Below are 55,600 nucleotides of genomic sequence, written 5' to 3' on the forward strand. Positions count from 1 at the left end.
GCTTTAGCCGCGAGCTCTTTACACCTAGCTAAGCAAAATCGAGGCTAAAGCCTCTCCCACAAAAGCTCTGCTCACCGTCCGCTAGCGCCTTCTAGCAGCCTTCAAACATCGCAAAACTCACACCTGCTCGGAGATTTCGATCAGATTCAGGTCGGGGTCGCGCAGGTACACCGAGCGGATCGGGCCCGTGGCACCAGTGCGTATCACCGGCCCCTCGATGATCGGCCAGCCGACTCGCTGCAGATGCGCAATCACCTGATCCAGGGGCTGGCTGGCAATGAAGCACAGATCCAGCGCACCCGGTACCGGCAAATGAGCTTTGGGCTCGAACTCCTGGCCACGCACGTGCAGGTTGATCTTCTGGCTGCCGAAGCAGAACGCCTTGCGACCACTGCCGAAAGTCTCCAGGCGCATGCCCAGCACCTCGACGTAGAAATGCGTGGCCGCGTCGGCGTCGGTAGCGGTCAGTACCAGATGATCCAGGTGGTCGAGCATGCCAGCCTCCTTATTCAGTCGTTTGCCTATTGCGCTGCAGCGTTAGCCGCCTGAGCGGCTTCGATCAGGTCGCTGCCGATTTTGCCTTCGTATTCTTTCCAGACGGGACGCATCACCTCACGCCACTGCTGGCGTTCTTCGTCGGTGAGCACGATCAGCTCGCGCTTGCCGTCGGCGAGTATCTGCTGCTTGTCCCGCTCGTTAAGCGCCAGCGCCTGCTTGTTCACCTCGGTAGTCACTTCATCGATGATGCTTTTGAGTTCACTGCGTATATCGTCAGGCAGGCCGTTCCAGAACTTGGCATTGGTGATCAGCATGTAATTGCCGACCGCATGGTTGGACTCGATCATGTACTGCTGCACTTCATAGTGGCGCTGGCTGTAGATGTTCGACCAGGGATTGTCGGAGGCGTTGATCACCCCGGTCTGCAGGCCCTGATAGATCTCGGCGAAGGCCATCTTGCGTGGTACGGCGCGCAGTGCACTGATCTGTGCGGCCTGCAGATCCGACGGCTGCACGCGGAACTTCATGCCCCGGGCATCGCTCGGCACATGCAGCGGTTTGTTGGCGGTGAACTGGCGCATGCCGTTGAGCCAGTAGGCCAGGCCAAGAATGCCGTTTTTCTCGAAGCTGTGCAGCAGCTCCTGGCCCTTCGGCGATTGCTCGAACCGCTGCGAAGCGGCGGCGTTGTCGAAGAGGAACATCAGGTCGAAGATCTGCACGCGCGGCTGGTACTTCTCCAGCTTCACCGGCGCGGGAGCCAGCAACTGCACATCGCCGAGCAGCAGGGCTTCCATCTCCTTGCCATCACCGAACAACGACGAGTTGGGGTACACCTCAACCCGTGCCTTGCCAGCCAAGCGCTCCTTGACCAGCTTTTGCAGCATCAACGCGCCCTGCCCCTTGGGGGTTTGATCAGAGGCTACGTGGGCGAACTTGATGACGATTTCTTCAGCCTGCACGGCAGCGCCGAAAGCCATGGCGGTGGAAAGCAGCACGCAGGACAAGCTGCGGCGAAGTACGCGGGACATGAGGCGATCTCCTGTTGTTGTTAGTTCGGAGGGTCTATGCCCTACCGGATGCCTTTGTTCATGGCGAACTCTACTGCAGCGCCAGCGAGTACTACATTCTTGATTGGCCAAGCCTGCCTTCGCCGTTGCCGAAGGCAAGATGATCGACCATCTGCCGCGCGATAAGGGACAGGTTGTCGTACTGGCGCACGCAAATGTTCAGTTCACGAATTGCCCAGGCATCTTCGATCTCCACCGCACGTACCGCCATACCCGGCAGATAGGTGCGCACCGCCTGCTCGGGGAGGATGCCGATACCCATGCCGGTGTGGATCATCCGGCAGATCGCCTCGAAGCTGCGAACCTGGATACGCACCCGCAAATGCGCACCGACCTGCTGCGCCGCCTCGCTGATCAACGTGTGCAGCGACGCTTCCTTCTGCAGGCCGATGTAGTCGTAGCCCACCGTCTCAAGCAACGTTACCCGCTCGCGCAGTGCCAAGGGGTGATCGCTCGGCACCACCAGTACCAGCCGATCACTCCGATAAGGAAACACCTGCACACCGTCGGCCTGGACGTGACCGGCGAAGATACCGATATCGGTCAAGCCTTCGCGCACAGCATGGATGATCTCGGTGCTGACGCGCTCCTCCAGGTCGATGCGGATCTGCGGATGCAGGGCGGTGAAGGCGCTGAGATCTTCGGGCAGAAAGGCGATCACCGCCGAGGTATTGGCGTGAATGCGTACATGGCCGTTGATGCCTTCGCTGAATTCGCTGAGATCAGCCTGCATGTGCTGGATATTGTCCAGCAGGTTGCGCGCGTGATGCAGCAGCGCATCGCCGGCCGGCGTCAACGCGACGCCCTTGGGCTGGCGATATAGCAAGGGCGTGCGCAGGTGCGCCTCAAGGTCGCTGATGCGTTTGCTCACCGCCGCCAGCGCCAGGTGTTCGCGCTCGGCGGCGCGGGTCAGGCTACGCTCATCGGCAATGGCCACGAACAGTTTGAGGGTCAGAAAATCCACGCGCATGGCAGACTCCGCTTCGTGATTGGCGAAAGACTCACTGCCGCGGCGGCTGCCACGGAGGGTTGGCCACACCATAGGCCTTCGTGAGACGCGAAGCCAGACTTGGCGATTGATTGATTGCGGCGATAAACGCCATGGGCGATGCTCGCCACCATCAACCCAAGTCATCGGGAATTCGCACATGTCTGCCGATTCAACCGTTTCACCCATGGCCCTGGCCGGGCTCAAGGTCATCGAGATGGGCCAACTGATCGCCGGGCCCTTCGCCAGCAAGATGCTCGGCGAATTCGGCGCCGAGGTGATCAAGATCGAACCGCCGGGTATCGGCGATCCGCTGCGCAAATGGCGCAAGATCAAGGACGGCACTTCGCTCTGGTGGCACGTACAGTCACGCAACAAGCAGTCGCTGACGCTAAACCTCAAGGAAGCTGAAGGCCAGGACATCGTCCGTCGCCTGGTCGCCGAAGCCGACATTCTGGTGGAGAACTTCCGCCCCGGCACGCTGGAGGAATGGGGCCTGGGCTGGGACGAACTGGTCAAGATCAACCCACGGCTGATCATGCTGCGCATCTCCGGCTACGGGCAGACTGGCCCCTATCGCGACCTGCCGGGCTTCGGCGTGATCGGCGAAGCCATGGGTGGCCTGCGCCACTTGTCCGGCTACCCCGGCCAGGCGCCGGTGCGGGTCGGCGTGAGCATCGGCGATTCCCTGTCGTCGCTGTATGGGGTAATCGGCGTACTGCTCGCCCTGCAGGAGCGCAACCGCAGCGGCCAGGGCCAGCAGATCGACGTCGCCCTGTACGAATCGGTGTTCGCCATGATGGAAAGCCTGGTGCCTGAATACGACGCCTTTGGCTACATTCGCGAACCAGCTGGCAGCGCTCTGCCCGGCATCACCCCCTCCAACTCCTACCCCTGCAACGACGGCAGCTACGTGCTGATTGCCGGCAATGGCGACAGCATCTACAAGCGCCTGATGAACCTGATCGGCCGCACTGATCTGGCCGACGACCCGCGCCTGGCGCAGAACGACGGGCGCAGCCAGCACGCCGAGATGATCGATGCCGCCATCGGCGAATGGACAGCCCAGCGCGGCCGCGATGAGGTGATCGAAGCGCTCAAGGGCGCTCGGGTGCCAGCGGGCTATCCCTACACCGCCGCCGATATCGTCAGCGACCCGCATTACCTGGCGCGGCAGATGATCGAGACCGTAAGCACCAGCGCCGGACCGCTGAAAGTGCCTGGGGTGCTGCCAAAACTCAGCCGCACACCGGGCCGCATCGGCGAAGGCGGCCCGCAGCTCGGTGAACACACCGATGACGTCTTGGCCGGCTTGGGCCTGAGCGACGAGCAGGTCAAGGGCCTGCGCGAGCGCGGGATCATATAAGGCTCCAATCCAGATAGTTCCCACGCTCCGCGTGGGAACTCAGCCCAGGACGCTCCGCGTCCGCACCCAAGAGCAGCCGACGCAGAGCGTCGCCAGATGCATTCCCACGCAGAGCGTGGGAACGATCAACGCGGACGGTTCGACGCCTCGACGTGAGGAACGATCAGCCGTGATACCGGTAGCCGGAACCCGACACAACCAGGACTTCCCCATGACCAAACACCTTTATATCCAGGATGTCGCCACCCGTGACGGCTTCCAGATCGAAGCGGCCTTCGTGCCGACCGAAGCCAAGATCGCCCTCATCGACAAGTTATCGAAGACCGGCCTGGCAAAGATCGAAGTAACCTCGTTCACCTCGCCCAAGGCGATTCCCAACCTGCGCGACGCCGAAGAAGTGATGCGCGGCATTCAGCGGGCCGAGGGCGTGGAGTACACCGTGCTGGTGCCCAACGTGCGCGGCTGCGAACGGGCGCTTTCGTGCCAGGTGGACGAGATCAACTTGGTGATGTCGGCCAGTGACACTCATGGCCTGGCCAACCTGCGCATGACGCCGGAGCAATCGCTGGAGCAGTTCGCCGAAATCATCGAGGTAAGCCGTGGCAGCGGCGTGTTCATCAACGCCTCGCTGTCGACCACCTTCGGCTGTCCGTTCGAGGGCGCAGTACCCGAAGCGCGAGTATACGAACTGACCCAGCGCCTGCTCGACCTTGGCGTGCAGGGCGTGACCCTGTGCGACACCACCGGCATGGCCGATCCCGCCCAGGTCGAACGCATCTGTCGCGAGTCGCTGCAGCGCTGGCCCGAGGCGGTGTTCACCGCGCATTTCCACAATACCCGGGGCATGGGCCTGGCCAACGCCCTCGCGGCGCTGAATGCAGGCATCGACCGCTTCGATGCATCCCTCGGCGGCCTCGGTGGCTGCCCTTACGCGCCAGGCGCCAGCGGCAATATCTGCACGGAAGATCTGGTGCACATGTTCCAGCGCATGGGCCTGGATACCGGCGTCGACCTCAATGCGCTGCTGACGGCGGCGGCCACTCTGCCCGAGCTGATAGGCCATGACGTACCAGGCGCGATCCTCAAGGCCGGTACTTCAGAACGCCGTTATCCGAAACCGAAATGGATGAGCGAAGCGAGCGCCTGAACTGGCGACCGTAGCCTGCGGTTGAGCGAAGCGATACCAAAGGAACTGCTCCCGGGTATCGCTTCGCTCAACACCGGGCTACTTCAATGCCCGCCGCCCGACTCCGCCGCGCCCTTGGCTGAGAACGGCGGCTTGGCTAGCCAGATGATCAGGATCAGGCCAAAGAACAGCCAGCCCATCAACGTGAAGTAATCCACGGTCGAGAGCATGTAGGCCTGACTCTCCACCACCCGATCGATCTGCAGGTAGGCCGATTGCGACGCGCCGCCGAGCAGTTCCAGATACTGGTGCGTGGCCGGGTCGTAGGGCGTGACGTGTTCGGTCAGTTGCGCGTGGTGATAAATCTCGCGGCGATGCCAGATCCAGGTGGTCAGCGACGAGGCGAAGCTGCCGCCCAGCACACGCAGGAAGGTAGCCAGACCGGAGCCATCGGCGATGTCCTTCGGCGGCAGGCTGGAGAGCAGAATGCTGGTGGTGGGCATGAAGAACAGCGCGATCCCCAGGCCCATGAACACCTGCACCTCGGCGATATGCCGATAGTCCACCTCGGTGTTGAACGAGGCCCGCATGAAGCACGACGCGCCAATCACCAGAAACGACCCGCCAGCCAGCAGGCGCAGGTCGAACTTGTGCGCGTACTTGCCCACCAGCGGCGACAGGAACAGCGGCAGGATGCCGATCGGCGCTGCCGCGAGCCCTGCCCAGATCGGCGTGTAGCCCAACTGGGTCTGCAGCCACTGCGGCAGTAGCAGGTTGATGCCGAAAAACCCGGAGTAACCGAGTACCAGCGCCAGGGTGCCGAAGGTGAAGTTGCGGTACATGAACAGGCGCAGGTTGATGATCGGATGCTGATCGGTCAGCTCCCAGATCACCAGCGCTACCAGCGAAACCACCGACACGGCAGTACCGATCTGGATGAAGGTCGACTCGAACCAGTCCAGGTCGTTGCCCTTGTCGAGCACCACCTGCAGCATACCCACGCCCAGCACCAGCAGCGCCAGACCGATGTAGTCGATGGGCTGGTGGACGATGGTCTCCGGCCGTTTGCGCAACTGCGCCCAGACCACGAAGGTGGCCAGAATGCCGATCGGTATGTTGATGAAGAAGATCCACGGCCAGCTGTAACTGTCGGTGATCCAGCCACCGGCAATCGGCCCGATGATCGGTGCGACCACCGTGACCATTGCCAGCAGCGCCAACGCCATACCTCGCTTGGCGCTGGGAAAGATCGCCAGCAGCAGCGTCTGCGCCATCGGATACAGCGGCCCGGCGACCAGCCCCTGCAGGGCGCGGAACGCCACGAGCTCAGGCATCGAACGGGCGATGCCGCAGAGAAACGAGGTGATCACGAACAGTACCACCGCGGCGAGGAACAGCTTCACCTCGCCAAAGCGCCGCGCCAGCCAGCCGGTCAGCGGCAAGGCGATGGCGTTGCACACGGCGAACGAGGTGATCACCCAGGTGCCCTGCTCCGAGCTGACGCCCAGGTTGCCGGAAATGGTCGGCAGGGCGACGTTGGCGATGGTGGTGTCGAGCACCTGCATGAAGGTCGCCAGGGAGATGCCGATGGTGGCCAGCAGCATGCTGGCCGGGCGAAAGTTGGCGTCGCTCATGTCAGCCCTGCTTCGCCTGAGTGGCGGTAGAGGCCTGTGCCGGGCCATTGGCGTGGATGATGCGCTCGATCAGCACATCGGCCTCGACCAGTGGCGCGTCATAGACGGCGGTGCTGAAGCGCGCCTCGCTCGGCGTCTGTGTCGACAGCTGTGCGCCGCTCTGGTCATGCAGATCCACGGTCACCGCGGTGGACAGGCCGATACGCAGCGGATGGCTCTGCAGTGCTTCTTCATCCAGCCGGATACGCACGGGCAGGCGCTGCACGATCTTGATCCAGTTGCCGCTGGCGTTCTGCGCCGGCAGCAGGGAGAACGCACTGCCGGTGCCTACGCCGAGGCTCTCGACGTGGCCTTGATAGGTCACTTCATCACCATACAGATCGGCTTCGACGGTCACCGGCTGGCCGATGCGCATCTCGCGCAGCTGAGTTTCCTTGAAGTTGGCGTCGATCCAGATTTCATGCAGCGGCACCACGGCCATCAGCGCGGTCCCGGGCTGAATGCGGCTACCGACCTGCACCGAACGGCGCGCCACGTAACCGCTGACCGGCGCCACCAGGGTGCTGCGGGCATTGTTGAGGAAGGCCTGGCGCAGTTGCGCGGCGGCACTTTTCACGTCCGGGTGGGAGGCGATCACGGTGTCATCAACCAACGCCTGATTGGTGTCGAGCTGCTGCTGGGCGGAGGTCAGCGCGCTCTGCGCGCTGCTCAGGGTGTCCTGGGCATGGGCCAGTTCCTCACGGGAAATCGCCCCATTACGGGCCAATGTCACACGGCGTTGGTAGTCAGCCTTGGCGCGCTGCACATCGATCTTGCGCGAAGCCACCTGGGCCTTGTAGCTGTCGACATTGCTGAACAGCCCGCGCACCTGACGCACCGTACGCGCCAGGTTGGCCTCGGCGCTCTGCTGGGCCACTTGGGTGTCGGCCGGATCCAGCCACACCAGCGGCTGACCGGCTTCGACATAGTCACCATCATCCACGGCGATGCGCGTCACCGTGCCGGTGATCTGCGGAGTGATCTGCACCAGGTTGCCGCCGACATAGGCGTCGTCGGTTTCTTCATAGAAACGGCCGTACAGCTCGTGGTAGGCGAAGATCGCCGCGCTGCATAGCACGACGATCACGCCGAGGCCCAGCAGCAGGCGTTTGCGCTTGCCCGAATTAGGGGCAGCGGGAGTGGCTTGAGATTCGGTCATGGCGAGTACTCAGCGTGCGGAAGTGGATGACGGAGCGGAAGCTTCGAAGCCACCACCCAGGGCCTGCATCAGCAACACCGATGCGTCGATACGCTCGGCACGCAGATTGGCCAGTTGACGTTCGCTCTGCAGCAGTTGTTGCTCGACGCTCAGCGCATCGAGGTAATTACCGATGCCATCGGCATAGCGCTGCATGGCGATGTCGTAGGAACTGCGGGCGATGTCACGGGCCCGTTGTTGCTGCTCGATCTGCTGTTCGAGGGAACGGATGCGGCTGATGCCATCGCCGATATCGCCCAGCGCGCCGACCAGGGTCTGGTTGTACTGCGCCACGGCCACGTCGTAATCGGCGTTGCGCCCAGCCAGCGCGGCGCGCCGGGCGCCACCGTCGAAGATCGGCAGGCTGAGAGCCGGGCCAACGCTGAAGAAGCGGCTGGCGCCACCGAACATGGCATCGCCGAGCAGCGACTTGCTGCCCGCGGCAACGCTCAGGTTGAGGTTGGGATAGAAGTCGGCCTTGCTGGCATCGATGTCGCGGGTAGCTGCCTCGACACGCCAGCGCGCGGCGACCAGATCAGGGCGACGACCGAGCAACTCGGCCGGCACGTTGGCTGGCAGGCTGACCGCCGTGGGTGCGATCAGTTGCGGCCGGGGCAGCGTGGCGCCACGATCCGGCCCCTGGCCAAGCATCACGGCCAGACGAATGCGCGCGCTGTCCACCTGCTGGGTGGCAGCGGTCAGGCTGGCTTCGGCGGCGGCTTCCAGGCTCTGGGTCTGTTGCAACTGGTATTCGCTGTCGAGGCCGGCATCGACGCGGCTGCGGGCCAGGTCGAGCATGTCGCGGCTGCGCTTGAGATCCTGCTCGGCAAGATCCTGAGTGGCGTAGGCCAGGCCGAGGTCGTTGTAGGCGCGGGTGACGTCGGCGGCCAGGGTCAGGCGCGCACCCTGGCGATCCACCTCACTGGCACGGGCACGGCCCAGCGCCGCTTCCCAGGCGGCACGCTCGCCACCCCACAGATCGAAATGGTAGCCACCCTCCAGCGACAGGCTGCGCAAGGTGCCGTAACGCCCACCCTGCCCGCTGGGGTCGTCGACCCGGGCGGAGCGTGAGCGGGTGACGTTAGCATTGGCGTCCAGGGTCGGCTGGCGCTGCGCATCGGCAGCCAGCACTGCAGCGTTGGCCTGGCGGGCACGGGCATCGGCGACCTGCAGATCCGGGTTGCTGCGCAGAGCCTCTTCGATCAGCCCACTCAACTGCGGATCGCCCAGGCGAGTCCACCAGTCACCCGCCGGCCAGGCTGCTGGCGACAGGTTTCCGGTAAAAGTCTGCCCCTGCAGGCTGGCGGCATCCAGGGTATGACCTTCGGTATGCAAGCCCTCCTGCGAGGCACAGGCGGCCAGCAGCAGAGCGCTGAAAATCAGGGTCAGTGGGGTACGCAACGGCATGGTGTTCATCATTCTCCTGGCACGTGCGGCAACGCATCGGCGGCCATCAGCATTTTTTTCAACAGGCGTTGGAATTCGTCGAGCTCGGCGCGGCTCAGGCAACCGGTCAGCTCATTGGTGGCGTCTGCGGCGATCTGCGGCACCCGCACGCCGAGAGCATTGCCCGCCTCGGTGAGCGTGAGGCGCACCTGGCGGCGATCCTCATGGCTGCGCTCGCGGGTCAGCAGGCCCTTCTGCTCCAGCCGGTCGAGCATGCGGGTCATCGCTCCGCTGTCGAGGCTGAGCAGACGAACCAGATCGGCGGGTGTGCTGGCGCGGCTCTGGCTGATCAGCAACACCACCTTGAACTGCGCAGCAGTGACGCCGTGATCCACCAGGTAGCGCTCCAGCATGCGGTCCTTGAGCTGATTGATCAGCGCAATGAGATGGCCGGGTGAGTGCTGCAGCGAGAACCGCTCGCGGTCGAAATGTGGCATCGGAAATTACCTGCCCAGGCAGTGAATGCCATGCAGATTACTGCCCAGGCAGCGAATAGCCCAATTACATTTCGTAATACTTGTTATCAATTTCAGAAATACTTTGAAATATTCAGAGGTTTTGAAAGGACTGCCTGGGGCTGTGTGGGTTCAGGGGACTTGTGGGGGGATGATGAATGCGGGGGGAGATTGGAGGGACTTGCAACAGGAGCGATTGCCCTGGGTATCGCAGGCTCAACCCAGGCTACGATCGGGTAGCCCGGCGTCGAGCGAAGCGACACCCGGGATCAGTGGCAGATGCGACTCAGCTGAGCCGCTGCGCATTTCAATGGCCGTCCTCATTCTACAAAGGTGCAGAAAGCCTCTAGGGGCAGGCGCTCGCTGACCAGCCGATTGACCGGCGCGTCGGGGTCGGCATAGCCCACCGCGATGGCGCAATGCAGCATGTGCTCGGCAGGCATCGACAGAAAACGCTCGACACTCAGGTGATAGCGCGCCCAGCAGGCCTGCGGGCAGCTGTCCAGGCCGTGCTCCTTGAGCAGCAGCATCAAGCTCTGCTGATACATGCCCAAGTCCGCCCATTGCCCCGGCCCCATGCAACGGTCGACCGAGAAGAACAGCGCACAGGGCGCCTCGAAAAAGCGGAAGTTGCGGGCGAACCAGGCCAGGCGCGCGACCCTGTCATCACGGCCGATGCCGAGCAAGGCGTACATCTGCTCGCCCACCTCGAACCGTGAGGTGCGGTAGGGCTCCTGCAGCGGCTGCGGGTACACCGGGTAATCCGCGGGATCGGGTTGTGGGTCGTCCTCCAGCCGAAGGGCGATGTACTGGCGGAAACGCTCCAGCGCCTCGTTCTGCAGCACATGGATGCGCCAAGGCTGCAGGTTGCCGCTAGATGGCGCACGGGCAGCCTGCTCGAGCAGTTCGCGCAACAACTCCGTTGCCACCGGGCGATCCAAAAAAGCGCGTGTGCTGCGCCGCTCACGCAGCGCCTGGCTGACGTTCATCCGCTCTCCTCGCTTGTGTAATGAATGCCCCATCAAAACAAAGGCCGCCTCCTGATGGAAGCGGCCTGCGGTGCTGCCTCTACACTCGCCAACCCATCACTGCGCCTGGTTGGACGCCTCGGCTGCCTTGATCAAGTCGGCGCCGATATCGCTTTCGAATTTCTTCCATACCGGGCGCATGGCTTCACGCCATTGTTCACGCTGTTCGGGGGTCAGCTCGATGATCTCGCTGGTGCCTGCCTTGACGATCGCGGCACGGGCTTCCTTGTTGAGGTCATCGGCCTGGCGGTTCACCTCGGCGGTCACCTCGACCATGACCTTGTCCAGCTCGCTTCGGACATCCTCCGGCAGGCTGTTCCAGAACTTGGTGTTGGTGATCACCATGTAATCGATCAGGCCATGGTTGGACTCGGTGAAGAACGGCTGCACTTCATGCACCTTCTGGCTGAAGTAGTTCGACCAGGTGTTCTCGGTACCGTTAACCACCCCGGTCTGCAGGCCCTGATAGACCTCAGCGAAGCTCATCTTGCGCGGCGCGGCACGCAGGGCTTTGAACTGCTCGTCGAGAACAGCTGAGGCTTGAACACGGAATTTCAGACCGCGTGCATCCTTGGGCTCGTGCATCGCCTTATTGGCCGACAGCTGCTTCAGACCATTGTGCCAATACGCCAGGCCAGTGATCCCCTTGCCTTCCATGCTGGTCAGCAGCGCCTTGCCTTCAGCGCTACCCTGGAAACGGTCGACCGCCTCCATGTTATCGAACAGGAACGGCAGGTCGAAAATCTGGATCGGCTTGGCGTAATGCTCGAACTTGGCCAGCGAAGGCGCCAGCAACTGCACGTCTCCGAGCAGCAGCGCTTCCATCTCCTTGCCATCACCGAACAGCGAGGAGTTCGGGTAAACCTCGACTTTGACCCGCCCTGGCAGGCGCTCTTCGGCCAGCTTCTTGAACAGCAGAGCACCCTGCCCCTTCGGCGTGTGATCAGCGACCACGTGGGCGAACTTGATACTAATCGGGTCGGCGGCATGTGAGACGCCGGCGATAGAAACGGCAACAGCGCAGACCAGCGCCTTGAGAGAAAGCTTGAGCATTGAGTGACCTCATCTTGTTTTTGTTGGTAGGTAGAACTCTGTTTACAACCGCAACTGCTTTGGCGGAATTCAGCATTGTGCAAAGGCGCATTCGGCATCGCCGAACGCTGGCCTGAAAACGCTAGCCGGACGAGCCGGCATGCTCGACGATGCGTCTTGCCCGGCCGACCACCGGTGCGTCGACCATCTGCCCATCGACCACGAAAACACCGTCGCCACCCTCGCCGGCCTGCAGCACCCGGCGCGCCCAGGCCAGTTCCTCGGCCGAAGGCGCCAGCGCCCGATGTACCACGGCGATCTGGCTGGGATGGATGCACAGCAGCCCACCAAAACCCATGTCGCGAGCATCGCGGCTGGCGCGGTCGAGGCCTACCTGATCCTGAATCGCCGGGAACACGCTATCCAGCGGCGCGGCCAGCCCAGCCAGGCGGCTGTGCAGCAGAATCGTGTAACGGGCCTGATCGAGAATGCGCTCGGCCGCCGCCGTGCCGCTGTTCAGGCCCAGATCGAGCCCCAGATCCAGGCCGCCGAACGACAGCCGCTCGACACCTGACGCAGCGGCGATGGCTGGCAGATCATGCAGACCACGGGCACTTTCGATGATCGGCCATACCGGTTTGCCCGCGTCGGCGACACGCGCTACCTGCGCTGCGCTTTCCACCTTGGGCAGCAGCACGCCGACAACGCCGCGATGGCGACGGCACAGCGCGATATCCTCGGCATGACCAGGGTGTTCGGGCGAATTGATGCGCACCAGCAGACGCGCCTCGGGATTGTCGCTCAGGAAGCTGTCCAGGTTGCCTCGGGCCTCGACCTTGAGGCTTTCCTGCACGGCATCTTCGAGGTCGACGATCACCACATCAGCGCCACTGGCCAACGCCTTGGGAATCCGCTCGGGCCGCGAAGCGGGAACGAACAGTGCGGAACGAACTATCTGTGCGGTCATTGCATCGATCCTTTTCAACAGTTCTAGATCGCGCCCTGCTGGCGCAGACGCTGGACATCCGTCGTGGCATAACCCAGCTCTGCCAACAAGGCTTCGGTGTGCTCGCCCAACGCGGGCACTGCATCCATTCGCGGCGTGAAGGCGCTGTTGCTACCGGGTGGCAGCAGCGCGGGCAGGCTGCCTGCCGGGCTGTCCACCTGGCGCCAGCGGTCGCGGGCCTTGAGCTGCGGGTGGGCCCAAACACCGGCCATGTCATTGACGTGGGCGTTGGCGATCTGCGCCTGTTCCAGCCGTTCGATCACCTGTTCGGCACTGAGCACGGCGAAGGTGCCAACGATGATCGAGCGCAGTGCCTCACGATTGGCCGAACGCCTGGAGTTCGCCGAGAAACGCTCATCGGTCGCCAGTTCAGGCTGCAGCAGCACCCGCTCGCAGAACGCCTGCCATTCGCGCTCGTTCTGCAGGCCGAGCATCACCGTGCCGCCGTCGCCAGCGGGGAATGGGCCGTAGGGATAGATGGTCGAGTGGGCGGCCCCGGCACGTGGCGGCGGCGTGGCACCGTCGTACGCGTAATACAGGGGATAACCCATCCACTCGACCAGGCTCTCGAGCATGCTCACATCGATGCGGCTGCCCAGACCGGTTCTGCCACGCAGCAGCAGAGCGGTAAGAATGTTGCTGTAGGCATACATGCCGGCGGCGATATCGGCGATGGAGCAGCCGGCCTTGGCCAATTGATCGTCGCCTGCCCCGCCGGTGACCGACAGGAAGCCGCCCTCGCTCTGGATCAGCAGGTCGTAGGCCTTCTTCTTCTCATAGCTGCCGCCTTCGCCGTAACCGGAGATGTCGCAGACGATCAGCTTCGGGAAGCGCGCATGCAGCGCCTCGAACGACAGCCCCATGCGCGCCGCCGCGCCCGGTGCGAGGTTCTGTACCAGCACGTCGGCCTTTTCCAGCAAGCTGTCGAGCACCTCGCTGGCGTCGTCCTGTTTGAGGTCGAGGGTCAGGCTTTCCTTGGAACGGTTGGTCCACACGAAATGCGACGCCAGGCCATTGACCCGCTCGTCGTAACCGCGCGCGAAATCGCCACTGCCGGGGCGCTCGACCTTGATCACCCGAGCGCCCATGTCGGCGAGCTGACGAGTGCAGAACGGCGCCGCGATGGCATGTTCCAGACTGACCACGGTGATGCCATCGAGCGGACGCGGTTGTTGTACGTCGTTCATATCCGTTTCCTCGCTCAGGCCAGGTTGCTCAGATCATTGGTGTCACGCAGGCGCCAGACCTTGGCGATCAGCTCGCCGGCATCAGCGCTGCTGCGCTTGCCGGCGAATGCCAGCAGGCGGCGGAACTTGTCTTCCAGCTCACTGCGGCTGAGGGTGTTGCCCGGATCGCCCTTGGGCTCGTCAATGGCGCCGCGCAAGGTGCGGCCGTCGGTGGTAACCACCTCGACCCGACCCAGCCAGCGCGCCGGATAGGCGCCATCCACCTCGGGGTCGAGGCGCATGCTGACCTTATCCCTGAATTCGCTGACGTCAGCATCGCTGAGCGACAGGTTCTCGAACTCGGTGAGCTGCGCCTTGCCATGCACGGCGATCAGGCCCAGCACGGTGCCCATGGAAAACTTGGCCTGGTGCACGGTCTGCGGCACCACCACACGCCCCAGCACATCGATGGCGCCCTGGTGCACATGGGTGATCACCTGGGCGATGTCGCCATGTCGCAGGCCTTCGCGCTGCATCAGATCCAGCAGCGCATCGGCAGCCGGGTGGGTGTGGCGGCAGGAGGCGTGGAACTTGAACGAGGTTTCTGCCAGCGCCCAGCGGCTGCCGAGACGATCCGACAGTTTGCTCGGGTAGGCATCGCTGGACATCCCGGCGGCCATGCCCTGCTCGCCCTCGAGAATGTTCTGTGCGCCGGTCAGGCCCTGATCGGTGAAATACGCGGCCAGCAAGCCATCGGCAGCAGCCTTGGCGGTGTGCAGTTGCTTGGAGTCGGCGGCGTCGCGCAGGAACTCCCAGAGCCCGGCGGCCTGGGTGCCGGCATTGCCGAGCAGGTGAACGAACTGCTGTTTGTCGAAGTTCAGCAGCTTGCCCACCGCCACGGCAGCGGCCAGGGTGCCGACCGTGGCCGTGGTGTGGAAGATGCGGTAATGGGAGCGACCAAGGAACTCACCGATGCGAATGCCCGCCTCGTAGCCGGCCACCGAGGCCAGCAACAGCTCGCGGCCGGACTTGCCCAGATCCTGCGCCGCTGCCAGGGCCGCCGGGAATACCACGGTGGCCGGGTGCAGCACCGAACTGTTGTGCAAATCATCCTGCTCGACCAGATGGGAAGACGCGCCATTGACCAGCGCCGCGAAGTACGCCGAAGTGCCGCGACCATTGACCAGAATGCGCGCAGGGCCATCGGTCGGGCCCATCTTTTGCGCGTAGGCTTCGAACAGCGGAATCGGCCGCGCGCCTTCACTGGCCAGTGCCGAACCGAGCCAGTCGAGGAAGAGGTCTTCGGTACGATCCAGCACCTGCGCGGGGATCTGCTCGTAACGGAGGTCGGCTAGAAATTCAGCGAGCTGCTGAGTATGGGTGCTCATGGCAAGCTCCTTAAAAACTACGCGGCAGCTCGAGCAAATGCTCGGCCACGTAGGACATGATCAGGTTGGTAGAGATCGGCGCTACCTGATACAGGCGGGTTTCGCGGAACTTGCGCTCGACGTCGTATTCATTGGCGAAGCCGAAGCCGCCATGGGTCTGCAGGCAGGCGTTGGCCGCCGCCCAGGAGGCTTCCGCCGCCAGGTACTTGGCCATGTTGGCGCTGGCCCCGGCGTTCTCGCCCCGGTCGTACTGTTCGCAGGCGCGCCAGCGCATCAGGTCGGCGGCCTCCACTTCGATATGCGCCTTGGCAATGGGGAACTGCACGCCCTGGTTCTGGCCAATCGGGCGGCCGAAGACCACGCGATCACGGGCGTAGGCACTGGCTTTTTCGATGAACCAGCGACCATCACCGATGCACTCGGCAGCGATCAGCGTGCGCTCCGCATTCAGGCCGTCGAGGATGTAGCGAAAGCCCTTGCCCTCCTCACCGATCAAACTGCTGGCAGGGATTTCCAGGTTGTCGAAGAACAGCTCGTTGGTCTCGTGGTTGACCATGTTGGCGATTGGCTGCACGGTCAGGCCGTTGCCGATGGCGTCGCGCAGGTCGACCAGGAAGATCGACATGCCTTCGGATTTCTTCTTCACCTCGGCGAGCGGCGTGGTGCGCGCCAGCAGGATCATCAGGTCGGAATGCTGAATGCGCGAGATCCACACCTTCTGGCCGTTGATCACGTACTTGTCGCCCTGGCGCACGGCGGTGGTCTTGATCTTGGTGGTGTCGGTGCCGGTGGTGGGCTCGGTCACGCCCATGGACTGCAGGCGCAGCTCACCGCTGGCCAGCTTCGGCAGGTAGTAGTTTTTCTGCTCGTCACTGCCGTGACGCAACAGGGTGAACATGTTGTACATCTGCCCGTGCACCGTGCCGGAGTTACCGCCGCAACGATTCACTTCCTCGAGAATCACCGAGGCTTCGGCCAGGCCCAGGCCAGAGCCGCCGTATTGTTCCGGGATCATCGCCGACAGCCAGCCGGCTTCGGTCATGGCCGCCACGAAGGCTTCCGGAAAGCCCTTCTCTTCATCGATCTTGCGCCAGTACTCGGCAGGGAACTCGGCACACAGGCCGCGTACGCCTTCGCGGATGAAATTCAGTTCTTCGTTCTGTTCCGGGGTCATCTTGATTCCTCGATTCTTGTTGTTGTCGCGGCCGATATGGGTGGATCGGTGATGCGCGATCCACCCTAGGCAGGTGCAATCATTCGAATTCCACGTCGGCCTGCTGGGCCATGCCGGCTTCGTTGCCAGCCCACAACTGCGCCTTGCCCGGCGCGCTGATGCGCCCAGCCACCTCGAAGGGCTGCGGCGCGACCAGCGGGCGCAGGCCGCGATAGGCGAAGCGACGAAGGCGGGTCTGTGGGTTGGCGCGGCAGAACGCGCGCAGGTTCAGGGTGGCGATCAGCGGGCCATGCACCACCAGCCCGGCATAGCCTTCGGTGTCGGTGACATAGGGCCAGTCGTAATGAATGCGATGACCGTTGAAGGTCACCGCGCTATAACGGAACAGCAGCGTCGGGCTGGGCACCACGCCTTCGCGCCAATCACCGTTCGGCAGCGCCTCGCCTGCGCCGCTCTTGGGCGGGCTAGGTTCGCGGTAGACGATGTCCTGCTCTTCGCGGATCGCCAGTTCACCGTCCTGCAGGTAGTCATGCTGCACGGTGACGAACAGCAGCGCGCCAGTGCGACCGTGTTTTTCTTCGATGTGCTTGATGGTCGACACACGGGTGGCTTCCCCGCCGACCCGCAGCGCGGCGATGAACTCGACGCGACCGCCCGCCCACATGCGGTTGCGATTGTCGGCTGGCGGCAGGAAGCCACCGCGTGCCGGGTGACCGTCACCACCTAGGCCGCTTTCGGCGATGGGGTCTTGAAAGAACGCCCAGTGCCAGAGTGGCGGCAGCGCCTCGCCGTGAGCGGGTGTGTCTTCGCCCAGGGTCGCGGCGATGCGCTTGACCAGGTTGCGGCTCAGTTCATCGTGGGATTCTTCAGTGCGGCCGATCCAGGCGGAAAAAGCAGAGTCGGTCATGGTGGGTTCCAGCTGTCTTTTTTATGTGCGACCAGCATGCAATCCACTTATCGTTCTGTGAATTTGCATTTGCATAAACCGGCGTTCGGTTATGCTGAACACCGCTTCCGCTGCCTGAACAGGATCACCATGCACTTCGATCTGCCGGATTTGCGCCTTTTCATCCATATCGCCGAGTCGCCCAGCCTGACCCAGGGCGCACGGCGCGCCTCACTGTCGCCCGCCGCAGCCAGCGCGCGCATCAAGGCGTTGGAAGGCCAGCTCGACACTCGTCTGCTGTACCGCGACAGCCGTGGCGTGGAGCTGACACCCTCCGGCCAGCGCCTGCTGCAGCACGCGCGGTTGATCATGCGCCAGGTCGATTACCTGAAAAGCGAGTTCACCGAATACGGCAGTGATTCGGCCGGGCATATCCGCATCTTCGCCAACACCACTGCAGTGACCGAGTTCCTGCCCGAAGTACTGGCTGGCTTCCTTGCCGAGCGCCCCGGCGTGACGGTGGATCTGCAGGAGCGCCTGAGCCGCGATATCGTCCGCGGCGTGCTCGATGGCGGCGCCGACCTGGGCATCATCGCAGGGCCGGTGGAAGCCGCTGGCCTGCAGGTGCTGCATTTCAGCACCGACCGCCTGGTGCTTGTAGTGCCCGACAATCACCCCCTGGCAGGCCGCGATCAGGTCAGCCTGCGCGACACCCTGCAGTACCAGCACATCGGCCTGCACGACGGCAGCACGCTGCTGACCTTCTTGCGTGAACACGTGGAAACCCTGGGCGGCACGCTATCGCTGCGCATCCAGATGTCCAGCTTCGAAGCCATCTGCCGCATGGTGGAAGCCAACGTCGGCATCGGCATCATCCCCGAGTCCGCTGCCAGCCGACACCGTCGCACCATGAAGCTGCACACCATCGAGCTGAACGAGGCCTGGGCCGTGCGCGAACGCAGCATGCTGGTACGCGACCTCGAAGCCCTGCCGGGCAGCGTGCGTGCGTTGATCGCCACGTTGCTGCCGGAGACTGCAACCACCTAAACCGCCCGTGGTAAACATCACGCAGCGAACGGCGGCGCCAAGAAGCGAAGCTCATCACACCGGTGATCGGCATAGCTGGCAAAATGCCTTGACCACCAATAGAATCGCGGCCGCAGGAAGCACTCCGCACCCATATCTGGGTTAGCGTCATGGATCGACTCATAAAATGGTTCGCGCAGCCGTCGCGAATTCGTCCCATGCGTTATTACTCGTGAAAGTGTTCGGCAGCTTCCTGTCCGTTACAGGCTTTGCCCTGCCCATTTTTTCACGAGATTCGTATGAACAAGATCATCACCGCCAGCCTTGCAGGCATGCTCGTGCTGCTCGCCGGTTGCGCCACCGAAAGCTCGCGCACCCTGGAAGTCGCCAAGGTCAACACTGCCACCAGCCAGTACAACGGCCCGCGCAGCCCGATCGCCGTCGGCAAGTTCGATAACCGTTCCAGCTATCTGCGCGGCATTTTCAGCGACAGCGTCGACCGCCTTGGCGGGCAGGCCAAAACCATCCTGATCACCCACCTGCAGCAGTCGAACCGCTTCAATGTGCTCGACCGCGACAACCTGGCAGAGCTGCAGCAGGAGTCGGGTTTCTCCAAACAGGCTCAACAGGTGAAAGGCGCCAACTTCGTGGTCACCGGTGACGTCACCGAATTCGGCCGCAAGGAAGTCGGCGACCACCAGCTGTTCGGTATTCTCGGCCGCGGCAAACAGCAGATCGCCTATGCCAAGGTGAACCTCAATATCGTCGACGTCACCACTTCCGAAGTGGTCTATTCCACCCAGGGCGCCGGCGAGTACAGCCTGTCGAACCGTGAAGTCATCGGCTTCGGCGGCACCGCCAGTTACGACTCGACGCTCAATGGCAAGGTACTCGACCTGGCGATTCGTGAAGCCGTGAACAACCTGGTCAGCGGTGTCGACAGCGGCGCCTGGCGCCCGGTCAAGTGAGCGCGGAGAACTCGACCATGAAACTCGCCCGTACTCCCCTTCTGCTGGCAGCCCTGCTCGCCGTTGCAACGCTGGGCGGCTGCGCCCAGCAGCCCAAATCGCTGTACTACTGGGATGGCTATCAGCAGCAGGTTTATCAGCGCTTCGAGAACACCACCGGCCCCGAAGAGCAAATTGCCGCCCTTGAAGCCAGCGTGCAGAAAGCCCGCGCGGCGGATCGCACTCTGCCGCCAGGCTTCCATGCCCATCTCGGCATGCTGTACGCGGAGATTGGCAAGCCCGATCAGGTGCGCCAGCAGTTCGAAACCGAGAAGGCCCTGTTCCCCGAGTCCGCTCAGTACATGGACTTCCTGATGCGCAATATCGCCAAGTGATCGACATGTCTCTACTGAACTCAATCAGAACACTCGCGGCGCTGGCCGTGCTCGCGCTGCTGGCCGGCTGCGCCACCAAGCAGCCCTATGACTACAGCGCCTTCAAGGAAAGTAGCCCGGCCTCCATTCTGGTACTGCCTCCGGTCAACAAATCGCCGGATATCAAAGCGTCCTTCAGCGTCTACTCGCTGATCACCGCGCCTTTGAGCGAGGCCGGTTACTACGTGTTGCCAGTGGCGGTGGTCAACGAGACATTCAAGCAGAACGGCATGCTCAACGCCGAGGAAATCCGCGAAGTCTCGCCGCAGAAGCTGTACGAAATTTTCGGCGCCGACACGGTGCTGTACATCGACGTGACCGAGTACGGTAGCAGCTACAAGGTGATCAGCAGCGAAGTGGCAGTTGCCGCCAGCGCTACGCTGGTCGACCTGCGCACCGGCAAGGAACTGTGGAAAGGCATCGCCCGCGCCAGCACTGCGGAGCAACAGCAGAACAGCGGCGGCGGCCTTGCGGGCATCCTCATCACCGCGCTGGTCAATCAGGTGATGAACAGCCTGAATGATCGTGGCCATGAGATCGCAGGCATCACCAGCTCTCGCCTGCTGAGCAGCAATGCGGTCAACGGCATTCTGCCTGGCCCGCGCGCGCGGCCCGTCAGCGCTCGCTGAAGCCCGCCAGACGAGCCCGGATCACCGGGCTCATTTTATTTCTGCCTACTCCTTGCCCACCCCATGCTCCCGCAACTTGTTGGCGATGGTGGTGTGGGACACGCCCAGGCGTTTGCCGAGCAAGCGGCTGCTCGGAAATTCACCGTGCAGGCGCTCCAATACGGCTTTCTCGAAACGCCCGACGATGGCGTCCAACCCACCTTCCAGCGAGAAGTCACCCAGCGGCTGCGCCGCGCCATAACCTGGCAGGCGAATGTGCTCGGGCTTGACCATCGCGCCCTCGCACAGCGATACCGCCTGAAATAGCACGTTCTCCAGTTGTCGGACGTTGCCCGGCCAGTGGTAGCGCCCCAGCTTGTCCAGCGCGGCAGGTGCCAGGCCGGGCAGCGGGCAGCCGATCTGCCGGCTGGCGCGGTCGAGAAAATGCTCGGCCAAAGGCTGCAGGCCGTCGAGGCATTCACGTAGCGGCGGGATGTGCAGGCTGAGCACGTTGAGCCGGTGATAGAGGTCTTCGCGAAACTCGCCACGGGCGCAGAGTTCGGACAGATCGACCTGGGTGGCGCAGGTCACCCGCACATCCAGGTACACCTCCTCGTCACTGCCGACGCGGCGGAAGCAGCCGTCCTGCAGAAAGCGCAGCAGCTTGGCCTGCAGGCGCGGGCTCATCTCGCCGACACCATCGAGAAACAGGGTGCCACCCGCCGTCAGCTCCAGCAGGCCCAGCTTGCCTTCGGCGCGAGCGCCCTCGAAGGCGCCGGGGCCGTAGCCGAACAGCTCGGTCTCGGCCATCGACTCCGGCAGGCCGGCACAGTTGAGCGCCATGAACGGCGATTGGCCCCGCGGACTGGCCAGGTGACAGGCGCGAGCCAGCAGCTCCTTGCCGGTACCGGTTTCGCCCTCGATCAACAGCGGTGCATCCAGCGGCGCCATGCGCCGCGCCTCACGCACCACGGCCGCCATCACTCTGGAACTCTGGAAGATGCTGTCGAAACCGCGCAGTTCCTGCTTGCGCACCTGGTAGATCCGCTCACCAACGCGGTCGGCACGGTGCAAGGTCAGCACCGCGCCGGCCATGGCCTCGCTATCGTCGTGCTCGCTTTGCAGCGGTGCGATGTCGGCGAGAAACACGTCACCGCAGACCTTGACCCGCAGGCCATTGATACGCGAGCGATTGGCCCGCACCAGCTCCGGCAGGTCGAAATCCTCGGCGTAGCGCGACAGTGGGATACCCGGCACCTCGTCCACCCGCACGCCGAGCAACTGAGCAGCAGCACGGTTGGCGGCGACGATGCTGCCGCCCATGTCGACGGACAGCACCGGAAACTCCAGGGCGCCAAGCAAGGCGTTGAGTTCCAGATGGCGACGCTCACTGGGCATCAGGCCCACGCGCTTGACGCCGAACACGCCGGTGATGGCCTCGAACTTGGCGCGCAGGGCCTGGAACTGCAGATTGATCAGGTTCGGGCAATGCAGGTAGATGGCGTTGCCCTGCTCACCGCCGACCTCGCCGCGTGCGACGTTGATGCCATAGTCGACCAGCAGTTCGAGGATGTCGCGCAGGATACCAACACGGTTCTGGCAATGGATCTTGATACGCATGACGGCCGCTCTTGTTATTTTCGTCAAGGTTTCTTGCCAGTCTAATGGATCTGCTCGAGCCTACGACAAGGGTTTGCACGAAACGTAATCCTTTCTTTACGAAAACCTCGGTCATGGCCCTCAGGCAGGTCGCATACGCCCCTCGCGCAACCCTCAGCCTGCGCCATGCTTACGACGGGCAACGCACCGCAGGGTGGGTAAGCCATGACCAGATCGGGTTGTGCGAGGGAGATCACCAGATGAAAGCCAGCCAGTACGTCGCCAGGCAGTCTGACGCGAGCGGCTTTATCCACTATGACGAGGTCGAGCACCGCACCTGGCAGACGCTGATCAAGCGCCAGCTCGCGGTGATCGAGTCACGAGCCTGCCAGCCCTATCTCGATGGCCTCGACAGGCTCGCCCTGCCCCATGATCGAATTCCGCAACTGCCTGACATCAACCGTGTACTACGCGCCGCGACCGGCTGGCAGGTGGCACAGGTACCGGCGCTGATTCCCTTTCAACGCTTCTTCGAACTGCTCGCCAATCAGCAATTTCCAGTGGCTACCTTCATTCGTACCGAAGCGGAGCTGGACTACCTGCAGGAGCCGGACATCTTCCACGAGATATTCGGCCACTGCCCCTTGCTTACCAACCCGTGGTTCGCCGAATTCACTCACACCTACGGTCGCCTGGGTCTGGCCGCCAGCCCCCAGGAGCGGGTGTTTCTCGCCCGCCTGTACTGGATGACCATCGAGTTCGGGCTGGTGGATACCCCGGCGGGCAAACGCATCTACGGCGGCGGAATTCTCTCCTCACCCAAGGAGGCGGTGTACTGTCTGTCCGCAGAGCCCGAACACCTGCCGTTCGATCCTGTCGAAACCATGCGTACGCCCTACCGCATCGACATCCTGCAGCCGCTGTATTTCGTGCTGCCGGATCTGCAACGGCTGTTCGCTCTGGCCCAGGAAGACATCATGGGCCATGTTCAGGAGGCGATGCGCCTGGGCCTGCACGAACCGAAGTTTCCGCCCAAGGCGGCTTGATGGGGCAGATAACAATTTGGATCGTAGGAGCCCGCTTGCGGGCGATGATTGACGGTAGAGCGATCGCCCACAAGCGGGCTCCTACACGATGTTCAATTCGCATAGTCCTGACTACATATCAGCGGAGCCATTTATGACCGATCTATCCAAAGCCACCTGCGAAGCCTGCAGCGCCGATGCGCCCAAGGTTAGCGAAGCCGAACTGGCGGAGCTGCTGCGGCAGATTCCCGAATGGAACATCGAGGTTCGCGATGGAGTGATGCAGCTCGAAAGGGCCTACGAATTCCGCACCTTCAAACATGCACTGGCCTTCACCAATGCAGTGGGTGAAATCGCCGAAACAGAGAATCATCACCCTGCCCTGCTGACCGAATGGGGCAAGGTCACCGTGACCTGGTGGAGCCACTCGATCAAGGGCCTGCACCGCAACGATTTCATCATGGCGGCGCGCACCGACGAGTTGGCCAAGGGCGCCGATGGGCGCAAATGAAATGCCCCGTAAACGGGAAAAAGTCGCTCCTTCGCGCACCGCGCTGGTGCCTTTCACTCCCCAGAAAAACACAAAGACCGTTCGTCGGCAAAAATAATCTTTATATTTCAAACACCTAGATAACCATCGCAAAGATCACTGGCGCGCTTCATGCTTGCTATCACTGGCATATTCCCCTAGGGTTGTTCGCCATGTGGTCCTTGATTTCCCCTATCAGCTCGTTGCTGGGTGGGGTCGCATTACTCCTCCTTGGCAACGGTTTGCTCAACACTCTACTGACTCTGCGTGGCGTCGCCGAAGGCTACTCCACCGGAATGCTCGGACTGATCATGTCCGGGTACTTCGTCGGTTTTCTCCTCGGCACCTGGCTGGCGATTCCGCTGGTTCGTCGCGTTGGGCATATCCGTGCATTCTCCTTTTGCGCCGCCCTCGCCGCGATCACCGCGCTGCTCCATGTGTTGATCGTCGACCCCTGGGTATGGCTTGGCTTGCGGGTGCTCTACGGCCTGGCACTGGTCAGCCTGTACATGGTCATAGAGAGTTGGCTCAACGCTCAGGTGCCCAACGATAAACGCGGGCAGATGTTCGCGGTTTACATGGCGGTCAACCTGGGTGCCCTGGCTGCTGCTCAGCAGTTGCTGAACCTGGCCGATCCCGGTGAGTTCCTGCTCTTCGCCCTGGCGGCAATGCTGATCAGCGCGGCGCTGATGCCCATCACCCTGACGCGCCAGCCGCAGCCAAGCGTACCGGATACCTTGCACACCAACCTGCGCGCCATCGTCGGCATCGCCCCGCTGTCGATTGCCGCGGCCGGCCTCTCGGGGCTAGCACTTGGTGCGTTCTGGGGGATGGCGCCGGTGTATGCCAGCCTCAATGGTTTCGATGCGTCGGGGGTCGGCCTGATGATGAGCGCGACTATTCTCGGTGGCGCCTTGCTGCAACTGCCAATCGGCCGCTTCTCCGACAGCCATGATCGGCGCTGGGTGCTGTTCTGGGTAGTCAGCGCCGCGGTGGTCGTCGCACTGCTGATGAGCCTGTTGCCTGCCGGGCGCACGCTGCTGGCGCTGATGTTCATCTTCGGTGGGCTGTCGTTCGCCATCTATCCCATCGCCGTGGCGCAACTGATCGACCAGTTGCACAGCGACGAGATTCTTTCCGGTTCCAGCAGCCTGCTGATGATCAACGGCGTCGGCTCCGTATGCGGGCCGCTGCTCGCCGGCATACTGATGCAATACACCGGCGCTGCCGCACTGCCGCTGTATTTCGCTGCAACCCTGGGGCTGCTGGCGGCCTACACCTTCTATCGCCTGCGCCACGTCAGCGACCTGGTCGCCGGTGAGCAGGCACACTTCGTACCGATGCTACGCACCAGCCATACCGTACTGGAGCTGATGCCCGACGCCCCACCGTCGGACGATGAAAACGACCCGGACAACGGTAACCAAGGTGACGAGCAGGAGCCCGCCACCGCTTCATCGTAGGCAAACGCCTACAGAACAGAGGCACCTCAAGGTGCCCGCTTTGCTCGTCGGCTGATGTCGGCGCGTCACTGCACCACTCATGGACAGGGAGACAGCGCATGCTACTTGCAACCGATCTTGATGGAACCTTTCTCGCCGGTGATCCCGAGGATCGCCTGAGCCTTTACCAGACCATCGCCGCTCACCCGGAAATTCAGTTGGCCTACGTAACGGGTCGCAGCCTGGAAGCGGTATTGCCGCTATTGGCCGACCCGACCTTGCCACAACCGGACTTTATCATCGCCGACGTCGGCGCCACCTTCGTACACGGCGACACCCTGCAACCGATCCAGCGCCTGCAAGGCCAGGTCGATGCTCTCTGGCCGGGCGAGAGCCTGGTCGCTCAAGCCTTGGAAGGCTTCGATCTGGAACGCCAGGACGTACCGCAAGCGCGCCGCTGCTCGTACTTCTGCACGCCCGAGCAAGCGGCCGATCCAGCCCTGCTGGCAGCAGCAGAAAAGCTAGGTTGCGATCTGCTCTACTCCGCGGATCGCTACCTGGACTTTCTGCCCAAGGGCGTGAACAAAGGCTCCAGCCTCAAGGCCCTGGTCGACTGGCTGGGCATCGAGGCCGGCCAAGTACTTGCCTGCGGCGATACGCTCAATGATTTGAACATGCTCGACGGCACTTACAAGGGCGTCTGCGTCGGCGAGTCGGAGCCCAACCTGATCAAGGCCACCGAGCATCAATCCTGGATTCTGCAAGCGGATCGCTCAGGTTGCGGCGGCATTCTGCAGGCCTTCGTGCATTTCGGCTTCCTCGGCGAACATGGCATTGCTGCGGAAAAACGCAGCGCCACCAAACCAGGCCGCGCCGAGCTGGTAATGGTCTACCACCGCCTGCCCTACGAAGAACACCGCGTGGACGGCAAGGTGCAGCGCCGCCGCCCGACCTCGCCCAACGGCATCATCCCGACCCTGATGAGTTTCTTCGGTGATTCGCGCCCTGGCTCGTGGGTCGCCTGGGCGGTCGACGAGGAAGGCGACGAGCCGTTCGAAACCCATACCACCGTGGATGCCGAGCGCTACCCGAAACTCACCGCCGCACGGGTGGCACTGAGCAAGGAAGAAGTCGACATCTTCTACAAGCGCTTCTCCAAGGAAGCCTTCTGGCCGACCCTGCATACCTTCTGGGAGCGCGCACGCTTCGACGAGGATGACTGGCAGGTGTTTCTCAAGGTCAACCGTGCCTTCGCTGAGCGCACCGCAAAGGAAGCCGCAGAAGGCGCCATCGTCTGGCTGCACGACTACAACCTGTGGATGGTGCCGGGCTATCTGCGCGAATTGCGCCCGGACCTGCGCATCGCATTCTTCCACCACACCTACTTCCCATCGGCCGACGTGTTCAACGTACTGCCGTGGCGCCGGCAGATCATCGGCAGCCTGCTGCAGTGCGACTACATCGGCTTCCATATCCCCCGTCAGGTGGAGAACTTCGTCGACGTAGCGCGTGGCGTCACGCCGCTGCAGACCGTCAGCCGGCAGAACTGCGCGCCACGCTTTATCACCTATGGCTGCGCAGTGGGCCTGGAGCGCATGACCACCGCCGTGGATACCGGCAGCCGCGTAGTCAAGCTTGGTGCTCACCCGGTCGGTCTGGATATCGATCGCGTTCGCAATGCCCTGGCGCAGGAAAAAACCCGCGAGCAGATGGCCAACCTGCGCAGCGAGCTTAGTGGCATCAAATTGGTACTGTCGGTCGAGCGCCTGGATTACACCAAGGGCATTCTTGAAAAACTCCAGGCCTACGAGCGACTGCTGGCCGACAACCCGGAGCTGCACAAGAAGATCACCCTGGTCAGCATCTGCGTGCCGGCGGCCCGCGAAATGACCATCTACGACGAGCTGCAATCGCAGATCGAACAGGCAGTGGGGCGTATCAACGGCCGCTTCGCGCGGATCGGCTGGACGCCCGTGCAGTTCTTCTTCCGCAGCTTCCCGTTCGACGAAGTGGTGGCCTGGTATGCCATGGCCGATGTCATGTGGATCACCCCACTGCGTGACGGCCTCAACCTGGTGGCCAAGGAATTCGTCGCCACCCAGGGCTTGCTCGAGGGCCAGGGCGTGTTGGCGCTATCCGAGTTCGCAGGTGCTGCAGCGGAGCTCAAGGGCGCGTTGCTGACCAACCCCCACGACACCGCGGATCTGGCGCAGACCTGCTACCTGGCGCTGAACATGCCCAAAGCCGAAGCCCGTGCGCGGATGCGTGAGCTGTTCGATATCGTCAACTACAACGATATCCGTCGCTGGGGTGACGAGTTCCTCGCCGGCGTCGCCGAGCCATCGGCAGAAGAGGAAAATGTCCTGCGCCTGGCGGCTGGTTAAACACCAGTAGCCTGGCGTTGAGCGAAGCGATACCCCGGGGAGCATTCGGCCTGCCGACAAATCGCTCCTGCGCATCGCTTCGCTCAGCAGCAGGCTACGGTCAGCTGTCGTGACGAACTGCTATGCTGCGCGCCATTGCAAGTACGAGACGCGCAGCATGAAAGACATCCTGATCATCGGCATCGGCGCCGGTGACCCTGACTACCTCACCACGCAAGCGATCAAGGCGCTCAATCGCGCCGACGTGTTCTTCATCCTCGACAAGGGTGAAGCCAAGGACAAGCTGATCGCCCTGCGCCGCCTGATCCTCGATCGCTATATCGAGCCTGGTCGCCCTTATCGAATCCTCGAAGCGACCAACCCGGAACGCGAACGCGATGTGGCCAACTATGACGCGAGCATCGACAGCCTCAACCGTGACAAGCAGGCGGTGTTCGAGCAGTTGCTTGGCCAGTTGAAGGACGGCGAAACCGGCGCCTTCTTGGTCTGGGGCGACCCATCGCTGTACGACAGCACCCTGCGCATTCTTGACGGCGTGATCGCCAGTGGGCATCAACTCGAATACGAGGTGATCCCGGGCATCACCAGCGTTCAGGCGCTTACCGCGCGTCACCGCATTCCTCTGAACCAGATCGGCCGTGCCGTACAGATCACCACTGGTCGACGCCTACGCGAAGGCTGGCCAGAGGGCGTGGACAGCGTGGTGGTGATGCTCGACGCACAGGACAGCTACCGCCATGTGATTAGCGAAAATCTACATATCTACTGGGGCGCCTACGTCGGCACGCCGGACGAGATTCTTATCGCCGGCAAGCTCGCCGATGTCGCCGAGCGCATCGCGCATACCCGCGCAGCTGCCCGCGAGGCCAACGGCTGGATCATGGACAGCTACCTGCTGCGCCGTGGCGGGCGCGAGGCCTGATCGCAGACTCGAGGATATCGGCCGTCTGCTGCCTGTCGCCTGGCTGTTCGACCGCTACAAGGCGGAAGCGGACGTTCGCGATCTCGTGGGAGGGGCTTTAGCCGCGAGCTCTTTACGCCTAGCTAGGCAAAATCGAGGCTAAAGCCTCTCCCACAAAAGCTCTGCTCACCGGCCGCTTGCGCCACGTAGCGGCCGGTCAGGCGACTTTTGTTTCGAGCTGGCCGATCAAGAAAATCGCCTCAGAGACGCTCGCGAAACAGCGCCTGATGTTCGCGGCACTGCTCAGCCGACAGCATGAACACGCCGTGGCCACCACGGGCGAAGTCTAGCCAGGCGAAATCCACTTCGGGATACAACGCCTCGACGTGCACCTGGCTGTTGCCCACCTCGACGATCAACAGGCCTTTCTCGGTCAGGTGATCGGCTGCTTCCGCCAACATCCGGCGTACCAGATCCAGCCCGTCATCACCGCAGGCCAGACCCATTTCCGGCTCGTGCTGATACTCAGCCGGCATGTCGGCGAAATCTTCGGCATCCACATAGGGTGGGTTGGAGACGATCAGATCGAAGCGCTGCCCCGGCAGCCCGGCGAAGCCGTCGCCCTGCACGGTATACACCCGCTCATCGAGGCCATGGCGCTCGATATTGCGGTTGGCCACCTCCAGCGCCTCGTAGGACAGATCCCCAAGCACCACTTCGGCATCGAGGAACTCATAAGCGCAGGCGATGCCAATACAGCCCGAGCCCGTGCACAGGTCGAGAATCCGCGCCGGTTCACCAGACAGCCAGGGGCTGAAACGCTGCTCGATCAGCTCGGCGATCGGCGAACGCGGCACCAGCACGCGCTCATCGACGATAAAGGGTAAGCCACAGAACCAGGCCTGGCCGAGCAGGTAGGCGGTTGGTACACGGTCTTCTATGCGCCGTTGCAGCAAAGCGTGCAGGTGCTGCTGCTCGTCCTCCTCGAGGCGGCAATCCAGGTAGCTGTCAGCGATTTCCCAGGGCAGATGCAGGGCGCCAAGCACCAACTGCCGCGCCTCATCCCAGGCATTGTCGGTGCCATGCCCGAAGAACAGCTCCTCTGCCTGAAAACGGCTCACGGCCCAGCGGATGTAATCGCGCAGCGTGCGCAGGCGGGTGTTCAGGGCTGGGCGGGCATCGGTCACAACGTGGCTCCGGGCAAAAGGCGTTAGTTTAGCAGGCCTACCCTGGCAATCCAGCGCTGCCAGCCGCCTGTTCGATGGGCAGGCCCGCGCTTGTGCTCGGAAGCTGAAACGATTCACTTGGGTTACCGAGACCGCTGCGCTGCAATACAACCAACAGAGAGGTTCACAGCAGCGTCATAGAGGCGGACAATATGCACCGTTAACCGCGCCAGCAAGGAGTCGTACATGTCGTCCCACCCGCAAACGTTCTATCAGCTCACTGGTCGTGGCCATGCGCCTGCCAACCTGAGCAATGCGACTCTGCTGGTCATCGATGCCCAGGAAGAATATCGCAGTGGTGTGGTGCAGTTGCCTGGCCTGGATGCAGCCCTGGCGGAAATCGCCAAACTGCTGGATGCCGTACGTGCCCAGGGCGGCGCCATCGTTCACGTCAAGCATCTGGGCATCCCTGGTGGCCTGCTGGATCCCCGTGGCCCACGTGGCGACCATCTCCCGGAAGTGGCACCACTGCCGGGCGAGATCGTCGTCGAGAAGCGCATGCCGAACGCTTTCTCCGGTACCGACCTGCACGAGAAGCTGCAGTCCCTCGGTCATCTCGATCTGATCGTCTGCGGGTTCATGACCCATTCCAGCATCAGCACCACCATTCGCGCCACCAAGGATTACGGCTACCGCTGCACCGTGGTCGACGCCGCCTGCGCCACCCGTGATCTGCCGACGCCGGATGGCAAAGTGATCAGCGCCGCTGAGATGCACCGCATCGAAATGATCGCCCTGGCCGACAACTTCGCAGCCTGGGTTCCAGACGCCAGCGCACTGCTGTAAGCCCGCTTCAAATGCGTCGCCTGGCGCCGCATTGGTTTGAACCCGCCTTACTCCTGCCAGTCATAGCGAAAAGATCCCTCGAGGAAATGTCGCCCCATGAAGCAATCAGACGGTTTCAATGCCCGCCGCCTACGCCCGAAAAACTCGGGCAACTGGCGCTTGCAGGTTGCCGCAGCCGTTGCGGCCCTGTGTGCGACGTTCGGTATTCTGTTGGCCATGGCGGGTACCGCAACGCTATTGGGCAGGCCGCAGATACTTGGCAACCTGAATGACTCTACCAGCAATGCCGGCGTCATACTGGCACTTGGCCTGGTCTTGCTTTACGGCGGTGTAGTGGGTTGGCGCAAATGTCGCCGCCGTATACGCCATCGCAAGGCTGACCTGGCCATGTCGCCACACCTGATGAAGAAACGCGACTGACCCGCCCTTCTCCGCTTGGTAAACTTGCTGCCCCTGCGGAGGCTCCAATGCAAGACGATGATTTTTCCCTGTTCAAGGCCCAGCTGCATGGTGTGAAGCCGATCAAACATGATCGCGCCGACACCGGCAAACCCAAGAGCGACCGTGCACGCCTCGCCACACTGCGTCAAGCGGCGACGCTGCGCACGGACACCATCAAGGTGGATGGTCTGTCCGATCAGTTCGTCATCGATGTCGGCCCTGAGGATGCGCTGTACTGGGCCGGCAACGGCGTGCAAGACGGCCAGATGCGCAAACTCAAGCTTGGCCAGATCCCTTTCGACGGCAGCCTCGACTTGCATGGCATGAGTGTGGAGAAAGCCCGCGACACTCTCTGGGAGTTTCTCGCCGAAGCGACCAAGTTGGAGGTTCGTTGCGTACGCGTGACCCATGGCAAGGCGGTACGCACCGACGGGCGCAGGCCGATGATCAAGAGCCACGTCAACACCTGGCTGCGTCAACACCCGCAAGTGCTGGGCTTCACCTCCTGCATCGCCAAGCATGGCGGAACCGGCGCGGTCTACGTGATACTCAAGCGCATCATGATGGATGGCCGCGACGAGTAAGGTTAGCGTCACACCGGAGCAAATCATCTAGAGTTGCCGCTGCACACCCCGCTAATAAGTAAGGCGCCTGCCATAAACGGTAGGCACAAAAAACCCGGCGCGAAGGCCGGGTTTTTCATCACATCGCAAGCCTGACGATCAGACCGGCGCCTTGGCGCGGGACTTGTACTCGCCGGTGCGGGTGTCGATCTCGATCCAGTCACCGATTTCGCAGAAATCAGCCACTTTCACTTCAGTGCCGTTGCTCAGCTTGGCTGGCTTCATCACCTTGCCGGAAGTGTCGCCACGGGCGGAACCTTCGGTGTAGGTCAGCTGACGCACGATAGTGGTCGGCAGGTCGACGGAGATCACTTTGCCTTCGAAGAACACGGCTTCGCAAACGTCGTTCATGCCTTCTTCGATGAACGGCAGAACGCTTTCCAGGTCTTCGGCGCGCAGCTCGTAGGAGTTGTATTCCGGATCCATGAAAACGTAGTCGTCGCCGCTGATGTAGGACAGGTTCACTTCCTTGCGCTCAAGGATGACCGGCTCCATCTTGTCGTCGGCTTTGTAGACGGTTTCAGTCTTCGAGCCGTTCATCAGGTTTTTCAGCTTCATCTTCACGATGGCGCTGTTACGACCGGACTTGGTGAACTCGGCCTTTTGGATCAGCCATGGCTGGCCATCGATCAGGGCCACGCTGTTAGGCTTCATTTCTTGTGCGGTTTTCATACGAATATCCGGATCTGAATGGATTTACAAAATTCGAGGCCGCGTATCATAGCCAATTTCGGTAAAACTGCACCAGCGCCGCGGCAAGATCTGCACGTACCGCCTGGCACTTCGCCCACTCCCGGGCATGGGTGGCCAGCTCATCGCTGCACTGCAGCCAAGCGTTCCAACCATCATTCATTGGCGCGCCAGCATTCCAGGCTCGCCACACGGCCCGCAGCGCTGAGCTGGCTTCGGTAGAAAGGCCTTGGCAGTACAACGCCATGAAAGCCTCCAGCTTATCCCAGTGCGCGCCCTCCTCCTGAGGATAGATGTGCCAGACGAGCGGTCGACCGGCCCACTGCGCGCGCACGAAGGAATCCTCGCCGCGTACCAGATTCAGGTCGCAGCACCAGAGCAGCGCGTCGTACTGATCCTGCTGCATGAAAGGCAGCACCTGAGCACTCAGCGCACCACGCCTCACCACTGAGCCAACGTCGACAGGCTGCCCCAGCCAGTGCTGCAGATCCCCGAGAACCCGACCTTCGGGCACCAGTAGATGGCTGGGGGTGGCATCGCTCGCCAAGGCGTCCAACCAGCCGGGCAACGAGGCGTTCTCGTAGGCGAACAGGGAAATCAGCCGCGCGTCAGAGGCCGGGCGCACGCCCATCGACTCGAGGAAGCGCTCACGGGCGCCAGCGTCCTGCTGCAGCACGTCACGGGCGCCGAGCACATCGCCCTCGCGCAGCAATCCACCGGTACCCGCGGTAAAACCGGGAAAGAAGAAAAACTTCTGTAGGCCATTGCTCTGCATCGACGGCAGCCCATGGCAGCCCTCGACCCAATCCTCGGCACTCAAATATTCCAGGTTGAGCCAGAGAATCCGCGCGGAGCATGCAACCATCGCGGCCACATACTGGCTAGGCAACGCACAGGCAAAAGCCTCGATAACCACATCTGCCGGCTCGACCACTTGCCAGGTCTGCTCCCAACGACGCACCTCGACACCATACAAATGCTGGCAGGCTGACTTGGCATCCGCTTGCGAACAAATACGCGCAAGCGCGGCCAAGTCATCGACCCACAGGCGCACCTCAGCGTCCTGCTCGTCGACCAACTGCCGCGCCAACCGCCAGGTCACCCCGATATCGCCGTAGTTGTCCACGACCCTACAGAAAACATCCCACTTCACTGCCACATTCCCACTCAAAAAGAGGTATCCACACGCCAAATGTTCGCACTGCAGGCCACGCTATTTACCGTGGGCAGCGGCTAGCCGTTACTGCAGGCGACTCACAGTGGCGCGCATCGTCGAGCGCCATTCTACGATGCTCTGAGGATCTTGATCCTAGTACCCCAGAGCCATTCTGAGCCCCCATACAGACTCGCCCAATGAAAAAGCCCGGCACTAGGCCGGGCTTCTGATTAGCGCGCCGCGTTACTTCGACTTTGCAGCCTGGCTCGACTTGTTACCGCTCGATTTATTACCAGGGGACTCATCCGCGTCCTTGTGCTTGCTACTGGCAGCAGCAGAGCCTTTATTTTGTCCGCTCTTTTCATCGTCGCGCTGCTGGGCCTTGGATTGCTCGGCAGGCTTTGACTTATCCTTGTCGTGATGCGCCCCTTGCGAACTATTCTTGGCGCTGCCGTTTGCAGAGCTCTTGGATTTATCCTGAGCACCTTCGGTACTTTTCACGTTCATGACAGTTACCTCGAGAGAGGCCAAAAATTTGGCCTCATAGAATCCGAGAGGCCGAAATCCTAGAGGTTCAGGCTATACAGTGACCGCCTGACGGATATGCACACCTCCCCCCGATGACCTGCAGGACGCTTTGCGGCTGACCCACTGAACGACGAAGAGCCATTAACATGACGTACGACTTAGCGTACGACGAGAGCATCCCCAGGAGGCCAATCATCATGCAACCACTCACTGCCAGCGAAGCACGCAGCAACCTGTATCGCTTGATGTATCAGTCCGCAGAATCCCATCAGCCGATTCTGATCTTGGGCAAGCGCAGCAACTCCGTGCTGATCCCGGCTGATGATTGGGAAGCCATCCAGGAAACGCTGTACCTGCTGTCCGTTCCTGGCATGCGCGAATCCATCAAGGAAGGCATGGAAGAGCCGGTAGACGACTGCGCTACCCTCCGACACCAAGAGCATGGCCGGCCTGGTTTTCAGGATGATGGAATTCAGATCGGACTAAAGCGGCCATAAGCAGACTGGAAAACGCGCTTTTGCCCTAGAAATGTCCTAACCCTCAGAAGCCAGAAACACAAAACCCCCGTAATCTCTAGGATTCACGGGGGTTCGCGTTGATTCGAAAGTGGCGGTGAAGAAGGGATTCGAACCCTTGATACGATTTCTCGTATACACACTTTCCAGGCGTGCTCCTTCAACCGCTCGGACACTTCACCGGATCTCGCCAGACATGCTGTCTGTCGAGGCGCGCTAATGTAATCGAACGTTTGCCCAAAGGCAAAACTTTTTTAGAAGATTCATGTGGTTAAGCCACAACAAGTGGCAGCCCGCTCCAGCAAGTGCAAGGGCTCAACGGCGGCTTACCAATCTGCGGTGACAGGCATGGATGAAATTGTCGGCAATGCTGATCGGCCCAATTCATCATCGGCACTACGTTGCAAGTGGGATCTTCCCTTCACTCGCCTGGGCAGCTTGGCCCTGAACACTGACTTGTCGGTCATCCTTCGCGCTTTACCTGACCTCGTCCGATGGGTAACGTCAGCCGCATATCCAGAACAAGGAGTCGACCATGAGCGACCTGATCAGCTACCAACTCGATGACGGCATCGCCACCCTGACCTTGAGCAACGGCAAGGTGAATGCCATTTCTCCTGCGCTGATCGAGGCCTTCAATGCAGCCCTGGATCGCGCCACCCAGGACAAGGCCATCGTAATCCTCACCGGGCAGCCGGGCATTCTTTCCGGGGGTTACGACCTGAAGGTAATGACCTCCGGCCCGCAGAATGCCATCGACCTGGTAGCCGCGGGTTCGACCCTGGCGCGACGCATGCTCGCTCATCCTTATCCGATCATCGTCGCCTGCCCGGGCCATGCGGTAGCCAAAGGTGCGTTCCTGCTGCTTTCCAGCGATTACCGCATCGGTGTCGAGGGGGCCTTCAGCATTGGCCTCAACGAAGTGCAGATTGGCATGACGATGCACCATGTCGGCATTGAGCTAGCCCGAGATCGCCTGCGCAAGTCCGCATTCCATCGCTCGGTAATCAATGGCGAGATGTTCGATCCGCAGAGCGCAGTGGATGCCGGTTTCCTCGACAAGGTGGTGCCCGCCGAGCAGTTGCTCGCCACCGCCCTGGCCGTGGCGGCGCAGTTCAAGAAGATCAATATGAACGCCCACCGCAAGACCAAGCTCAAGGTACGTGCCGCGCTGCTGGAAACCCTCGACAGGTCTATCGAGCTGGATAAGCAGCACGCCTTGTAAGGTTCATGCATGCCGCCTCATGGGCTGTATGCATGAATGCTGGCAATCACTGGTAATGGCCTGGCAATTGCCCAAAGCCCGGGCCACCTCTACACTGCGCGACCTTTTTCGAGTGGGTCGCACCTATGCTTTTCGTACTGCGCATGCTGATGATGAGCGTGCATTTCATCATCGCAGGCATTCTCGGATTGCTATTGGGCCTATACAGGCCCTTCCACCCGGATAACAGCCGCCTCTGCGCGCGCTTCTATTCTCTACCGGCACTGCGGCTGTTACGCATTCGGGTAGAGACCGATACACGCAACCTTGCCGAACACAGCAAACCTTGCGTGATCATCGCCAATCACCAGTCCAACTATGACCTGTATGTCATCGGCCGCGTGGTACCCAGGCGCACCGTGAGCATTGGCAAGAAGAGCCTTAAATGGGTGCCGCTGTTCGGCCAGTTGTATTGGCTGGCGGGTAATGTGCTGATCGACCGTGGCAATGCGCACAAAGCCAAGCGCTCGATGCTGGCCACCACCCATACACTGCAGCACGAAAACACCTCGATCTGGGTATTCCCCGAAGGCACCCGCAATGGCGGCGGTGAACTGTTGCCCTTCAAGCGGGGCGCCTTCCAGATGGCCGTCAACGCGGGCGTACCGATCATCCCCGTATGTGCCAGCAGCTATGTACGAAGCCTGCGCCTGAATAGCTGGAACAGTGGCAAAGTGATGATCCGTTCACTGCCCGAGATTCCCACTGCAGGCTTGAGCATGGATGACCTGCCTCAATTGATCGAAACCTGCCGTACACGCATGCAGGCTTGTATCGATTCGATGGATGCCGAGCTGGCTCGCACCTGAGAGCCTGTTCAAAGGTGCTGAGCGAGTTGAGATAAGCAGGTAAGCTGCAGCGAACAGGTTACGCACGGGGCCAACCATGGGCGAAGTCGTCGCAGCAGCCGTTTACAGCAAGGGCCGCAAGGTCAGCGATATCCATCTCGACGAAGGCCGCGATTGGGCGAGCAAGCCCGAGCACTTCGTGTGGATCGGCCTGCACGATCCTGGCAGCGAAGAGCTCGGCAACCTGCAGCGGCAGTTCAATCTGCATGAACTGGCCCTGGAAGACGCGCTGCAACGGCACACTCGCCCCAAGCTCGAGACCTTCGGCGATGCGCTGTTTCTGGTGCTCTATTCACCGGTGCAGGTCGGCGACGAACTGACCTTCGTGGAAACTCAGTTATTCGCCGGCAAGGGCTACGTGATCAGCGCCCGCTACGGCGAGTCTGCGCCCTATTCCAGGGTGCGCCAGCGTTGCGAGGCACGGCCGCTGTTGCTTGAGCATGGCGAAGACTTCGTGCTCTACGCCCTGCTCAGCTTCATCATCGAAAATTACCGACCGTTGATGGATATCTATTACGCCGAGCTGGAGCAGCTCGAACAGACGGTGCTGGAATGCGCCATGACCCATACCGAGGTGGTGCGCATTCAGCAACTGCGCCGCGACCTGTTGCGCCTGCGCCGCAATATTGGCCCGTTAGCGGAGATCTGCCAGGAGCTGCAACACCTGGACTTCCCCTTCATCGACAAGAACATGCGGCCGTACTTCCGTGACGTCGCCATCCACGTCAATCGCCTGCTCGAAGACCTGACCAACCTGCGCGAGATGGCCGATCACGCCATCGAGATTGGCCTGCTGCTGGAGTCGTCCCGGCAAAGCGTGGTGCAGCGCAAGTTCGCCGCCTGGGCAGCCATACTGGCCTTCCCCACAGCCGTCGCCGGCATCTATGGCATGAACTTCCACAACATGCCCGAGCTCACCTGGCAGTACGGCTACTTTGCCGTCTTGGGTGTGATCGGCGCAGGCTGCGTTGGCCTGTACGCCAGCTTCCGGCATTACGGCTGGCTGTAGACGGCAAAGCGCAATATCCCTGCTACCTGAAGCCGCCGCCAACCGTAGGAGCCGGCTTGCCGGCGATCAGCGTTCACCAGGAGTTCGCACTTCGTGAGACGATCGATTCGCGCCGAGGGCGACGCACCTACAAGTGGGCTCTCTTGCAAGTTCAGGTAAGGGGCCGGGCATACAGCCCCCTACCTCGCCTCGCTTACTGGCGCATGCCGCGCCCGCTGACCAGCAAACGCACACACAGTACATAGAGCACCGCCGTGGCGACCAACATAAAGCCGATGGCGGTGCCGATGCGGATGTCCGATACGCCGAGAATGCCGTAACGGAAGGCGTTGACCATGTGCAGCACCGGGTTAGCCATCGACACGGTCTGCCAGAACGGCGGCAGCAGGGTGATCGAATAGAACACGCCGCCCAGGTAGGTCAGCGGCGTCAGCACGAAAGTCGGGATGATCGATATATCGTCGAAGTTGCGCGCGAACACCGCGTTGACGAAGCCGCCCAGCGAGAAGATCGTTGCCGTCAGCAGTACCACCAGCACCGTCAACCCCAGGTGGTGCACCTGCAGATGGGTGAAGAACAGCGACAGCATCGTCACGATCACACCGACCGCCAGCCCGCGTAGCACGCCTCCAGTGACGTAACCGATAAGGATGGTGTGCGGCGACACCGGGGAGACCATCAACTCCTCCACCGAGCGCTGGAACTTGCTGCCGAAGAAACTCGACACCACGTTGCCATAGGCGTTGGTGATCACCGACATCATGATCAGCCCCGGCACAATGTACTCCATGTAAGTGAAGCCACCCATGTCACCGATCTGCCGACCGATCAGATTGCCGAAGATAACGAAATACAGAACCATGGTGATCGCCGGGGGCAGCAGCGTCTGCGGCCAGATACGCATGAAGCGACGCACTTCGCGGTAGACGATGGTGCGCAACGCCACGATGTTGGCGTTGAACTCGGACTGCTCATGACTCATACGGCCACCTTCGACAGGTTCTTCTCGACCAGGGACACGAACAGTTCCTCCAGGCGGTTGCTCTTGTTACGCAGGCTCAGCACCTCGATGTTGTGTGCCGACAATTGCCGGAACAGCTCGGTGACGCCCTGGCTTTTGTCCACCTGCACTTCGAGGGTGTGGTGGTCGACCAGCTTGGCGGGATAGCCGACAAGCTGCGGGACGGCAGCCAAGTCGTGCTTCAGATCCAGCAAGAAGGTCTCGACATGCAGTTTGCCCAGCAGCGCTTTCATGCTGGTGTTCTCGACGATCCGCCCGTGGTCGATGATGCCGATGTTGCGGCACAACTGCTCGGCCTCTTCCAGGTAGTGGGTGGTGAGAATGATGGTGATGCCCTGCTTGTTGAGGTCAGTGAGGAAGCTCCACATCGAGCGCCGCAGTTCGATGTCGACACCCGCAGTCGGCTCGTCGAGGATCAGCAGCCGCGGCTGGTGCACCAGCGCCCGGGCGATCATCAGCCGGCGCTTCATACCGCCGGACAGCTCCCGCGAGGCTACGTCGCGCTTGTCCCACAAGCCCAGCTGGTTGAGGTACTGCTCGGCACGCTCCTTGGCCAGGCGCGCAGGAATACCGTAGTAACCGGCCTGGGTCACGACGATGTCGAAGACCTTCTCGAACTGGTTGAAGTTGAATTCCTGGGGCACCACGCCGATGCAGCGCTTGAGCGCGGCAGGCTGGGCGTCCAGGTCATGGCCGAACACGTTGACCGTGCCACTGGACTTGTTCACCAGCGTCGAGAGGATGCCGATGGTGGTGGATTTACCCGCACCGTTAGGGCCGAGCAAGGCAAAGAAATCACCTTCGGCCACATCGAGGTCGAGACCGTGCAGGGCCTGGAAGCCGTTGCCGTAGGTTTTGGTCAGCTGCCGGATCGACAGAGCAGTACTCATAAAGGATACGCACGCATGAAAAATGACAGGATTTAGATGGGGGTATTGTCGAACTATTACAACGAAATATCAGGGGGAATCAGTTCAGCTCGGTCATCACCGCACACTGATAGGCCGGTCGTTCGCGCAGCCGCGCATACCAGGCCTGCAGGTTGGGCTGTGGCGGTCGCTCGATGGGCATTTCAAACCAGGCGTAGATGAAGCTACCAAGGGGAATGTCGCCCATGCCGAAAGCGTCGCCGGATAGATAGTCATGCTCGCCTAGCGCCTGCTCAGGCAGTGCGAGAAGTTCGATGCAGCGCAAACGTGCAGCCTCGATGGACGCAAGGTCGCGCTGCTCGACCGGGGTACGCAAGGTGCCCCAGAACAAATCGCGGAACACGCCGGCAAAGGTGGACGTGGTCCAGTCCATCCACTTGTCGCCGTTCGCACGGCTAACAGGGTCTTCGCGATAGAGGTTGCCCGGCGCGTAAGCTGCCGCCAGGTAACGCACGATGCTGTTGGACTCCCAGAGCACCAGGCCACCATCCTCGAGCACGGGCACCTGCCCGTTGGGATTGCGCGCCAGAAACTCGGGCTGATCAACCACCCCGAACGCGCCGCCGGCATCCAGCCGTTGATAGCCGACGCCAGCCTCCTCCGCACACCACAGCGCCTTGCGCACATTGGTGGAATTCTTGCGGCCCCATATCTTCAGCATTGCCAATCGTCCTTATCAGAAGCCCATGAGCCGAAACGCTGACAACCCTACCACTCTGCTCAGAAGAAGAAAGCCAGACATACTGATGTTGGCTATCGACCTCGTTCATGTAGCACGCGTACGGGCCATTCATGAGCTGACCAACAGGTCATCCGCAGACGCAATTTGTTAGCCGAACTACGCGGCCCCGGCAGGGGTCACTATCGTGAACGCAACAGGTCGTGACCACCCGGAAGTGATCTGTAACGCCCCTGTCGGCAGCCTCTGCGCTTGCCGACTACGATTATGGCGTCGGTAGTCGTTCTGCCATCGCCATCATGGAGGATTTTGCATGCTCGCTGTCTGGTTGCTCGTTCTGGTTATCGGTACGGCCTTCTTGGCCCACCGCCGCACGGCGCCCCTACCCGCCCTGGCAATCGTTGCCGCTTATCTGCTCGTCATGGGCGCCTACAGCCACGCGCCGGGCTGGCTGATGGTGATCTTCTGGCTGCTCTGGCTGGCGGTCGCCTTGCCCCTGGCGCTGCCGGAGCTGCGCCGCAAGCACTTCACCGCACCGCTGTTTGCCTGGTTCCAGAAGGTGCTGCCGCCGATGTCGGCCACCGAGAAGGACGCCATCGAGGCAGGCACCGTATGGTGGGATGGCGAGCTGTTCAGCGGCCGCCCCGACTGGGATAAGCTGCTGGCCTACCCGAAAGCCAAGCTGACCGCCGAGGAGCAGGCCTTCATCGACGGCCCGACCGAAGAGCTGTGTGCCATGGTCAGCGAGTGGGAAATCGGCCAGCGCATGGATCTGCCGCCCGAAGCCTGGGCGCACATCAAGCAGCATGGCTTCTTCGCCCTGATCATTCCCAAGGAATACGGCGGCAAGGGTTTTTCTGCCTACGCCCACTCCCAAGTGGCCATGAAGCTGGCCACCCGCAGCGGTGACCTCGCCTCCACCGTGATGGTGCCCAACTCCCTCGGCCCGGCCGAATTGCTGCTGCATTACGGCACCGAAGAGCAGCGCAACCATTACCTGCCGCGCCTGGCCCGTGGCGACGATATCCCCTGCTTCGCCCTGACCGGCCCGCTGGCGGGTTCCGACGCGGGCGCCATGCCCGATAGCGGTGTGATCTGCAAAGGCCAGTGGAACGGCGAGGAAGTCGTCGGCCTGCGGCTGAACTGGGAAAAGCGCTACATCACCCTCGGCCCGGTAGCGACGCTGCTTGGCGTGGCCTTCAAGGCCTATGACCCGGAACACCTGCTCGGCGACAAGGAAGAGCTGGGCATCAGCCTGGCACTGATTCCCACCGACACCCCCGGAGTCGAAATCGGTCGCCGCCACCTACCGCTGGGCGCTGCCTTCATGAACGGCCCCAACTCCGGCAAGGATGTATTCGTACCGCTGGAATACCTGATCGGCGGACCGGACTACCTCGGCAAGGGCTGGATGATGCTGATGAACTGCCTGTCGGTAGGTCGCTCCATCTCCCTGCCCGCCGTCGGCACCGGCGCCGCCAAGTACACCAGCCTGGTCACCGGCCAGTACAGCCAGGTGCGCGAGCAGTTCAACGTACCGCTGTCGGCCTTCGAAGGCATTCAGGAGGCGCTGGCTCGCATCGGCGGCAACGCCTGGCTGATGGACAGCGCACGCATCCTCACCGCCAATGCGGTGGATCTGGGCGAGAAGCCGTCGGTACTTTCGGCGATCCTCAAGTATCACCTGACCGAGCGTGGCCGCGAGTGCATCACCCACGCCATGGACGTGCACGGCGGCAAGGGCATCATCATGGGCCCGAGCAACTACCTGGGCCGCTCCTGGCAAGGGGCACCGATCTTCATCACGGTCGAGGGCGCCAACATCCTCTCGCGCAACCTGATGATCTTCGGCCAGGGGGCAATCCGCTGCCATCCTTACGTACTCAAGGAAATGGCCCTGGCCAATCGTGAGGATCGCGATCAGGCGCTGGTGGAGTTCGACGACCTGCTGATGCAACACATCGGTTTTGCCGTCAGCAACGCCGCCAGCACACTGATTCTCAGCCTCAGCCTGGGCATGCTCGGCAAGGTGCCGGGCGACCGTATCAGCCGCCCTTACTTCCGCGCGCTGAACCGCCTGAGCGCCGCCTTCGCGATGCTTGCCGACCTCAGCATGATGCTGCTGGGCGGTGAACTGAAGCGTCGCGAGCGCCTTTCGGCACGCCTGGGTGACGTACTCAGCCATTTGTATCTGGCCTCTGCGGCTCTCAAGCGTTATCACGACCAGGACTACCCGGAGCACGTCCGCCCGCTGCTGCATTGGGCGCTCGAGGAGAGCCTGGGCAAGGCCGAGACCGCCATCGACAATTTGCTCAGCAACTTCCCCAACCGCTTGCTGGGAAGTGCCCTGCGCGTGCTGGTTTTCCCCTTCGGCCGTCGCCACCAGGGCCCGGACGATCACCTCGACGCACAGGTCGCGGCGATCATCGGCCGCAATGCGGGCGACCCGGCACTCGAAGAACTGCTCGAAGGCTGCTTCCGCCCGAGCGCTACGGACGACCCGGTTGGCGCCCTGCAACACGCCTTCAATCTGCTGCAGGAAGCTCAGCCGCTACAGAAGAAGCTGCACAAGGCCGTCAAGGCCGGGCAGGTTCGGGAAACGCCGGGGCAGAACGAGATCGAAACGGCAGTGGCTGCCGGCGTACTCACCGCCGAGGAAGGCCAGCAGCTGCAACGAGCTGAGGTTGCCCGTCGCGTGGTGATCGATGTCGATGACTTCAGCAAGGAAGAGCTGCTGCCGAGCGAGGGCAAGGTCAGGTAGTCCTTACTGCAGGCACGACAGCGGGCGCCGTGGACTTTATACTCCGGCGCCCGTTTTACTTTCAGGATCACCGGACATGGCCAACACCCATCTCGATCACCACATCGCACTGCTCAACCACCTGCGCACCATTCTGGTCGCCCTGGGCGAAGCCGAGCAGATTCTCGATGACAGCCATGCCAACTTTCTCGAGCGCTATGACGAGCTGCTGGCCGAGCTGCCAGTAGATTTCGAACGCAGCCAGTACCTGGGTCAGGATCTGATCAGCCAGATTTTCCAGCGCTACCCGCAGATCGCCCACCTGGTGCCCCGCGACCTGCTGTGGTTCTTCGGCGGCGACTGCCTGCACTTCATGCCGGACGAAGAGATCGAGCTGTACCAGCAACTCGACGAGCGCCGCTTCTACGCCGAAGAAAACGACGAACCGTTCGACTGGAATCAGGAAAAGCAGCTGCTGGCGATGCCGACACCAAGCAGCCGCCACTGACGAAAAAGCCCGCCAGCACTCAACCCGTGCTGGCAGGCCTCGAAACACCAAAAGGCAGACACGAAAAAGCCGCTCAACGAGCGGCTTTTTCGTTTATTTGGAGCGGGAAACGAGACTCGAACTCGCGACCCCGACCTTGGCAAGGTCGTGCTCTACCAACTGAGCTATTCCCGCATTTACAACAAATTGGCGTCCCCTAGGGGACTCGAACCCCTGTTACCGCCGTGAAAGGGCGGTGTCCTAGGCCACTAGACGAAGGGGACCTTGAACTTTTTTACAACGATTCAGCTGCCAAGCTGAATCAATAATCTGGAGCGGGAAACGAGACTCGAACTCGCGACCCCGACCTTGGCAAGGTCGTGCTCTACCAACTGAGCTATTCCCGCATATGTTGCTTCCACTTCATTTCCGAAGTGGCGTCCCCTAGGGGACTCGAACCCCTGTTACCGCCGTGAAAGGGCGGTGTCCTAGGCCACTAGACGAAGGGGACGTTGCCCGGAATTTCCGGCTTCCGCGCTGTGCCTTTCGGCATTCCCTTGGAAGTGGCGCGCATTCTATGGAGCCTTTTAACGGTCGTCAACCTCTCAAATAATATTTTTTAAAATCAACGACTTCACCCTGGATTTCAGCAGTCCGATGAGAAACCTTAAAGTTCGATATAGAGAGCCCTACAGGGCCATGACACAAGACCTGAACATGAACACTCCACTGGCGGCTGGCTGGCTCTTTGCCATGCCGATGATCAAGAGCCTCCTCACAACTTAGCAAATGTCGGCATGAAGAGTGCGTGATCAAATGCAATCGCCGCTAGGAGGCGCCCCAACTAAGCACTACACTCGTGCGAAAATGGCGTTTGAGAGGTTAAAGCGATGTCCTCGCTCGTGATCACCCTGGCGATAATCGGCGGCATCATCCTCTTGGTGCTGATTGCCTATCTGAATCAATTGGCCGAAAACAACAAGCGCAAGAAGGCACGCCTTAAAGCTGATCTAGCCGAGCGCTACCGTCGTATCGCCGATCTCAACGAGCAGTTCGCCGGGCAATTCATGACGCCGGAGCTCAAGCTGTTGCTCAGCCGTCTGCAGTTACACTTCGCCGAACGCCTGCTGGAAGTCGATAAGCAGGATGCCGCCTACGCAGCCATGGCCCAGGAACTGCGCAAATTTATCGGCCAGGGCGAGGCCATCCCGGTTCGCAATGCCCCCTTCCCGGTGACCGACGACGAACGGGCGAAACAGGTTCGCGCTCAACTGGAAATGCTGCACGGCCAGATCAGCAAAGCAGCACAGACCGGCCTGCTGCCTGTCGATGAAGCCAAACAATGGGCGCAGCAGATACGCCATATGCTGGCTCAGCTTTATATAGAGCTTTATGGCAACCAGGCCCGGCATGCGCTGCAGCAGCAACAGATCGGCCACGCCCGCCTCGCACTGGAGCGTGGCGTGCAGTTCCTGCAAAAGCAGAGCGACGTGGCGCGCTATCAGGCGCCGCTGGCGCAGTTCCAGAAACAACTCGCGCAGGTCAACGCCATGCTGGTCAATCCAGGACAACAGGCCGTCGATGAATCCAGCGAACTCAACGAGGGACTGAAGTCGCTGGAAGGTGATGGGGACTGGAAGAAGAAGGCGATATACGACTAGTGCTGTTGCCGTTTCAACGCAAACCGCGTTGTTGAAACGGCAACAGACGCCGGATCTCAGCAATCACTCGCGCGCAGCAGCACGGCGGCGAGGCCTTCGATTCCTCGTTGATCAACCTCGCTGAACCGCCCAAGCAGCGGACTATCCAGATCCAGCACGCCAATCAGCCGGCCATCCTTGATTAGCGGGATGACCAATTCACTGTTGGACGCACTGTCGCAAGCGATATGCCCGGCGAAAGCATGCACGTCCTCCACCCGCTGGGTTTGCAACGACGCTGCCGCGGCGCCACAAACACCGCGCCCAAACGGAATGCGTACGCAGGCGACTTTGCCCTGGAACGGCCCGAGCACCAGCTCATCGTCCTTGACTAGATAGAAACCGGCCCAATTGAGCCCTTCCAGCTCGTGAAAGACAAAAGCGCTGAACTGCGCAGCATTGGCAATGAAATCGCGCTCACCGCTCAACAGTGACTCGAGCTGGGCAGTCAGCAACGGATAACCGTCGAGGCCCGTACCGCTTTCACTCAAATCGATCATCGCGACGTCTCCAGCAGTTGCAGGCCCACCCACTGGCGGGCGAATTGATAGGCACAGCGGCCGTTACGATTACCCCGCCCCGTCGCCCAGCGCACGGCAAGCTTTTCCAGATCCTCGCTCCACTGCCATTGCAGATCCGCCTCTGCTGCCTGCACGTCGACCCAGTGGCGCACCACATCCAGGTAATGCTGCTGGGTGAAGGGGTAGAAGGACAGCCACAGGCCAAAGCGATCCGACAAGGCGATCTTGTCCTCGACGGCCTCGTTCGGGTGCAGTTCGCCATCGACCATCTTGGTATTAGCGTTGTCACTCTCACGCTCCGGCACCAGGTGGCGGCGGTTGGAGGTGGCGTACAGCAGCACGTTCTCCGGCGAACGCTCAAGGGAGCCGTCGAGCACACTCTTGAGCACCCGGTAATCGCCCTCTCCCGCCTCGAACGACAGATCATCGCAGAACAGGATGAAACGCTGCGGCAGCTTCATCAGCTGTTCCACAACGCGCGGCAGATCGGCCAAGTGGTCACGCTCGATTTCGATCAGCCGCAAGCCGACACCTGCATGCTCGGCCAGCAGCGCACGCACCAGCGACGATTTACCAGTACCCCGGGCGCCCCACAGTAACGCGTGGTTGGCAGGCATGCCCTGAACGAACTGGCGGGTATTGCGCGCCAGTTGCTCGCGCTGGGTGTCGACACCGATCAAGTCACTCAGGCTCATGTCCAGGCTCACTTTCAGCGGCTGCAGATAGCCACTGCGCCCCTCACGCTGCCAGCGCGCGGCCAGACATTGCTGCCAATCGAGCGGCTCGCGAATCGCAGGCAGCAGCGGCTCCAGGCGTGTCAGAACACTGTCGGCACGCTGGAGAAAATCAAGCAAACGGGAATCCACGGTCAGGCCCTCGAATCATCAGTATGTTGAGGCGGGTGTGCCGAAAAGCAGGCCATATCGACTATGCTTGGACAGCGATCGGAACGAGACAGCGCCTTATATGGAAATACCACTGACACAGCGGCTGTCATTCAAACAGGCTGGCGTTACCGTCCTGGTGGCGTTCATCATCGGAACGCTGCTCAGCCTGGTGCAGATAGGCGTCGATTATGCCAGTGAAGACGCCGCCATCAACCGCGAGATTCGTGCGCTGATGGAGATCAGCCACAATCCTGCCGCACGTATCGCCTACAACATCGACGCCGAACTGGCCCAGGAATTGGTCGCCGGCCTGCTGCGCTCGCCCGCCGTGACCGGCGCACGCATCGTCGACAGCAATGGCGAGTCCCTGGCCAGCACCACGCAGCCAGCGGCGGAAAGCAACTATCGAATCTTCAGCGACTTCTTGTTCGGCAACAGCCGCCATTTCGAAACTCGCCTGTCAGTCGAGCATGCGCCTGACGAGCAACTGGGCATGCTGCAACTGGACATCGACACCTACGCATTCGGCAGCAACTTCCTCAAACGCGCGATGTTGACCCTGGTCAATGGCTTCGCCCGCAGCCTGCTGCTCTCGGTGATTCTGCTGGTGCTGTTCTATTTCATGCTGACCAAGCCACTGAACCAGGTGGTTCAGTCAATCGCCAGCCGCGACCTGCGCACCCCGGATCGCACCCGCCTGCCCTGCCCGCCCGGCCACGAGCGCGACGAAATCGGTGTCTTGGTAGCAGTTGCCAACAACCAGCTCGCCAGTATTTCCACAGAGATCGAACAACGACGCAACGCCGAGGATCGACTAACCGACTACCTCGGCGAGCTGGAAGCCATCGTTTCAGCCCGCACAGTGGAGCTCAAGGCCGCCAACAGTCGCCTCAGCCGCTCCAATGAAGAACTGCAGCAAGCCCGCCACGACGCCCTGGCCATGGCTCAGGCACGCTCCATATTTCTGGCCAACATGAGCCATGAGATCCGTACCCCGCTGAACGGCTTGCTGGGTATGCTGGCGTTGTCTCTGGAAGGCACGCTGAGCAGCGAGCAGCGCCAGCAGCTGTCGATCGCTCATGACTCCGGCAAGGTGCTGGTCGATCTGCTCAACGATATTCTCGATCTATCAAAATTCGAGGCAGGACAACTGGAGCTGGAGAACATCGCCTTCGACCTCGGCACGCTGGTCGAAGGCACCGCCAGCCTGCTGTCGCAAAACGCCCTGCCCGGCGTCGAGTTAACGTGCCTGATTGACCCGCAATTGCCGTCGCAGATGCTTGGTGACCCGACACGGGTGCGGCAGATCGTCAGCAACTTGCTGTCCAATGCCCTGAAATTCACCCGCGAGGGCCGCGTTGATATCCGTATTCGTGCCGAGTCGAATCAGGTTCGTATTGAAGTCTGCGATACCGGCATCGGTATTGCGGAAGATGCACAGGCACGTATTTTTCATCCCTTTACCCAGGCAGGCGCGGACATTACTCGTCAGTTCGGCGGCACCGGCCTAGGGCTGGCACTGACACGCCGTCTGTGTGAGGCCATGCATGGCCAACTGGAATTGCTCTCTACGCCTGGTAGCGGCAGCCGTTTCAGCGCGATATTGCCGTTACCAAGCTTACAAGCGGCTCCTGCCCCTCCACGGCTGGCGGGACGAGTATTGGCCATCTGTAGCGCCAATACGGGCTTGGCCGAATTGCTCCCCATGCAGATCAACCGCTGGGGCTTGGGTTACCAGCGCCTGGACAGTGCCCAACAGGCCAGCGACATCGATGCCGACGTACTGATCAGCGATTGCCCGACCTGCATGGAACGTCTGCGTCAGCAGACCACCACACCGATCATTCTGGTCACTGCTTACGGCAGTTTCCTCGATACCGAACAAGCACGTGCCCTGGCACCATTGGAACAGGTAGCCAGGCCACTCACCCGCCATCACCTGCTGCAGGCGCTGGGCCGCGCCTTACAGCAGCCGTCAGAGAACGCGAGCGGGCCACAGGTACGCGCAGCAACACCCCGTAAGCAAGCACGTGTGCTGCTGGTCGAAGACAACCCGGTCAACCAGTTGGTGGCCAAAGGCATGCTCGGCAAGCAGGGCCTGGAAGTAACGCTGGCCAACAACGGTGAGCAGGCGCTGGAGCGACTGCAGGAAGAACCTGTCGACTTGGTGCTGATGGACTGCAACATGCCCGTGATGGACGGTTACGAAGCTAGCAGACGCATACGCGCCAACCCGGCGTGGCAGCATCTACCCATCATTGCCCTTACCGCCAATGCGCTTTCCGAAGAGCGCGAACGTTGTTTGGCGGCGGGCATGAGCGATTACCTGGCGAAACCCTTCCGCCGCGAAGAGCTACTCGCCCTGCTCGATCAATGGTTGCCGAGCTAGCGTCTGCTCCCGCCTCAGTTGCGAGCACATCCTAGCCCCTCACATAACACTCAGAGGCTGCGCATGCGCTGTAGAAGCCCATCCAACTGCATGCGTAGTGGCTCCAGTTCCTGGCTATCGACCCCATGCTCACAGAGCAATTCTCGCTTCAATGCAGGCACCAGGGCCTGCAACTGACGACCAGCAGCGGTAAGGCCCAGATGCACTTCACGCTCATCTTGCGCACAACGCTGACGCTTAACCAGACCCGCGTGCTGCAAACGTTTGAGCAATGGCGTCAGGGTGCCCGAGTCGAGGAGCAGACGCTCCCCCAGCGCCTTCACGGTCGGCTGCGCAGGCGGCGTTTCATCCCACTCCCAGAGCACCAACATGGCCAGGTACTGGGGGTAGGTCAGTTGCAGCCTGTCGAGCATCGGCTTGTAGGCACGCACCACCATGCGGGATGCGGCATACAGCTTGAAGCACAGATGCTGGTCAAGTTTCAGATCAGCCATTGAGCATCGCTTCGATAGCGGCACTCAGTGCCTGGGGCTTGGTGGTGGGTGCATAGCGCGTCACCTTGCGGCCATCGCCACTGATCAGGAACTTGGTGAAATTCCACTTGATGCGCTGCGTGCCTAACAGGCCGGGCGCCTCGCGCTTGAGTTGCACGTAAAGCGGATGCGCACCGTCGCCATTCACCTCGATCTTGCGGAACAGCGGGAAACTGACCCCGAAATTCAGCTCGCAGAAGCTGGAGATCGCCTTGTCGTCGCCCGGCTCCTGCTTGCCGAACTGATTACAGGGAAAGCCCAGCACTACCAGCCCCTTGTCTGCGTACTGCTTCCAGAGGTTTTCCAGCCCTTGATACTGCGGAGTGAATCCGCACTGGCTGGCGGTATTGACCACCAGAATAGCCTTGGCGCCGAAGTCCGCCAGATTCTTACGCTCGCCGCTGATGGTAATGCAGGGTATCGCCAACAGATCTTGACTCATGGGTGCGGGCTCGCTGAGTAATGGAGCCAAAAGAATAGTTAGCAACTGAATTGCACACAATTCAATTGATCAAAAATAAGGCCCGCTATAAGCGGGCCGAATGATGATCACTCGCACAGCTGCGCTCGACGCCTAGCGCGGCACGTGCTTGAGCGACACCGAATTGATGCAATAGCGCTGTCCAGTTGGCCGTGGGCCATCAGGAAATACGTGACCCAGGTGAGCATCACAGTTGCTGCAGCGCACTTCGACACGGTGCATACCATGGCTGAAGTCTTCTAGCTCGGTGATGACATCGGCATTCAGCGGTTGGAAATAGCTTGGCCATCCACAGCCGGAATCGAACTTGGCATCGGAGTCGAACAATGGCGTGCCGCAGCACACGCATTCATAAACACCCGGCTCTTTGCTGTCGTGATATTCCCCGGTGAACGGACGCTCCGTACCGCCCAGGCGGCAGATATTGAACTGAGTGTCCGACAACTCCTCACGCCAGGTTTCCAGTGGTTTTTCGAGTTTGCTCACAGGCCGTCCTCCTCAGGATAAAAAAGCCCTATCTGTATCTTTGCCCGACTCAGGCTGACACGTATGATTCGACACCTCAACCCGCCACGGCTCGCCGCCGCCTCGGCCCGCTGAAGGCCGCACCTCTTCGATTCGGGATTCTTCACCATGCAGGTCAGCAAATCCAACAAGCTCGCCAACGTCTGCTACGACATTCGCGGCCCGGTGCTCAAGCACGCCAAGCGACTGGAAGAGGAAGGCCAGCGCATCCTCAAGCTGAACATCGGTAACCCGGCGCCGTTCGGCTTCGAAGCCCCCGAGGAAATCCTCCAGGACGTCATCCGCAACCTGCCCATGGCCCAAGGCTACAGCGACTCCAAAGGCCTGTTCAGTGCGCGCAAGGCGGTGATGCAGTACTACCAGCAAAAGCAGGTGGAAGGCGTCGGCATCGAAGACGTTTACCTGGGCAACGGTGTATCCGAGCTGATCGTCATGGCCATGCAGGCCCTGCTCAACAACGGCGACGAAGTGCTGATTCCCGCCCCTGATTACCCGTTGTGGACGGCTGCCGTGGCACTCTCCGGCGGCAATCCGGTGCACTACCTGTGCGATGAACAGGCCGGTTGGTTCCCCGACATCGCTGACATGCGCGCCAAGATCACCCCGAATACCAAGGCCCTGGTACTGATCAACCCAAACAACCCCACGGGCGCGGTGTACTCCCGGGAAGTGCTGCTGGAGATCGTAGAACTGGCACGCCAGCACAATCTGGTACTGTTCTCCGACGAAATCTACGACAAGATTCTCTACGACGACGCCGTGCATATCTGCACCGCATCCCTGGCCCCGGACGTGCTCTGCCTGACCTTCAACGGTCTGTCGAAGTCCTACCGAGTGGCCGGCTTCCGTTCCGGCTGGGTGGCCATCTCCGGCCCCAAGCACCGCGCGAGCAGTTATATCGAAGGCCTGGATATTCTCGCCAACATGCGCCTGTGTGCCAACGTACCCAGCCAGCATGCAATCCAGACCGCCCTCGGCGGTTACCAGAGCATCAACGACCTGGTACTGCCCAACGGCCGCCTGCTGGAACAACGTAACCGCACCTGGGAACTGCTCAACGAAATTCCGGGTGTCAGCTGCGTCAAACCCATGGGCGCGCTGTACGCCTTTCCGAAGATCGATCCCAAGGTCTGCCCGATCCATAACGACGAAAAATTCGTCCTCGACCTGCTGCTCTCCGAGAAGCTGCTGGTAGTTCAGGGCACTGCCTTCAACTGGCCGTGGCCGGATCACTTCCGAGTGGTCACCCTGCCCCGCGTCGATGACCTCGAACTTGCCATCGGACGTATTGGCACGTTTCTCAAGACCTACCGCCAGTAACCACGCTAGCGACTCACGGACGCCTGCTCAGGCATCCGTGATGCCACCAGCCTTACACAAGACTGAGCCCATGGATCTGCAGATCGACGACTTTTACAAGGACGCAGCCAGTAGCCTGCTGATGCTGTATCAGGTGTTCCCGCGCAAGGCTGCGCTGTATGTGGAAGACTTGATCGGCCGCGAAGAGCCTGACGAGTTCGGCCTGCCGAGCAAACGCCATCAAGCTTGCCTGGGCACACTGCTATGGCTAGCCGATGAAGGCTATCTGCGCTACGAGTCCACCATTGGCTATGACGCCCTGGATCAGGCCGTACTGAGCGAAAAAGGCTTTCTGCGTTTGTCGCGCGGTATCGCGCGCGCCCTACCGGATGGCGAGACGCCACCACCAGCGGTGAGTCGAGTGCAGGCCACATTGGCCTTTCAACTGCGCGAAGCGTTGGCTCAGCAACATGGTGAACGGATTGCGCGACTGACCCGACACCTGTTCGAACAACGCTCTGCGGAACATCGCCTGTAATCCCCACACCACTCAGTTATCTGCGATAAACGCGGTTTTTCTCGGTGGGGATTGAAATAAACCAGAAAATCCCAATCTAAGCACTGCCAGCGTTGCGCAGCAGAGTGCTCACGCCGTGGCCATGCGACACAGTTTGAAATAGTCACTCGGTTGAATAGCCACAGGGCGAGCCCTTATATAGCCGCCATATTGAGCCTGTATTTCCCGTGAGGAGTCGTTTCACACCATGATGCGCATTATGTTGTTCCTGGCAACCAACTTGGCAGTACTGGTCATCGCCAGCATTACCCTCAAACTGCTGGGGGTTGATCGCTTTACCGGCCAGAATCACGGCAGCCTGCTGATCTTCTGCGCCGTCTTTGGTTTTGCCGGCTCGCTGATCTCGCTCTTCCTGTCCAAATGGATGGCGAAGATGAGCACCGGCACCGAGATCATTACTCAACCACGCACCCGCCACGAACAGTGGCTGCTGCAGACCGTCGAAGAGCTGTCCCGCGAGGCCGGCATCAAGATGCCGGAAGTGGGTATCTTCCCGGCCTACGAGTCCAACGCCTTCGCTACCGGCTGGAACAAGAACGACGCATTGGTCGCCGTCAGCCAGGGCCTGCTCGAGCGCTTCTCGCCCGATGAAGTGAAAGCCGTACTAGCCCACGAAATCGGCCACGTGGCCAATGGCGACATGGTTACCCTGGCGTTGATCCAGGGCGTGGTGAACACCTTCGTGATGTTCTTCGCCCGTATCTTCGGCAACTTCGTCGACAAGGCGATCCTCAAGAACGAAGGCGGTCACGGTATCGGTTACTTCGTGGCGACCATCTTCGCCGAGCTGGTACTGGGCATCCTGGCCAGCATCATCGTCATGTGGTTCTCGCGCAAACGCGAGTACAAGGCAGACGAAGCCGGCGCTCGACTGGCTGGCACTGGCGCCATGATCGCTGCACTGCAGCGCCTGCGTGCCGAACAGGGCGTGCCAGTGCAGATGCCTGACAGCCTGACCGCTTTCGGCATCAACGGTGGTCTCAAAAACGGCTTGGCCGGCCTGCTGATGACCCACCCGAAGCTGGAAGATCGCATCGAAGCTCTGCGCCGCCTAGGCTGATAGCGACATGAACGAAAAAGGCGACCGCGAGGTCGCCTTTTTCGTATCTGTCATCCCTGCAGGGGATTTTCGATCAACCGTTCAGAGCAGCCGCAACCGATAAGCACGCTCATCCATGCGAGTGAGGCCACGGGCCCGGAATCGCTCTTCCATCGCGTCCTGGCTTTCCAGCAGCTCGCTATCCCAGACACTGCCGAATCCGCCTCGCACCTCAGCATCGCAGACGGAAAAGGGTGGCCCATCCATGAGGGCCTGATCGTAATCCAGGGTTACCAGCAAGCCCTTACTGCCCGCAGGCATTACGCACTGCAGGTGCCGGACATAACGCTCGCGCATCGCAGGCGGCAGGGCAATCAGGGCTGCGCGGTCGTAGAACAGCGCACAATCTGCGAGCTGCTCGCTACCGAGCGCGAAGAAATCACCACAGTACAACTCGATCCGTCCGTGCCGGTAAACTTTAAATGCACCTTCCTGGCTGACCGATGCTTCCAGTCTCTGCTCTTTAAAAAATGCCTCGACGGCGGTTTGTGTCAGTTCCACACCGATCACTCGATGACCGCGCTCGGCCAACCAGACCATATCCAGGCTTTTGCCGCACAAAGGCACCAGCACCCGAGCGCTATCCGCTGCCGCAAAGCTTGGCCAGTATCGCTGCAGGAACAGGTTGACCTCAGTGGCATGAAAACCGATCTGATTATTCTGCCAGCGCGTTTGCCAGAACGTTTCCTGCATGATGCCCCCATCAAACAATCGATAAATCAGATAATAACAGCCATCAAATAGCCGTTGTTCAGCCAGTCTAGCTGATAGATCATCTCTCTACCTTCAGGAGGTCATCATGCTACCCAGTCTGTTCATTTCCCATGGTTCACCCATGCTCGCCCTGCAGCCCGGCGCCAGCGGCGTGGCCCTCACCCGTCTTGCCGCGGATCTGCCGAAACCACGCGCCATCGTGCTGGTATCGGCACACTGGGAGAGCACCGAACTGCTGGTGATGAGCGCGGCCCAGCCACAGACCTGGCACGACTTCGGCGGCTTTCCTCCGGAGCTCTATCAGGTGCAATACCCCGCGCCCGGCAACCCGCAACTGGCAGAAGACATTGTGCAGCGCCTGAAAACAGCCGGCCTTCCCGCCCGTGCCGATGAGCGCCGGCCGTTCGATCATGGCTGCTGGGTTCCGCTGTCGCTGATGTATCCGCAAGCGGACATCCCAGTGGTGCAGGTGTCGCTGCCCAGCCACCAAGGCGCAGCCCTGCAGCTCCAGGTTGGCAAGGCTCTGGCCGGGCTGCGCGAGCAGAATGTCCTGCTGCTCGGCTCCGGTAGCATCACCCATAACCTCGGCGAGCTGGACTGGCGTGCCGCCCCGGAAAAGGCGACGTCCTGGGCCGCGGAGTTTCGCGACTGGGTGGTAGACAAGCTGCAGAGTGACGATCTAGAGGCGCTGCTCGACTACCGCCAGCAGGCGCCCCACGCTCGCCGCAACCACCCCAGCGAGGAGCATCTGCTACCGCTGTTCTTCGCCCGCGGTGCCGGCGGCACCTGCCGGATCGAACACCAGGGCTTCACCCTCGGGGCGCTGGGCATGGATATCTACAGCTTCGCCTAGCAGGTAGTTGAAAGCGTCGGCGATGGCAACTGAGGCAGTCATTTAACCGCTGCTAAAGGCAAAAGCGCTGCAGGGTACTGAGCAAAATCTGCACCTTGGTGATCGACTCCTGATACTCGGTCTGCCAGACCGAGTCGGCGACGATGCCACCGCCCCCCCAGCAACTGATCGTGCCGTCCTTGGCCAACAAGCTACGGATGGCGATAGAACTGTCCATCTCACCGCGCACATCCAGGTACAGCAGCGAACCGCAATACAGACCACGCCGCGCTGGCTCCAGCTCATCGATGATCTGCATTGCCCTGATCTTCGGCGCTCCCGTTATGGAACCGCCGGGAAAGGCCCCCAGCAGCAGATCCAGCGCGTCTTTATCAGCGGCCAGTTCGCCGGTCACTGCGCTGACCAGATGATGCACGTTCGGGTAACTCTCCAACGCAAACAGTTCGGGTACGCGTATCGAACCAATCGTGCAACTGCGGCCTAAATCGTTGCGCAGCAGATCAACGATCATCAGGTTCTCGGCGCGATCCTTGGGACTACCGAGCAATGCACGGGCGTTGTCGGCATCTTCCTGCTCGTTGCGTCCACGGGGCTGAGTCCCTTTGATCGGCCGGGTTTCCACCTGCCCCTTGCTGACCTGAATGAACCGCTCTGGCGAGAGGCTCAGCACCGCACCACCATCTGCCAG

At 61.4% G+C, this 55,600-nt stretch carries 54 protein-coding genes, 5 tRNA genes and 1 pseudogene (1 of these 60 cut by a window edge); 26 read left to right on the forward strand and 34 right to left on the reverse strand.

Annotation, left to right across the window (positions count from 1 at the left end; all coding sequences use genetic code 11):
* Positions 1-117: 117 nt before the first annotated feature.
* The 3 genes from ACZ3GY_RS10820 to ACZ3GY_RS10830 form a co-directional block, all read right to left on the reverse strand.
* Entirely contained in the window at positions 118-495 is a 378-nt protein-coding gene (locus ACZ3GY_RS10820; RefSeq protein WP_465910032.1) for a VOC family protein, read from the reverse strand.
* Positions 496-521: 26 nt separating this feature from the next.
* Positions 522-1,526, reverse strand: a complete 1,005-nt coding sequence (locus ACZ3GY_RS10825; RefSeq protein WP_465910033.1) for a DctP family TRAP transporter solute-binding subunit — start codon at positions 1,524-1,526, stop codon at positions 522-524.
* Between the two features lie 91 nt (positions 1,527-1,617).
* The gene (locus tag ACZ3GY_RS10830; protein WP_463565252.1) at positions 1,618-2,535 is read right to left on the reverse strand and encodes a LysR family transcriptional regulator; all 918 of its coding nucleotides are present in this window, start codon (positions 2,533-2,535) and stop codon (positions 1,618-1,620) included.
* Between the two features lie 178 nt (positions 2,536-2,713).
* Between ACZ3GY_RS10830 and ACZ3GY_RS10835 the strand changes: the two genes are divergently transcribed.
* Positions 2,714-3,919, forward strand: a complete 1,206-nt coding sequence (locus tag ACZ3GY_RS10835; protein WP_465910034.1) for a CaiB/BaiF CoA transferase family protein — start codon at positions 2,714-2,716, stop codon at positions 3,917-3,919.
* Positions 3,920-4,130: 211 nt separating this feature from the next.
* On the forward strand, positions 4,131-5,066 hold the full coding sequence (locus ACZ3GY_RS10840; protein ID WP_465910035.1) for a hydroxymethylglutaryl-CoA lyase: 936 nt from the start codon (positions 4,131-4,133) through the stop codon (positions 5,064-5,066).
* Positions 5,067-5,149: 83 nt separating this feature from the next.
* On the opposite strand, the gene ACZ3GY_RS10845 is transcribed toward ACZ3GY_RS10840, so the two are convergent.
* The 11 genes from ACZ3GY_RS10845 to ACZ3GY_RS10895 form a co-directional block, all read right to left on the reverse strand.
* Complete coding sequence (locus tag ACZ3GY_RS10845; RefSeq protein ID WP_465910036.1) at positions 5,150-6,679, reverse strand: DHA2 family efflux MFS transporter permease subunit; 1,530 nt, start codon at positions 6,677-6,679, stop codon at positions 5,150-5,152.
* Position 6,680: 1 nt separating this feature from the next.
* Positions 6,681-7,877 carry an HlyD family secretion protein gene (locus ACZ3GY_RS10850; RefSeq protein WP_465910037.1) on the reverse strand — a complete coding sequence of 399 codons (1,197 nt, stop codon included), beginning with the start codon at positions 7,875-7,877 and terminating at the stop codon, positions 6,681-6,683.
* Positions 7,878-7,886: 9 nt separating this feature from the next.
* A complete protein-coding gene (locus ACZ3GY_RS10855) occupies positions 7,887-9,332 on the reverse strand; it encodes an efflux transporter outer membrane subunit (RefSeq protein WP_465910038.1) in 1,446 nt (481 codons plus the stop codon).
* Complete coding sequence (locus ACZ3GY_RS10860; protein ID WP_465910039.1) at positions 9,332-9,799, reverse strand: MarR family winged helix-turn-helix transcriptional regulator; 468 nt, start codon at positions 9,797-9,799, stop codon at positions 9,332-9,334. The genes ACZ3GY_RS10855 and ACZ3GY_RS10860 overlap by 1 nt, the downstream gene beginning before the upstream one ends.
* A gap of 338 nt (positions 9,800-10,137) precedes the next feature.
* The gene (locus ACZ3GY_RS10865; RefSeq protein ID WP_465910041.1) at positions 10,138-10,806 is read right to left on the reverse strand and encodes a nitroreductase; all 669 of its coding nucleotides are present in this window, start codon (positions 10,804-10,806) and stop codon (positions 10,138-10,140) included.
* Positions 10,807-10,902: 96 nt separating this feature from the next.
* Entirely contained in the window at positions 10,903-11,898 is a 996-nt protein-coding gene (locus tag ACZ3GY_RS10870; RefSeq protein ID WP_465910042.1) for a TRAP transporter substrate-binding protein, read from the reverse strand.
* A gap of 121 nt (positions 11,899-12,019) precedes the next feature.
* Positions 12,020-12,844: an HpcH/HpaI aldolase/citrate lyase family protein gene (locus tag ACZ3GY_RS10875; RefSeq protein WP_465910043.1), complete on the reverse strand. Its 825-nt coding sequence runs from the start codon at positions 12,842-12,844 to the stop codon at positions 12,020-12,022.
* Positions 12,845-12,867: 23 nt separating this feature from the next.
* Positions 12,868-14,070: a CaiB/BaiF CoA transferase family protein gene (locus ACZ3GY_RS10880; RefSeq protein WP_463566108.1), complete on the reverse strand. Its 1,203-nt coding sequence runs from the start codon at positions 14,068-14,070 to the stop codon at positions 12,868-12,870.
* Positions 14,071-14,084: 14 nt separating this feature from the next.
* Positions 14,085-15,437, reverse strand: a complete 1,353-nt coding sequence (locus ACZ3GY_RS10885; protein ID WP_465910044.1) for an MmgE/PrpD family protein — start codon at positions 15,435-15,437, stop codon at positions 14,085-14,087.
* Positions 15,438-15,447: 10 nt separating this feature from the next.
* Positions 15,448-16,611, reverse strand: a complete 1,164-nt coding sequence (locus tag ACZ3GY_RS10890) for an acyl-CoA dehydrogenase family protein (protein ID WP_225833048.1) — start codon at positions 16,609-16,611, stop codon at positions 15,448-15,450.
* 79 nt (positions 16,612-16,690) lie between these two features.
* Entirely contained in the window at positions 16,691-17,518 is an 828-nt protein-coding gene (locus ACZ3GY_RS10895) for an HTD2 family dehydratase (RefSeq protein ID WP_465910045.1), read from the reverse strand.
* Between the two features lie 129 nt (positions 17,519-17,647).
* On the opposite strand from ACZ3GY_RS10895, the gene ACZ3GY_RS10900 reads away from it, so the two are divergent.
* The 4 genes from ACZ3GY_RS10900 (at position 17,648) to ACZ3GY_RS10915 (ending at position 20,533) form a co-directional block, all read left to right on the forward strand.
* Positions 17,648-18,544: a LysR substrate-binding domain-containing protein gene (locus ACZ3GY_RS10900; RefSeq protein WP_463565264.1), complete on the forward strand. Its 897-nt coding sequence runs from the start codon at positions 17,648-17,650 to the stop codon at positions 18,542-18,544.
* A gap of 278 nt (positions 18,545-18,822) precedes the next feature.
* The gene (locus ACZ3GY_RS10905; protein ID WP_463565265.1) at positions 18,823-19,491 is read left to right on the forward strand and encodes a CsgG/HfaB family protein; all 669 of its coding nucleotides are present in this window, start codon (positions 18,823-18,825) and stop codon (positions 19,489-19,491) included.
* Between the two features lie 17 nt (positions 19,492-19,508).
* Positions 19,509-19,865: a DUF4810 domain-containing protein gene (locus tag ACZ3GY_RS10910; protein WP_463565266.1), complete on the forward strand. Its 357-nt coding sequence runs from the start codon at positions 19,509-19,511 to the stop codon at positions 19,863-19,865.
* Between the two features lie 5 nt (positions 19,866-19,870).
* Positions 19,871-20,533, forward strand: a complete 663-nt coding sequence (locus ACZ3GY_RS10915) for a DUF799 domain-containing protein (RefSeq protein WP_465910047.1) — start codon at positions 19,871-19,873, stop codon at positions 20,531-20,533.
* Between the two features lie 45 nt (positions 20,534-20,578).
* On the opposite strand, the gene ACZ3GY_RS10920 is transcribed toward ACZ3GY_RS10915, so the two are convergent.
* The gene (locus tag ACZ3GY_RS10920) at positions 20,579-22,132 is read right to left on the reverse strand and encodes a sigma-54-dependent transcriptional regulator (protein WP_463565268.1); all 1,554 of its coding nucleotides are present in this window, start codon (positions 22,130-22,132) and stop codon (positions 20,579-20,581) included.
* Positions 22,133-22,371: 239 nt separating this feature from the next.
* Here ACZ3GY_RS10920 and phhA point away from each other — a divergent pair, with 239 nt between their 5' ends.
* From phhA to cobF, 5 genes are all read left to right on the forward strand, one after another.
* Complete coding sequence (phhA, locus tag ACZ3GY_RS10925) at positions 22,372-23,157, forward strand: phenylalanine 4-monooxygenase (protein WP_465910048.1); 786 nt, start codon at positions 22,372-22,374, stop codon at positions 23,155-23,157.
* A 133-nt stretch (positions 23,158-23,290) separates the two neighbouring features.
* Entirely contained in the window at positions 23,291-23,647 is a 357-nt protein-coding gene (locus ACZ3GY_RS10930) for a 4a-hydroxytetrahydrobiopterin dehydratase (protein WP_465910049.1), read from the forward strand.
* Positions 23,648-23,838: 191 nt separating this feature from the next.
* Complete coding sequence (locus ACZ3GY_RS10935) at positions 23,839-25,128, forward strand: MFS transporter (RefSeq protein WP_463565271.1); 1,290 nt, start codon at positions 23,839-23,841, stop codon at positions 25,126-25,128.
* Positions 25,129-25,226: 98 nt separating this feature from the next.
* The gene (ggpS, locus tag ACZ3GY_RS10940; protein ID WP_465910051.1) at positions 25,227-27,491 is read left to right on the forward strand and encodes a glucosylglycerol-phosphate synthase; all 2,265 of its coding nucleotides are present in this window, start codon (positions 25,227-25,229) and stop codon (positions 27,489-27,491) included.
* Positions 27,492-27,648: 157 nt separating this feature from the next.
* Complete coding sequence (gene cobF, locus ACZ3GY_RS10945; protein ID WP_465910052.1) at positions 27,649-28,413, forward strand: precorrin-6A synthase (deacetylating); 765 nt, start codon at positions 27,649-27,651, stop codon at positions 28,411-28,413.
* A gap of 239 nt (positions 28,414-28,652) precedes the next feature.
* Here cobF and prmB read toward each other — a convergent pair whose 3' ends face one another.
* A complete protein-coding gene (gene prmB, locus ACZ3GY_RS10950) occupies positions 28,653-29,558 on the reverse strand; it encodes a 50S ribosomal protein L3 N(5)-glutamine methyltransferase (protein WP_465911009.1) in 906 nt (301 codons plus the stop codon).
* Positions 29,559-29,804: 246 nt separating this feature from the next.
* Here prmB and ACZ3GY_RS10955 point away from each other — a divergent pair, with 246 nt between their 5' ends.
* The 3 genes from ACZ3GY_RS10955 to ACZ3GY_RS10965 all read left to right on the forward strand — a co-directional run bounded on the left by ACZ3GY_RS10955 (position 29,805) and on the right by ACZ3GY_RS10965 (position 31,429).
* Entirely contained in the window at positions 29,805-30,404 is a 600-nt protein-coding gene (locus tag ACZ3GY_RS10955) for a cysteine hydrolase family protein (protein ID WP_465910053.1), read from the forward strand.
* 96 nt (positions 30,405-30,500) lie between these two features.
* The gene (locus ACZ3GY_RS10960) at positions 30,501-30,824 is read left to right on the forward strand and encodes a hypothetical protein (protein WP_465910055.1); all 324 of its coding nucleotides are present in this window, start codon (positions 30,501-30,503) and stop codon (positions 30,822-30,824) included.
* Positions 30,825-30,871: 47 nt separating this feature from the next.
* The gene (locus ACZ3GY_RS10965; RefSeq protein WP_465910056.1) at positions 30,872-31,429 is read left to right on the forward strand and encodes a Smr/MutS family protein; all 558 of its coding nucleotides are present in this window, start codon (positions 30,872-30,874) and stop codon (positions 31,427-31,429) included.
* A gap of 138 nt (positions 31,430-31,567) precedes the next feature.
* Here the strand turns inward: ACZ3GY_RS10965 and efp are convergent, their stop codons facing one another.
* From efp to ACZ3GY_RS10980, 3 genes are all read right to left on the reverse strand, one after another.
* A complete protein-coding gene (gene efp, locus ACZ3GY_RS10970; RefSeq protein WP_225833091.1) occupies positions 31,568-32,140 on the reverse strand; it encodes an elongation factor P in 573 nt (190 codons plus the stop codon).
* Between the two features lie 46 nt (positions 32,141-32,186).
* Positions 32,187-33,317, reverse strand: coding sequence for an elongation factor P maturation arginine rhamnosyltransferase EarP (earP, locus tag ACZ3GY_RS10975; protein ID WP_465911010.1), 1,131 nt, complete (start codon positions 33,315-33,317; stop codon positions 32,187-32,189).
* Between the two features lie 240 nt (positions 33,318-33,557).
* Positions 33,558-33,821, reverse strand: coding sequence for a hypothetical protein (locus tag ACZ3GY_RS10980; RefSeq protein ID WP_465910057.1), 264 nt, complete (start codon positions 33,819-33,821; stop codon positions 33,558-33,560).
* Positions 33,822-34,039: 218 nt separating this feature from the next.
* On the opposite strand from ACZ3GY_RS10980, the pseudogene ACZ3GY_RS10985 reads away from it, so the two are divergent.
* Positions 34,040-34,261 (forward strand): annotated as a pseudogene (locus tag ACZ3GY_RS10985) (type II toxin-antitoxin system Phd/YefM family antitoxin); the annotation flags it as partial.
* Positions 34,262-34,449: 188 nt separating this feature from the next.
* Here the strand turns inward: ACZ3GY_RS10985 and ACZ3GY_RS10990 are convergent.
* Positions 34,450-34,539 (reverse strand) — tRNA-Ser (locus ACZ3GY_RS10990).
* A 353-nt stretch (positions 34,540-34,892) separates the two neighbouring features.
* Between ACZ3GY_RS10990 and ACZ3GY_RS10995 the strand changes: the two genes are divergently transcribed.
* The 3 genes from ACZ3GY_RS10995 (at position 34,893) to ACZ3GY_RS11005 (ending at position 37,478) form a co-directional block, all read left to right on the forward strand.
* Positions 34,893-35,582 carry a crotonase/enoyl-CoA hydratase family protein gene (locus ACZ3GY_RS10995; RefSeq protein WP_465910058.1) on the forward strand — a complete coding sequence of 230 codons (690 nt, stop codon included), beginning with the start codon at positions 34,893-34,895 and terminating at the stop codon, positions 35,580-35,582.
* Between the two features lie 125 nt (positions 35,583-35,707).
* Positions 35,708-36,430, forward strand: coding sequence for a lysophospholipid acyltransferase family protein (locus ACZ3GY_RS11000; protein ID WP_465910059.1), 723 nt, complete (start codon positions 35,708-35,710; stop codon positions 36,428-36,430).
* Between the two features lie 76 nt (positions 36,431-36,506).
* Positions 36,507-37,478, forward strand: coding sequence for a magnesium and cobalt transport protein CorA (locus ACZ3GY_RS11005; RefSeq protein ID WP_225833107.1), 972 nt, complete (start codon positions 36,507-36,509; stop codon positions 37,476-37,478).
* Positions 37,479-37,671: 193 nt separating this feature from the next.
* On the opposite strand, the gene ACZ3GY_RS11010 is transcribed toward ACZ3GY_RS11005, so the two are convergent.
* The 3 genes from ACZ3GY_RS11010 to ACZ3GY_RS11020 form a co-directional block, all read right to left on the reverse strand.
* A complete protein-coding gene (locus ACZ3GY_RS11010; protein WP_463565279.1) occupies positions 37,672-38,460 on the reverse strand; it encodes an ABC transporter permease in 789 nt (262 codons plus the stop codon).
* Positions 38,457-39,389: an ABC transporter ATP-binding protein gene (locus tag ACZ3GY_RS11015; protein WP_463565280.1), complete on the reverse strand. Its 933-nt coding sequence runs from the start codon at positions 39,387-39,389 to the stop codon at positions 38,457-38,459. The genes ACZ3GY_RS11010 and ACZ3GY_RS11015 overlap by 4 nt, the downstream gene beginning before the upstream one ends.
* Positions 39,390-39,468: 79 nt before the next feature.
* Entirely contained in the window at positions 39,469-40,089 is a 621-nt protein-coding gene (locus tag ACZ3GY_RS11020; protein ID WP_465910061.1) for a glutathione S-transferase, read from the reverse strand.
* A 331-nt stretch (positions 40,090-40,420) separates the two neighbouring features.
* On the opposite strand from ACZ3GY_RS11020, the gene ACZ3GY_RS11025 reads away from it, so the two are divergent.
* Both ACZ3GY_RS11025 and ACZ3GY_RS11030 read left to right on the forward strand, forming a co-directional pair.
* Complete coding sequence (locus ACZ3GY_RS11025) at positions 40,421-42,868, forward strand: acyl-CoA dehydrogenase (protein ID WP_463565282.1); 2,448 nt, start codon at positions 40,421-40,423, stop codon at positions 42,866-42,868.
* 76 nt (positions 42,869-42,944) lie between these two features.
* On the forward strand, positions 42,945-43,355 hold the full coding sequence (locus tag ACZ3GY_RS11030) for a PA2817 family protein (protein WP_463565283.1): 411 nt from the start codon (positions 42,945-42,947) through the stop codon (positions 43,353-43,355).
* Positions 43,356-43,453: 98 nt separating this feature from the next.
* Here ACZ3GY_RS11030 and ACZ3GY_RS11035 read toward each other — a convergent pair.
* The 4 genes from ACZ3GY_RS11035 to ACZ3GY_RS11050 form a co-directional block, all read right to left on the reverse strand.
* Positions 43,454-43,529 (reverse strand) — tRNA-Gly (locus tag ACZ3GY_RS11035).
* A 13-nt stretch (positions 43,530-43,542) separates the two neighbouring features.
* Positions 43,543-43,618: transfer RNA gene (locus ACZ3GY_RS11040), tRNA-Glu, on the reverse strand.
* 47 nt (positions 43,619-43,665) lie between these two features.
* A tRNA-Gly gene (locus tag ACZ3GY_RS11045) sits at positions 43,666-43,741 on the reverse strand.
* Positions 43,742-43,769: 28 nt separating this feature from the next.
* Positions 43,770-43,845: transfer RNA gene (locus ACZ3GY_RS11050), tRNA-Glu, on the reverse strand.
* A 379-nt stretch (positions 43,846-44,224) separates the two neighbouring features.
* Between ACZ3GY_RS11050 and ACZ3GY_RS11055 the strand changes: the two genes are divergently transcribed.
* On the forward strand, positions 44,225-44,995 hold the full coding sequence (locus ACZ3GY_RS11055; protein WP_463565284.1) for a hypothetical protein: 771 nt from the start codon (positions 44,225-44,227) through the stop codon (positions 44,993-44,995).
* Between the two features lie 56 nt (positions 44,996-45,051).
* Here the strand turns inward: ACZ3GY_RS11055 and ACZ3GY_RS11060 are convergent, their stop codons facing one another.
* Both ACZ3GY_RS11060 and ACZ3GY_RS11065 read right to left on the reverse strand, forming a co-directional pair.
* Positions 45,052-45,534 carry a free L-methionine (R)-S-oxide reductase MsrC gene (locus ACZ3GY_RS11060; protein WP_463565285.1) on the reverse strand — a complete coding sequence of 161 codons (483 nt, stop codon included), beginning with the start codon at positions 45,532-45,534 and terminating at the stop codon, positions 45,052-45,054.
* Positions 45,531-46,421: an ATP-binding protein gene (locus tag ACZ3GY_RS11065; RefSeq protein WP_465910062.1), complete on the reverse strand. Its 891-nt coding sequence runs from the start codon at positions 46,419-46,421 to the stop codon at positions 45,531-45,533. Before ACZ3GY_RS11065 ends, ACZ3GY_RS11060 begins: the two co-directional genes overlap by 4 nt.
* 100 nt (positions 46,422-46,521) lie before the next feature.
* On the opposite strand from ACZ3GY_RS11065, the gene ACZ3GY_RS11070 reads away from it, so the two are divergent.
* The gene (locus ACZ3GY_RS11070; RefSeq protein WP_465910063.1) at positions 46,522-48,831 is read left to right on the forward strand and encodes a hybrid sensor histidine kinase/response regulator; all 2,310 of its coding nucleotides are present in this window, start codon (positions 46,522-46,524) and stop codon (positions 48,829-48,831) included.
* Positions 48,832-48,881: 50 nt separating this feature from the next.
* Here ACZ3GY_RS11070 and ACZ3GY_RS11075 read toward each other — a convergent pair whose 3' ends face one another.
* The 3 genes from ACZ3GY_RS11075 to msrB form a co-directional block, all read right to left on the reverse strand.
* Entirely contained in the window at positions 48,882-49,325 is a 444-nt protein-coding gene (locus tag ACZ3GY_RS11075; RefSeq protein ID WP_465910064.1) for a MarR family winged helix-turn-helix transcriptional regulator, read from the reverse strand.
* Entirely contained in the window at positions 49,318-49,806 is a 489-nt protein-coding gene (locus ACZ3GY_RS11080) for a glutathione peroxidase (protein WP_463565288.1), read from the reverse strand. Before ACZ3GY_RS11080 ends, ACZ3GY_RS11075 begins: the two co-directional genes overlap by 8 nt.
* Positions 49,807-49,938: 132 nt before the next feature.
* Positions 49,939-50,331 (reverse strand): peptide-methionine (R)-S-oxide reductase MsrB, encoded by a 393-nt coding sequence (gene msrB / locus ACZ3GY_RS11085; protein WP_463565289.1) that lies wholly within the window; start codon positions 50,329-50,331, stop codon positions 49,939-49,941.
* Between the two features lie 147 nt (positions 50,332-50,478).
* Here msrB and ACZ3GY_RS11090 point away from each other — a divergent pair, with 147 nt between their 5' ends.
* From ACZ3GY_RS11090 to htpX, 3 genes are all read left to right on the forward strand, one after another.
* The gene (locus ACZ3GY_RS11090; protein WP_465910065.1) at positions 50,479-51,690 is read left to right on the forward strand and encodes a pyridoxal phosphate-dependent aminotransferase; all 1,212 of its coding nucleotides are present in this window, start codon (positions 50,479-50,481) and stop codon (positions 51,688-51,690) included.
* A 70-nt stretch (positions 51,691-51,760) separates the two neighbouring features.
* Positions 51,761-52,207, forward strand: a complete 447-nt coding sequence (locus ACZ3GY_RS11095) for a hypothetical protein (RefSeq protein ID WP_225833130.1) — start codon at positions 51,761-51,763, stop codon at positions 52,205-52,207.
* 226 nt (positions 52,208-52,433) lie between these two features.
* Positions 52,434-53,306 carry a protease HtpX gene (gene htpX, locus ACZ3GY_RS11100; RefSeq protein WP_042556667.1) on the forward strand — a complete coding sequence of 291 codons (873 nt, stop codon included), beginning with the start codon at positions 52,434-52,436 and terminating at the stop codon, positions 53,304-53,306.
* Positions 53,307-53,387: 81 nt separating this feature from the next.
* Here htpX and ACZ3GY_RS11105 read toward each other — a convergent pair whose 3' ends face one another.
* Positions 53,388-54,038: a thiopurine S-methyltransferase gene (locus ACZ3GY_RS11105; protein ID WP_463565291.1), complete on the reverse strand. Its 651-nt coding sequence runs from the start codon at positions 54,036-54,038 to the stop codon at positions 53,388-53,390.
* A gap of 106 nt (positions 54,039-54,144) precedes the next feature.
* On the opposite strand from ACZ3GY_RS11105, the gene ACZ3GY_RS11110 reads away from it, so the two are divergent.
* Positions 54,145-54,912, forward strand: a complete 768-nt coding sequence (locus tag ACZ3GY_RS11110; RefSeq protein WP_463565292.1) for a DODA-type extradiol aromatic ring-opening family dioxygenase — start codon at positions 54,145-54,147, stop codon at positions 54,910-54,912.
* 52 nt (positions 54,913-54,964) lie between these two features.
* Here ACZ3GY_RS11110 and pabB read toward each other — a convergent pair whose 3' ends face one another.
* Positions 54,965-55,600 carry the 3' end of an aminodeoxychorismate synthase component I gene (gene pabB / locus ACZ3GY_RS11115; RefSeq protein WP_465910067.1) on the reverse strand. It continues 720 nt past the right edge of the window, so 636 of the gene's 1,356 nt are visible here — the last part of the coding sequence; its start codon lies beyond the right edge, outside the window; its stop codon occupies positions 54,965-54,967.

This window comes from Pseudomonas sp. PME37.24/006, from assembly GCF_055556635.1.

Coding starts and splice junctions, on each gene's coding strand:
- ACZ3GY_RS10825 (WP_465910033.1), bottom strand. CDS start 1,526: ATGTCCCGCGTACTTCGCCGCAGCTTGTCCTGCGTGCTGCTTTCCACC.
- ACZ3GY_RS11000 (WP_465910059.1), top strand. CDS start 35,708: ATGCTTTTCGTACTGCGCATGCTGATGATGAGCGTGCATTTCATCATC.
- ACZ3GY_RS11060 (WP_463565285.1), bottom strand. CDS start 45,534: ATGATCGATTTGAGTGAAAGCGGTACGGGCCTCGACGGTTATCCGTTG.
- ACZ3GY_RS10855 (WP_465910038.1), bottom strand. CDS start 9,332: ATGAACACCATGCCGTTGCGTACCCCACTGACCCTGATTTTCAGCGCT.
- ACZ3GY_RS10820 (WP_465910032.1), bottom strand. CDS start 495: ATGCTCGACCACCTGGATCATCTGGTACTGACCGCTACCGACGCCGAC.
- ACZ3GY_RS11080 (WP_463565288.1), bottom strand. CDS start 49,806: ATGAGTCAAGATCTGTTGGCGATACCCTGCATTACCATCAGCGGCGAG.
- ACZ3GY_RS11010 (WP_463565279.1), bottom strand. CDS start 38,460: ATGAGTCATGAGCAGTCCGAGTTCAACGCCAACATCGTGGCGTTGCGC.
- ACZ3GY_RS11095 (WP_225833130.1), top strand. CDS start 51,761: ATGGATCTGCAGATCGACGACTTTTACAAGGACGCAGCCAGTAGCCTG.
- ACZ3GY_RS10930 (WP_465910049.1), top strand. CDS start 23,291: ATGACCGATCTATCCAAAGCCACCTGCGAAGCCTGCAGCGCCGATGCG.
- ACZ3GY_RS10920 (WP_463565268.1), bottom strand. CDS start 22,132: ATGCGTATCAAGATCCATTGCCAGAACCGTGTTGGTATCCTGCGCGAC.
- ACZ3GY_RS11090 (WP_465910065.1), top strand. CDS start 50,479: ATGCAGGTCAGCAAATCCAACAAGCTCGCCAACGTCTGCTACGACATT.
- ACZ3GY_RS11015 (WP_463565280.1), bottom strand. CDS start 39,389: ATGAGTACTGCTCTGTCGATCCGGCAGCTGACCAAAACCTACGGCAAC.
- ACZ3GY_RS10895 (WP_465910045.1), bottom strand. CDS start 17,518: ATGACCGACTCTGCTTTTTCCGCCTGGATCGGCCGCACTGAAGAATCC.
- ACZ3GY_RS10900 (WP_463565264.1), top strand. CDS start 17,648: ATGCACTTCGATCTGCCGGATTTGCGCCTTTTCATCCATATCGCCGAG.
- cobF (WP_465910052.1), top strand. CDS start 27,649: ATGAAAGACATCCTGATCATCGGCATCGGCGCCGGTGACCCTGACTAC.
- ACZ3GY_RS11020 (WP_465910061.1), bottom strand. CDS start 40,089: ATGCTGAAGATATGGGGCCGCAAGAATTCCACCAATGTGCGCAAGGCG.
- ACZ3GY_RS10995 (WP_465910058.1), top strand. CDS start 34,893: ATGAGCGACCTGATCAGCTACCAACTCGATGACGGCATCGCCACCCTG.
- ACZ3GY_RS11105 (WP_463565291.1), bottom strand. CDS start 54,038: ATGCAGGAAACGTTCTGGCAAACGCGCTGGCAGAATAATCAGATCGGT.
- ACZ3GY_RS10830 (WP_463565252.1), bottom strand. CDS start 2,535: ATGCGCGTGGATTTTCTGACCCTCAAACTGTTCGTGGCCATTGCCGAT.
- ACZ3GY_RS10955 (WP_465910053.1), top strand. CDS start 29,805: ATGTCGTCCCACCCGCAAACGTTCTATCAGCTCACTGGTCGTGGCCAT.
- efp (WP_225833091.1), bottom strand. CDS start 32,140: ATGAAAACCGCACAAGAAATGAAGCCTAACAGCGTGGCCCTGATCGAT.
- ACZ3GY_RS10880 (WP_463566108.1), bottom strand. CDS start 14,070: ATGAACGACGTACAACAACCGCGTCCGCTCGATGGCATCACCGTGGTC.
- ACZ3GY_RS10875 (WP_465910043.1), bottom strand. CDS start 12,844: ATGACCGCACAGATAGTTCGTTCCGCACTGTTCGTTCCCGCTTCGCGG.
- ACZ3GY_RS10835 (WP_465910034.1), top strand. CDS start 2,714: ATGTCTGCCGATTCAACCGTTTCACCCATGGCCCTGGCCGGGCTCAAG.
- ACZ3GY_RS11070 (WP_465910063.1), top strand. CDS start 46,522: ATGGAAATACCACTGACACAGCGGCTGTCATTCAAACAGGCTGGCGTT.
- ACZ3GY_RS10905 (WP_463565265.1), top strand. CDS start 18,823: ATGAACAAGATCATCACCGCCAGCCTTGCAGGCATGCTCGTGCTGCTC.
- ACZ3GY_RS11005 (WP_225833107.1), top strand. CDS start 36,507: ATGGGCGAAGTCGTCGCAGCAGCCGTTTACAGCAAGGGCCGCAAGGTC.
- ACZ3GY_RS10840 (WP_465910035.1), top strand. CDS start 4,131: ATGACCAAACACCTTTATATCCAGGATGTCGCCACCCGTGACGGCTTC.
- ACZ3GY_RS10845 (WP_465910036.1), bottom strand. CDS start 6,679: ATGAGCGACGCCAACTTTCGCCCGGCCAGCATGCTGCTGGCCACCATC.
- ACZ3GY_RS11030 (WP_463565283.1), top strand. CDS start 42,945: ATGGCCAACACCCATCTCGATCACCACATCGCACTGCTCAACCACCTG.
- ACZ3GY_RS10890 (WP_225833048.1), bottom strand. CDS start 16,611: ATGACCCCGGAACAGAACGAAGAACTGAATTTCATCCGCGAAGGCGTA.
- ggpS (WP_465910051.1), top strand. CDS start 25,227: ATGCTACTTGCAACCGATCTTGATGGAACCTTTCTCGCCGGTGATCCC.
- ACZ3GY_RS10850 (WP_465910037.1), bottom strand. CDS start 7,877: ATGACCGAATCTCAAGCCACTCCCGCTGCCCCTAATTCGGGCAAGCGC.
- ACZ3GY_RS10865 (WP_465910041.1), bottom strand. CDS start 10,806: ATGAACGTCAGCCAGGCGCTGCGTGAGCGGCGCAGCACACGCGCTTTT.
- htpX (WP_042556667.1), top strand. CDS start 52,434: ATGATGCGCATTATGTTGTTCCTGGCAACCAACTTGGCAGTACTGGTC.
- ACZ3GY_RS10960 (WP_465910055.1), top strand. CDS start 30,501: ATGAAGCAATCAGACGGTTTCAATGCCCGCCGCCTACGCCCGAAAAAC.
- ACZ3GY_RS10965 (WP_465910056.1), top strand. CDS start 30,872: ATGCAAGACGATGATTTTTCCCTGTTCAAGGCCCAGCTGCATGGTGTG.
- phhA (WP_465910048.1), top strand. CDS start 22,372: ATGAAAGCCAGCCAGTACGTCGCCAGGCAGTCTGACGCGAGCGGCTTT.
- ACZ3GY_RS11055 (WP_463565284.1), top strand. CDS start 44,225: ATGTCCTCGCTCGTGATCACCCTGGCGATAATCGGCGGCATCATCCTC.
- ACZ3GY_RS10915 (WP_465910047.1), top strand. CDS start 19,871: ATGTCTCTACTGAACTCAATCAGAACACTCGCGGCGCTGGCCGTGCTC.
- ACZ3GY_RS10935 (WP_463565271.1), top strand. CDS start 23,839: ATGTGGTCCTTGATTTCCCCTATCAGCTCGTTGCTGGGTGGGGTCGCA.
- ACZ3GY_RS11110 (WP_463565292.1), top strand. CDS start 54,145: ATGCTACCCAGTCTGTTCATTTCCCATGGTTCACCCATGCTCGCCCTG.
- ACZ3GY_RS11025 (WP_463565282.1), top strand. CDS start 40,421: ATGCTCGCTGTCTGGTTGCTCGTTCTGGTTATCGGTACGGCCTTCTTG.
- ACZ3GY_RS10885 (WP_465910044.1), bottom strand. CDS start 15,437: ATGAGCACCCATACTCAGCAGCTCGCTGAATTTCTAGCCGACCTCCGT.
- ACZ3GY_RS10870 (WP_465910042.1), bottom strand. CDS start 11,898: ATGCTCAAGCTTTCTCTCAAGGCGCTGGTCTGCGCTGTTGCCGTTTCT.
- ACZ3GY_RS11075 (WP_465910064.1), bottom strand. CDS start 49,325: ATGGCTGATCTGAAACTTGACCAGCATCTGTGCTTCAAGCTGTATGCC.
- ACZ3GY_RS10860 (WP_465910039.1), bottom strand. CDS start 9,799: ATGCCACATTTCGACCGCGAGCGGTTCTCGCTGCAGCACTCACCCGGC.
- ACZ3GY_RS10910 (WP_463565266.1), top strand. CDS start 19,509: ATGAAACTCGCCCGTACTCCCCTTCTGCTGGCAGCCCTGCTCGCCGTT.
- ACZ3GY_RS10980 (WP_465910057.1), bottom strand. CDS start 33,821: ATGAACGTGAAAAGTACCGAAGGTGCTCAGGATAAATCCAAGAGCTCT.